The 56,935-nt window shown below is 52.6% G+C and carries 56 protein-coding genes and 1 other RNA gene (1 of these 57 cut by a window edge); 49 read left to right on the top strand and 8 right to left on the bottom strand.

Annotated features, from left to right (window positions below):
• A protein-coding gene (locus ACLUXO_RS04065) for a glycosyl hydrolase 53 family protein (RefSeq protein ID WP_412136422.1) crosses the window boundary here: on the top strand, positions 1 to 95 show its end. It extends 3,478 nt beyond the left edge of the window; 95 of the gene's 3,573 nt are visible here — the last part of the coding sequence; the start codon falls outside the window, past its left edge; its stop codon occupies positions 93 to 95.
• 137 nt (positions 96 to 232) lie between these two features.
• Complete coding sequence (locus tag ACLUXO_RS04060; protein ID WP_412136421.1) at positions 233 to 3,742, top strand: glycoside hydrolase family 53 protein; 3,510 nt, start codon at positions 233 to 235, stop codon at positions 3,740 to 3,742.
• A gap of 476 nt (positions 3,743 to 4,218) precedes the next feature.
• Here ACLUXO_RS04060 and ACLUXO_RS04055 read toward each other — a convergent pair whose 3' ends face one another.
• Positions 4,219 to 5,409, bottom strand: a complete 1,191-nt coding sequence (locus ACLUXO_RS04055; RefSeq protein WP_412136420.1) for an SLAP domain-containing protein — start codon at positions 5,407 to 5,409, stop codon at positions 4,219 to 4,221.
• 131 nt (positions 5,410 to 5,540) lie between these two features.
• Complete coding sequence (locus tag ACLUXO_RS04050) at positions 5,541 to 6,752, bottom strand: SLAP domain-containing protein (RefSeq protein WP_412136419.1); 1,212 nt, start codon at positions 6,750 to 6,752, stop codon at positions 5,541 to 5,543.
• A 220-nt stretch (positions 6,753 to 6,972) separates the two neighbouring features.
• On the opposite strand from ACLUXO_RS04050, the gene ACLUXO_RS04045 reads away from it, so the two are divergent.
• The 20 genes from ACLUXO_RS04045 to tsaD all read left to right on the top strand — a co-directional run bounded on the left by ACLUXO_RS04045 (position 6,973) and on the right by tsaD (position 21,945).
• Complete coding sequence (locus ACLUXO_RS04045; protein ID WP_412136418.1) at positions 6,973 to 7,251, top strand: hypothetical protein; 279 nt, start codon at positions 6,973 to 6,975, stop codon at positions 7,249 to 7,251.
• A gap of 56 nt (positions 7,252 to 7,307) precedes the next feature.
• Positions 7,308 to 10,175 carry a hypothetical protein gene (locus ACLUXO_RS04040; protein WP_412136417.1) on the top strand — a complete coding sequence of 956 codons (2,868 nt, stop codon included), beginning with the start codon at positions 7,308 to 7,310 and terminating at the stop codon, positions 10,173 to 10,175.
• A 78-nt stretch (positions 10,176 to 10,253) separates the two neighbouring features.
• Positions 10,254 to 10,784, top strand: a complete 531-nt coding sequence (gene pyrR, locus ACLUXO_RS04035) for a bifunctional pyr operon transcriptional regulator/uracil phosphoribosyltransferase PyrR (protein WP_412136416.1) — start codon at positions 10,254 to 10,256, stop codon at positions 10,782 to 10,784.
• Position 10,785: 1 nt separating this feature from the next.
• Positions 10,786 to 11,388, top strand: coding sequence for a class I SAM-dependent methyltransferase (locus ACLUXO_RS04030; RefSeq protein ID WP_412136415.1), 603 nt, complete (start codon positions 10,786 to 10,788; stop codon positions 11,386 to 11,388).
• The gene (gene tadA, locus ACLUXO_RS04025) at positions 11,388 to 11,897 is read left to right on the top strand and encodes a tRNA adenosine(34) deaminase TadA (RefSeq protein WP_003615755.1); all 510 of its coding nucleotides are present in this window, start codon (positions 11,388 to 11,390) and stop codon (positions 11,895 to 11,897) included. Before ACLUXO_RS04030 ends, tadA begins: the two co-directional genes overlap by 1 nt.
• A gap of 9 nt (positions 11,898 to 11,906) precedes the next feature.
• An RNA gene (gene ffs / locus ACLUXO_RS04020) (signal recognition particle sRNA small type) lies at positions 11,907 to 12,003 on the top strand.
• 53 nt (positions 12,004 to 12,056) lie between these two features.
• A complete protein-coding gene (gene dnaX, locus ACLUXO_RS04015) occupies positions 12,057 to 13,880 on the top strand; it encodes a DNA polymerase III subunit gamma/tau (RefSeq protein WP_412136414.1) in 1,824 nt (607 codons plus the stop codon).
• Positions 13,881 to 13,951: 71 nt separating this feature from the next.
• Complete coding sequence (locus ACLUXO_RS04010; protein WP_270449056.1) at positions 13,952 to 14,281, top strand: YbaB/EbfC family nucleoid-associated protein; 330 nt, start codon at positions 13,952 to 13,954, stop codon at positions 14,279 to 14,281.
• A 1-nt stretch (position 14,282) separates the two neighbouring features.
• Positions 14,283 to 14,882 (top strand): recombination mediator RecR, encoded by a 600-nt coding sequence (gene recR, locus ACLUXO_RS04005; RefSeq protein WP_412136413.1) that lies wholly within the window; start codon positions 14,283 to 14,285, stop codon positions 14,880 to 14,882.
• A gap of 1 nt (position 14,883) precedes the next feature.
• Positions 14,884 to 15,120: a YaaL family protein gene (locus tag ACLUXO_RS04000; protein WP_270449054.1), complete on the top strand. Its 237-nt coding sequence runs from the start codon at positions 14,884 to 14,886 to the stop codon at positions 15,118 to 15,120.
• Between the two features lie 129 nt (positions 15,121 to 15,249).
• Positions 15,250 to 15,888: a dTMP kinase gene (gene tmk / locus ACLUXO_RS03995; RefSeq protein WP_412136412.1), complete on the top strand. Its 639-nt coding sequence runs from the start codon at positions 15,250 to 15,252 to the stop codon at positions 15,886 to 15,888.
• Between the two features lie 11 nt (positions 15,889 to 15,899).
• On the top strand, positions 15,900 to 16,226 hold the full coding sequence (locus ACLUXO_RS03990; protein ID WP_412136411.1) for a cyclic-di-AMP receptor: 327 nt from the start codon (positions 15,900 to 15,902) through the stop codon (positions 16,224 to 16,226).
• Positions 16,226 to 17,098: a DNA polymerase III subunit delta gene (locus tag ACLUXO_RS03985; protein ID WP_412136410.1), complete on the top strand. Its 873-nt coding sequence runs from the start codon at positions 16,226 to 16,228 to the stop codon at positions 17,096 to 17,098. The genes ACLUXO_RS03990 and ACLUXO_RS03985 overlap by 1 nt, the downstream gene beginning before the upstream one ends.
• A gap of 14 nt (positions 17,099 to 17,112) precedes the next feature.
• On the top strand, positions 17,113 to 17,445 hold the full coding sequence (gene yabA, locus ACLUXO_RS03980) for a DNA replication initiation control protein YabA (protein ID WP_050890498.1): 333 nt from the start codon (positions 17,113 to 17,115) through the stop codon (positions 17,443 to 17,445).
• Positions 17,445 to 18,308, top strand: a complete 864-nt coding sequence (rsmI, locus tag ACLUXO_RS03975; protein ID WP_300615384.1) for a 16S rRNA (cytidine(1402)-2'-O)-methyltransferase — start codon at positions 17,445 to 17,447, stop codon at positions 18,306 to 18,308. The genes yabA and rsmI overlap by 1 nt, the downstream gene beginning before the upstream one ends.
• Positions 18,305 to 19,054 (top strand): acyl-[acyl-carrier-protein] thioesterase, encoded by a 750-nt coding sequence (locus tag ACLUXO_RS03970; RefSeq protein ID WP_412136409.1) that lies wholly within the window; start codon positions 18,305 to 18,307, stop codon positions 19,052 to 19,054. The genes rsmI and ACLUXO_RS03970 overlap by 4 nt, the downstream gene beginning before the upstream one ends.
• Before the next feature lie 42 nt (positions 19,055 to 19,096).
• Entirely contained in the window at positions 19,097 to 19,627 is a 531-nt protein-coding gene (locus ACLUXO_RS03965; protein WP_300615388.1) for a folate family ECF transporter S component, read from the top strand.
• A 17-nt stretch (positions 19,628 to 19,644) separates the two neighbouring features.
• Positions 19,645 to 20,367, top strand: a complete 723-nt coding sequence (tsaB, locus tag ACLUXO_RS03960) for a tRNA (adenosine(37)-N6)-threonylcarbamoyltransferase complex dimerization subunit type 1 TsaB (RefSeq protein WP_412136408.1) — start codon at positions 19,645 to 19,647, stop codon at positions 20,365 to 20,367.
• Between the two features lie 4 nt (positions 20,368 to 20,371).
• Positions 20,372 to 20,902: a ribosomal protein S18-alanine N-acetyltransferase gene (rimI, locus tag ACLUXO_RS03955; RefSeq protein WP_412136407.1), complete on the top strand. Its 531-nt coding sequence runs from the start codon at positions 20,372 to 20,374 to the stop codon at positions 20,900 to 20,902.
• Positions 20,903 to 20,904: 2 nt separating this feature from the next.
• Complete coding sequence (tsaD, locus tag ACLUXO_RS03950; RefSeq protein ID WP_412136406.1) at positions 20,905 to 21,945, top strand: tRNA (adenosine(37)-N6)-threonylcarbamoyltransferase complex transferase subunit TsaD; 1,041 nt, start codon at positions 20,905 to 20,907, stop codon at positions 21,943 to 21,945.
• A 66-nt stretch (positions 21,946 to 22,011) separates the two neighbouring features.
• Here tsaD and ACLUXO_RS03945 read toward each other — a convergent pair whose 3' ends face one another.
• Positions 22,012 to 23,928, bottom strand: coding sequence for an ABC-F family ATP-binding cassette domain-containing protein (locus tag ACLUXO_RS03945; protein WP_412136405.1), 1,917 nt, complete (start codon positions 23,926 to 23,928; stop codon positions 22,012 to 22,014).
• Positions 23,929 to 24,221: 293 nt separating this feature from the next.
• On the opposite strand from ACLUXO_RS03945, the gene ACLUXO_RS03940 reads away from it, so the two are divergent.
• From ACLUXO_RS03940 to trxA, 18 genes are all read left to right on the top strand, one after another.
• Positions 24,222 to 24,908, top strand: coding sequence for a redox-sensing transcriptional repressor Rex (locus tag ACLUXO_RS03940; RefSeq protein ID WP_002876556.1), 687 nt, complete (start codon positions 24,222 to 24,224; stop codon positions 24,906 to 24,908).
• A 155-nt stretch (positions 24,909 to 25,063) separates the two neighbouring features.
• Positions 25,064 to 25,348 (top strand): co-chaperone GroES, encoded by a 285-nt coding sequence (gene groES, locus ACLUXO_RS03935; RefSeq protein WP_270449034.1) that lies wholly within the window; start codon positions 25,064 to 25,066, stop codon positions 25,346 to 25,348.
• Between the two features lie 22 nt (positions 25,349 to 25,370).
• Positions 25,371 to 26,984, top strand: a complete 1,614-nt coding sequence (gene groL, locus ACLUXO_RS03930; protein WP_270449033.1) for a chaperonin GroEL — start codon at positions 25,371 to 25,373, stop codon at positions 26,982 to 26,984.
• A 138-nt stretch (positions 26,985 to 27,122) separates the two neighbouring features.
• Positions 27,123 to 29,693 (top strand): DNA mismatch repair protein MutS, encoded by a 2,571-nt coding sequence (gene mutS, locus ACLUXO_RS03925; RefSeq protein ID WP_412136404.1) that lies wholly within the window; start codon positions 27,123 to 27,125, stop codon positions 29,691 to 29,693.
• Positions 29,693 to 31,645 carry a DNA mismatch repair endonuclease MutL gene (gene mutL, locus ACLUXO_RS03920; RefSeq protein WP_412136403.1) on the top strand — a complete coding sequence of 651 codons (1,953 nt, stop codon included), beginning with the start codon at positions 29,693 to 29,695 and terminating at the stop codon, positions 31,643 to 31,645. Before mutS ends, mutL begins: the two co-directional genes overlap by 1 nt.
• 9 nt (positions 31,646 to 31,654) lie before the next feature.
• The gene (ruvA, locus tag ACLUXO_RS03915; protein WP_412136402.1) at positions 31,655 to 32,248 is read left to right on the top strand and encodes a Holliday junction branch migration protein RuvA; all 594 of its coding nucleotides are present in this window, start codon (positions 31,655 to 31,657) and stop codon (positions 32,246 to 32,248) included.
• A gap of 13 nt (positions 32,249 to 32,261) precedes the next feature.
• Positions 32,262 to 33,272, top strand: a complete 1,011-nt coding sequence (ruvB, locus tag ACLUXO_RS03910) for a Holliday junction branch migration DNA helicase RuvB (protein WP_003615731.1) — start codon at positions 32,262 to 32,264, stop codon at positions 33,270 to 33,272.
• Between the two features lie 88 nt (positions 33,273 to 33,360).
• The gene (yajC, locus tag ACLUXO_RS03905) at positions 33,361 to 33,747 is read left to right on the top strand and encodes a preprotein translocase subunit YajC (protein WP_412136401.1); all 387 of its coding nucleotides are present in this window, start codon (positions 33,361 to 33,363) and stop codon (positions 33,745 to 33,747) included.
• Between the two features lie 92 nt (positions 33,748 to 33,839).
• Entirely contained in the window at positions 33,840 to 35,288 is a 1,449-nt protein-coding gene (gene zwf / locus ACLUXO_RS03900; RefSeq protein WP_412136400.1) for a glucose-6-phosphate dehydrogenase, read from the top strand.
• Complete coding sequence (dinB, locus tag ACLUXO_RS03895) at positions 35,288 to 36,403, top strand: DNA polymerase IV (protein ID WP_412136399.1); 1,116 nt, start codon at positions 35,288 to 35,290, stop codon at positions 36,401 to 36,403. Before zwf ends, dinB begins: the two co-directional genes overlap by 1 nt.
• 62 nt (positions 36,404 to 36,465) lie before the next feature.
• Positions 36,466 to 37,425, top strand: a complete 960-nt coding sequence (locus tag ACLUXO_RS03890) for a DHH family phosphoesterase (protein ID WP_412136398.1) — start codon at positions 36,466 to 36,468, stop codon at positions 37,423 to 37,425.
• Positions 37,418 to 38,767 (top strand): DEAD/DEAH box helicase, encoded by a 1,350-nt coding sequence (locus tag ACLUXO_RS03885; RefSeq protein ID WP_412136397.1) that lies wholly within the window; start codon positions 37,418 to 37,420, stop codon positions 38,765 to 38,767. The genes ACLUXO_RS03890 and ACLUXO_RS03885 overlap by 8 nt, the downstream gene beginning before the upstream one ends.
• A 239-nt stretch (positions 38,768 to 39,006) precedes the next feature.
• Positions 39,007 to 41,640, top strand: coding sequence for an alanine--tRNA ligase (gene alaS / locus ACLUXO_RS03880; RefSeq protein WP_412136396.1), 2,634 nt, complete (start codon positions 39,007 to 39,009; stop codon positions 41,638 to 41,640).
• Positions 41,641 to 41,705: 65 nt separating this feature from the next.
• Positions 41,706 to 41,963: an IreB family regulatory phosphoprotein gene (locus ACLUXO_RS03875; RefSeq protein ID WP_002876574.1), complete on the top strand. Its 258-nt coding sequence runs from the start codon at positions 41,706 to 41,708 to the stop codon at positions 41,961 to 41,963.
• Positions 41,963 to 42,391, top strand: a complete 429-nt coding sequence (gene ruvX / locus ACLUXO_RS03870; protein ID WP_002876575.1) for a Holliday junction resolvase RuvX — start codon at positions 41,963 to 41,965, stop codon at positions 42,389 to 42,391. The genes ACLUXO_RS03875 and ruvX overlap by 1 nt, the downstream gene beginning before the upstream one ends.
• A 2-nt stretch (positions 42,392 to 42,393) precedes the next feature.
• Positions 42,394 to 42,717, top strand: a complete 324-nt coding sequence (locus ACLUXO_RS03865) for a DUF1292 domain-containing protein (protein WP_002876576.1) — start codon at positions 42,394 to 42,396, stop codon at positions 42,715 to 42,717.
• A gap of 66 nt (positions 42,718 to 42,783) precedes the next feature.
• Positions 42,784 to 45,144, top strand: coding sequence for an endonuclease MutS2 (locus ACLUXO_RS03860; protein ID WP_412136465.1), 2,361 nt, complete (start codon positions 42,784 to 42,786; stop codon positions 45,142 to 45,144).
• Between the two features lie 93 nt (positions 45,145 to 45,237).
• Positions 45,238 to 45,549: a thioredoxin gene (gene trxA, locus ACLUXO_RS03855; RefSeq protein ID WP_270449015.1), complete on the top strand. Its 312-nt coding sequence runs from the start codon at positions 45,238 to 45,240 to the stop codon at positions 45,547 to 45,549.
• A gap of 82 nt (positions 45,550 to 45,631) precedes the next feature.
• On the opposite strand, the gene ACLUXO_RS03850 is transcribed toward trxA, so the two are convergent.
• The gene (locus tag ACLUXO_RS03850; protein ID WP_412136395.1) at positions 45,632 to 46,027 is read right to left on the bottom strand and encodes a YslB family protein; all 396 of its coding nucleotides are present in this window, start codon (positions 46,025 to 46,027) and stop codon (positions 45,632 to 45,634) included.
• 238 nt (positions 46,028 to 46,265) lie between these two features.
• Here ACLUXO_RS03850 and ACLUXO_RS03845 point away from each other — a divergent pair, with 238 nt between their 5' ends.
• Positions 46,266 to 46,886, top strand: a complete 621-nt coding sequence (locus tag ACLUXO_RS03845) for an XTP/dITP diphosphatase (RefSeq protein ID WP_412136394.1) — start codon at positions 46,266 to 46,268, stop codon at positions 46,884 to 46,886.
• A gap of 39 nt (positions 46,887 to 46,925) precedes the next feature.
• On the opposite strand, the gene ACLUXO_RS03840 is transcribed toward ACLUXO_RS03845, so the two are convergent.
• Entirely contained in the window at positions 46,926 to 47,777 is an 852-nt protein-coding gene (locus tag ACLUXO_RS03840) for a mechanosensitive ion channel family protein (protein WP_412136393.1), read from the bottom strand.
• Positions 47,778 to 47,901: 124 nt separating this feature from the next.
• Between ACLUXO_RS03840 and ACLUXO_RS03835 the strand changes: the two genes are divergently transcribed.
• Positions 47,902 to 48,327: a DUF948 domain-containing protein gene (locus ACLUXO_RS03835; RefSeq protein WP_412136392.1), complete on the top strand. Its 426-nt coding sequence runs from the start codon at positions 47,902 to 47,904 to the stop codon at positions 48,325 to 48,327.
• A 16-nt stretch (positions 48,328 to 48,343) separates the two neighbouring features.
• Positions 48,344 to 48,721 carry a DUF1269 domain-containing family protein gene (locus ACLUXO_RS03830; protein ID WP_412136391.1) on the top strand — a complete coding sequence of 126 codons (378 nt, stop codon included), beginning with the start codon at positions 48,344 to 48,346 and terminating at the stop codon, positions 48,719 to 48,721.
• A gap of 59 nt (positions 48,722 to 48,780) precedes the next feature.
• Here the strand turns inward: ACLUXO_RS03830 and pepQ are convergent, their stop codons facing one another.
• A complete protein-coding gene (pepQ, locus tag ACLUXO_RS03825) occupies positions 48,781 to 49,887 on the bottom strand; it encodes a Xaa-Pro dipeptidase (protein WP_412136390.1) in 1,107 nt (368 codons plus the stop codon).
• Positions 49,888 to 50,038: 151 nt separating this feature from the next.
• Here pepQ and ACLUXO_RS03820 point away from each other — a divergent pair, with 151 nt between their 5' ends.
• The 6 genes from ACLUXO_RS03820 to ACLUXO_RS03795 all read left to right on the top strand — a co-directional run bounded on the left by ACLUXO_RS03820 (position 50,039) and on the right by ACLUXO_RS03795 (position 54,818).
• Entirely contained in the window at positions 50,039 to 51,040 is a 1,002-nt protein-coding gene (locus tag ACLUXO_RS03820; RefSeq protein ID WP_412136389.1) for a substrate-binding domain-containing protein, read from the top strand.
• Positions 51,041 to 51,146: 106 nt separating this feature from the next.
• Positions 51,147 to 51,479, top strand: a complete 333-nt coding sequence (locus ACLUXO_RS03815) for a hypothetical protein (RefSeq protein ID WP_412136388.1) — start codon at positions 51,147 to 51,149, stop codon at positions 51,477 to 51,479.
• Between the two features lie 10 nt (positions 51,480 to 51,489).
• Entirely contained in the window at positions 51,490 to 52,902 is a 1,413-nt protein-coding gene (locus tag ACLUXO_RS03810) for a bifunctional metallophosphatase/5'-nucleotidase (RefSeq protein WP_412136387.1), read from the top strand.
• Positions 52,868 to 53,449, top strand: a complete 582-nt coding sequence (locus ACLUXO_RS03805; RefSeq protein WP_412136386.1) for a YutD family protein — start codon at positions 52,868 to 52,870, stop codon at positions 53,447 to 53,449. The genes ACLUXO_RS03810 and ACLUXO_RS03805 overlap by 35 nt, the downstream gene beginning before the upstream one ends.
• A complete protein-coding gene (locus ACLUXO_RS03800) occupies positions 53,446 to 54,216 on the top strand; it encodes a TIGR01457 family HAD-type hydrolase (protein WP_412136385.1) in 771 nt (256 codons plus the stop codon). Before ACLUXO_RS03805 ends, ACLUXO_RS03800 begins: the two co-directional genes overlap by 4 nt.
• Positions 54,213 to 54,818, top strand: a complete 606-nt coding sequence (locus ACLUXO_RS03795) for a TIGR01906 family membrane protein (protein WP_412136384.1) — start codon at positions 54,213 to 54,215, stop codon at positions 54,816 to 54,818. The genes ACLUXO_RS03800 and ACLUXO_RS03795 overlap by 4 nt, the downstream gene beginning before the upstream one ends.
• Positions 54,819 to 54,889: 71 nt before the next feature.
• Here the strand turns inward: ACLUXO_RS03795 and ACLUXO_RS03790 are convergent, their stop codons facing one another.
• Both ACLUXO_RS03790 and ACLUXO_RS03785 read right to left on the bottom strand, forming a co-directional pair.
• Positions 54,890 to 55,549 carry a VTT domain-containing protein gene (locus ACLUXO_RS03790; protein ID WP_412136383.1) on the bottom strand — a complete coding sequence of 220 codons (660 nt, stop codon included), beginning with the start codon at positions 55,547 to 55,549 and terminating at the stop codon, positions 54,890 to 54,892.
• 34 nt (positions 55,550 to 55,583) lie between these two features.
• Positions 55,584 to 56,510 carry an NAD(P)/FAD-dependent oxidoreductase gene (locus tag ACLUXO_RS03785; protein WP_412136382.1) on the bottom strand — a complete coding sequence of 309 codons (927 nt, stop codon included), beginning with the start codon at positions 56,508 to 56,510 and terminating at the stop codon, positions 55,584 to 55,586.
• Positions 56,511 to 56,935 lie beyond the last annotated feature (425 nt).

Genomic DNA, 56,935 nt, shown 5'->3' with positions numbered 1-56,935 from the left:
GGACCGACTTAGCCGCTTTGAACAAGGGGGCCAAGTACGGCGATCCAATTAAGATCAACGTTTCTGCTTCTTTGAAGTGGGTCAAGAACCTGTAAAGCAGGCAATCAATTTAACCAAGAATGCTCAACTTTGCTGTTGAGCATTTTTTGGGAAAAGAAGAAAAAACAAGAAAAACAAGAAAAAGAAAATACAATCCAATTGCATTCAGAGGAATTAAAAGAGGAACTAGCTTATGAAGAAGAGACGGATTAAGCACTTCAAGTCTAATAAGAGTTTGACGGCTGCCGGCGTAGCTCTGCTGGCGACCGGCCTGGCTGTCGGCAATGTCAATAGCGTAAAGGCAGACACGACCGATGATAGCAGCAAGCAGGCTGTTGCTCAGACGACTACTGCTGAAAACCTTGCTGTAGCTAAGTCCACGGTTGAAAACACTACTGGGGAAGCAGAAAAGAAGTCTGCTGATACTGCTGTAAGTGAAAACAAGACTAACACTACTGCCGCTACTGCAACCACAACTACAACTGCTGCAAATGAAGATAAGACTGCCACTGCAACTAATACCACTACAGCTGCTGCTCCAGCAACTAAGACAGCTAGCAAGGCAGTCCAGGCAACGGCCCAAAAGGCCGTTACGGCTACCGCTCAGCCAACCAAGAATGACTTTAAGACCACTTCTGGCGTTACCAACTACTACGACGCAAATGGCCAGGTAGTAAAGCACCAGTTCATCAAGGCCAATGGCAAGCAGTATTACGCTGACGCAACTGGTAAGATTGCCAAAAGCACCAGCAAGACCTTGAACGGGATCAAGGTTTCCTTTGACAAGGATGGCGCGGTGGAAAACGGCATGGACCACGCCCAGCTTTTGCGGGACCAAACTGAATTCCTGACTGCAGTTAAGCTGAAAAACGGGGTCAAGTACGACTGGACGGAATCCAAGAACGGCTACCAGGAATCAGCAATCCACGAAATGGCTCAGCTCCTGGCCCAGGGGGATGTCAAAGAAGACAAGCAGGTGATTGCTTCTTTGATGGAAAAGAACAGCTCCATGCAGGGCAAGGTTCTGGCCACTTTAAAGACTGACGTCTCCGCGAACAACGAAACTGCTGCCCAATTTGTCAGCGACTTGATCAGACAGCTGGGGACGACCAGCGCTGCTGGCAGCGTAGTTGGGGCCGGCTACTACAACGGTACTTTGGCCGGCTTGATCTACAAGGTGGAAGCTGTAACCCAGCCAGCGCAAGCATCTTCTACCCTTACTCCATCCGTGACCAAGGTCTACGGCCAAGACAAGGTCAGCGTCAAGAACGGCTTGAAGGATGGCCAGGCCTTTACGGCTGATGAAAGCAAAAAGCTGCTTTCCACCATCTCTTCTTCACTTCTGTCTGGCCCGGCTGGAACTGAAATCAGCCAGGATGTCTTGACGGCCATCGAAGCCGGCATTGGCGGCGACGACACGGCTTATGTTGGCACGACCGACTACACTGATGAAGCAGGCAAGACCTACCACTACGCCTACTGGCTGGAAGGGGCAGACAGCGCCGCTAAGTTAGCCAACTTCCTGGCCCTGAACAAGGGAGTTAAGTACGGGGAGGCCATCAAGGCCAACTTTACCGCGACCTTGACTGAAGGGGCCGGCAATAACAATGAAGCAGTTGACGAAACCCCAACCAGCAAGAAGACGGCTGACGAAATCACGGCTGCCTACCAAAACGGGATTGAAACTGGCCTTAAGTACGAAAGCGTCAAGGTGGAAAAGATCCCTGGCATGACTGATGACATGGCCCGCGGGGTCGACGTGTCAACCTACCAGGCCATGCTTAAAGCCGGCGTGAAGTACTATGACTTTAATGGCAAGGAAGCTGACCTGTTTGATGTCTTAAAGGAAGCCGGGGTCAACTGGGTCCGCCTGCGTTTATGGAACAACCCTTACAACGCTGACGGCCAGGGCTACGGCGGCGGTAATACCGACGAAGAAAGCCTGATCAAGACTGCCCTGCAGGCCAAGAAGTACGGGATGAAGGTCCTTCTGGACTTCCACTACTCCGATTTCTGGGCTGACCCGGCCAAGCAGATCCTGCCTAAGTCCTGGAAGAACCTGTCCAGCGCTGAATTAAACGAAGCGATTTCCCTTTATACCAAGAAGGTCTTGACCGATATGGAAAAGGCCGGGGTGGCTCCAGCCATGGTCCAGATCGGTAATGAAATCACCAAGGGGACCTTTGGCTATGACGCCGACCAATTGACCGGTGGGGACTGGAACAAGCTCTGGCAGAGCGACTACGGCACGACCGTTGCCCGCTACCTGGCCACCGCGGCTAAGGCAGTCAGAACGGCCAACAAGGACGCCAAGATTGCCGTGCAGTTTGAATCACCAGATGTCAACCGCTACCGGATGATCATGACTGTCTTGAAGAACAACGGGGTTGACTATGACTACCTGGGGACTTCCTACTATCCATTCTGGGGCAGCTCCAACAACAACCCGGACAACCTGCTGAAGGTGCAGGAAATGGCCCAAAAGGAATTCGGCAAGCGGGTGGTCGTCATGGAAACCAGCTGGCTGAACAATGTCAATGACTCAGACGGTACTGGCAACAACATCGGCTACGCTCCAAGTGACTACGTGGTTGGCCCGCAAGGACAGGTCGATGAAGTAACTGCCCTCTACAAGTCCTTAGTTGCTGGCGGCGGTGTCGGTGCCTTCTACTGGGAACCAGCCCAAATCGCGGTCAGAGCCGGCTGGAACAGCTGGAACTACAACAAGCAGCTGGCCAACGTCTACGGGACTGGCTGGGCTTCTAAGTATGTGATCGGCTATGCTCCAGACAATGAAATGCACTACAATGGCAAGGAAACCTGGGGCGGGTCCACTTGGGACAACATGGGCCTCTTTGATGACCACGGCTATCCTCTGCAATCTCTGCTGGTTTACAAGGGGATGCTGGAAGGCTACCAGTCAGCTGAAAACACTGCTTCAACTGTTACGCCAAAATTGTCCGCTCTTTACGGGGCAGATCAAGCAAGCCTTAAGGCTGAAAACCAGTTGAAGGTTGGCCAGGACCTGGCTTTGACCAACTACCTGGACGGGGCTGTTGCCAAGTACTTGAACGGGGTCAAGGGAACCAAGATCAGTGAAGCTTCTCTGAAGGCCCTCTACGCTGGCTTAACTGACAGCTTGAAGAGCGACCAATTTAAGGACGAAGCCGGAAACAACTACCACTACGAATACTGGCTGGAAGGTAATACTTCTGATGAAAAGCTGACCAACTTCCTTAAGGCCAATGTTGGCGCTACTTACGGCAGCCCGCTCACGGTCAACTACACGGCTACCTTGGTCAAGGACGAAAAGGTGATCGAAAAAGCAAGTTCAACTGTTGAAGCAACTGCTACGACTGTTTGGGGCCTGGACAATGTCACTATCGACAGCCCAATGACGGTTGGGCAAAAGCTGTCAGCTGAAGACACGGACTTGATCGAAAAAGCCGCTAGTCAATACTTGACTGGTGAAAAGGGGACGGAAATCTCTGCTGACAACTTTGCTAAGATCGCTGAAGCAATTAATGCTGGCATTGCTTCAAGCAAGGAATACCAAGTCAAGTTTACTGACGCAACCAGTGTCTACCACTATGTCTACTACCTGGACGGGACCGACTTAGCCACTTTGAACAAGGGGGCCAAGTACGGCGATCCAATCAAGATCAATGTTTCTGCTTCTTTGAAGTGGGTCAAGAACCTGTAAGAGCTGGTAAAAAAGTAAAGATAAGCGCAAGAAAGCCCTGGCGAATGCCAGGGCTTTTTGCCATCGAGATGGAGGTTTGTGTGTTGGTATGTATAAGAAATTTAATGTAATGCTGGCTAAAGCGGTAGACCAGCAATTAGATAGAATTCAAATTCAAGGGGAAAAGGGAAGTCACGAATCTTAATTGTGCCGCTGGTGGGCAGGAATTACTGCCAGTTGGCGGCGGGACCGTCTGTAGTGGTTAAAGGCAAACAGGGCCAATGAAATCGTGAGTAATTGAGTGAACAGTTTCAGCATAGTTTTTGCCTCCTTTGCTTAGTCGCAAGTTCTTCTGAACTTGTACTGTAAGGATAACCGGCAAGCGTGGCTATTTGATGAACTGCTTGCTAAAAAAGACTGTGGAAAAGCTAAAGAAAAACTAAAATGCAGGTCCGCAAAGGACCTGCATTTCTTACTGCGAGCAACTTGTTTGCCTTTTACTTGAAGTCAGACTTGGCCACGTACTTACCAACACCGATGATGTAGTACTTCTTGCCCTTGATCGATACGGCGCTGCCGTAAGTCTGCTGCTGGCTGTTTTGCTTCAAGACGGAATTCGTGTAGCGGACCGCCTTGCCCTTGGACTTCTTGTAAACATAGGCATTCTTCTTCAAGGTCCGGGTCGTCCCGTCAACGTTGGAAGCGGAGATGAAGGAGTTGTAGCCAGTTTGGTAGTACTTCTTATTCTTTATCGTTGTCCGGCCATAAGTCAGGATCTTCTTGCCTGCAGCCACAGAAGAAGTGGTCTTCTGCAAGTTCTTGCTGTAAACGGCTGAACTGTGCATGACCGTGATGTAGCGGCCGTCGGCGCTCAAAGCGCTGATGTACTGGTCAGTGCCCAGCTTGTAGTACTTTTCCCCGTTCAAAATGGCATAAGCAATGGCGTAGACCTTCTTGCCCTTCTTATAGCTGGTTCCAGTCTTTTCCAGGCTCTGGGTGTAGACGGCAGCGGCATTTTTCAAAGTGATGTAGCGGCCGTCGACGTCGGCAGACTGAACATACTTGTTAGCAGTCTTGGAGATCTTGTAGTACTTGACGCTGCCCCGGGTTAAGCTGCCGTATGTGCTAATGGTCTTGCCCGCCTTGAGGGCCGTGTCCTTGGTCTTCTTGCCGTTTCTGTCGTAAACAGCCGCCTTCCGCTTGACGACTTTCTTTGCCGTTTCGGAAGTTTCAGTAACCGTCTCATAGGCTGAACCAGGCAGGTCGCCGAAAGTGATATTGCAGTATGACGGATCACCGTTGATATTAATGCTTGCGTTTTGCAGGCCGTTCTTGTAGTCAGAGCCGTCAAAGGTTAAGGTCTTCGTCTCACCAATCGCTACTTCATCATTGACCTGTACGTAGTATTCGCCTTCGTCGTCAATGTCATCTACATCAATCGAGACGGACGAAATTTTATGATTCTTGATCGTTACCGTGGCTGCTGGGAAAAAATTATCAGGAATATCAATATTGTTGCCCAGATTCTTTACAGTGACCATGACCGTGTAGCTGCCGTCCTTGTATTCCGTGCTGGTTTTGCTTTTGGCCTTACTTGCAGCCTGGATTGGGGCTGCCTGCGGAATTACGGATAATGTGGCTGTTGCCAGTGACAGGGCAGTCACGAGGGATTTGGTTAACTTGTTCATTCTGGATTCTTGCCTCCCGGGATTAGTCAAATTTGCTGATTAAGATATTAATTTATTATCGCCCTTCTCGAATTAAAAAACAATCAAAAAAGATTCTGCAAAAGCAGAACCTTTCCTAGCTGTATTCAATTTTAGCGGAAGTTGGACTTAACCACGTATTGGCCAACTGAGATGATGTAGTACTTCTTGCCCTTGATCGTTACGGCGCTGCCGTAAGTCTTGCGGTGACTGTTCTTCTTCAAGACGTACTTCTTGTAGCGGACAGCCTTGCCCTTGGACTTCTTGTAGATGTAGGCATTCTTCTTCAAAGTCCGGGTCTTGCCGTCAACGTTAGAAGCAACGATGAACTTGTTTTGGCCAACTTGGTAGTACTTCTTCTTGTTGCTCAAAGTGGTCCGGCCGAAGGTCAAGACCTTCTTGCCTTCACTGTAAGATGAGCCGGTCTTCTTCAAGTCCTTGCTGTAAACAGCCGCGCCGTGCTTGACAGTGATGTAGCGGCCGTCAGCGTTCAAGGCCTTGATGTACTTGTTAGTACCCAGCTTGTAGTACTTTTCTCCGCCCAAGATAGCGTAGGCGTAAGCGTAAACCTTCTTGCCCTTCTTGTAGCTGGTCTTGGTCTTCTTCAGGTCCTGGGTGTAAACGGCAGCCGCGTTCTTCAAGCTGATGTAGCGGCCATCGACGTTAGAAGCCTTGATGTACTTGCTTGCGGTCTTGGAAATCTTGTAGTACTTAGTAGTCCCCCGGGTTAAAGTCCCGTAAGTAGTAACGGTCTTGCCGGCTTTGATAGTCTTGTACTTGGTCTTGGCCCCGTCACGGTTGTAAACGGCTGAGTTCTTTTGCACCTTCTTCTTAACAACTGCTGAAGTTTCAGTGACAGTTGCAAAGGCTGAGCTTGGCAAAGCACCGAAGACAACATCAGCGCTGAACTTGGAGCCGTTGACCGTGAAGCTAGCAGCCTTTGAGCTGGTTTGGTAGGCACCAGCAGCAAAGGTGTAGATTACGCTGCCGTCCTTGCCAGTGCTGGTCTTTGCCTTGGAGCCGTTGATGGTCAAGTCGCTGTAGACCGGGCTGTCCTTGGCCAGGGTGAAGGACACTGAAGAGATCTTCTTGCTCTTGATCGTGACCTTGGCTGCGGCTGCCGTCAAAAAGCTGGCTTCAGTTGAATAAACCTTGCTGCCGCTGTCATAGAAGCTGGCAGCTACAGTATAGCTGCCATCCTTATATTCTTTGCTGGTCTTGGTCTGAGTAGCTGCCTCTGCCGGAGCGGCTGCTTGCGGAATTACTGACAGTGTTGCGGTTGCCAGTGACAAAGCAGTCACGACAGACTTAGTTAATTTTCTCATTTTGCCTCCTAAGAATTCATGAAATATTCTTTGCACACTAGTTCATTATCGCCCTTATTTAATTAAAAAACAATAGAGCGCTTACTAAAATCTTGGTGAAAAGCGGCTATTAATTGAGCAGGCAGGCGAATGGTGATAAAATCAAGCTAGAAAGTGAATATTGACATAAGGATTCAGTGATCTGCTGTTTTACTTCTGAAGAAAGTAAGGGGGCATGGCAATGACGAAGAGTAAAGCCAGTAAGGCTTACCGGCGCGCCCGCCGCAGCCGTCTGCTGGCTTGTCCCAGCGGCAAGCGGGCCTTTAAGACGAAGTTTGATGCCGACTTGTTTCTTTACCAGGAAGAGGTGACCGTTCACCTGCGTGAAATCAACCATGAGCACTGGCGGCCGATGCCGATTCGGGCTTACCGGTGTCCTTATTGCAAGAATTATCATGTAACCTCAATGCCGCTGGAGCGCTATGAGCAGCTGCACGGCAGGACAAGGGAGCGGACCTGATGGCCCGCTTTTTTCTTGCTTTTTGCTAAAATGTAAGTAAACGACTGGAGGAAAAAATGAGCCGACTCAATTCTTATTTCTACGATATCGAATCTTTGACCAACGCTTTTACCTTGTCCTGCTACCGGCCAGACGACCAGCGGGTTGACATCTATTACCTAGTTGATGATCCGGCCTTAAATGACAAAGACAGCCTGGACTTTAAGAAGGCTGCTGCCCGGCGGATCCGGGAGAAGAACCAGAACTTTAAAGGAAAGATCTACTACTACAATCTCCGTTCAAGCGCAGCTTCCGCCCGCCTGGCCCAGACCTTTGGGGTTTCAGATGCCCAATACGTCAATGATCCTCAAGCCCCGTCCTCTTTCCCGGGCCAGTTCCGTCCGGTCTGCGATACTGACGCCGGCTACCAGGAAGAAGAAGCGCCCTACCTGATGGGCTACAATTCCAGCAACTACGACTTGACCATGCTGGCCTACTACTTCACTAGAGCCTGGCAGCCTGGCGAAAGTGGCAAGCGGGACCGCTTTTCAGCCGTGACGGCCAGGGAGATGCGGGACTTTAACGATGAGCTCTTCAGCCGCTATATCGGCAACATGCGCCTGCGCCTTTGGCAGGACAAGACCATGGGCTTAGTTGCCAAAAACTTCCAGATGTCCGGCCGCCATATCGACGTGGCCCAGCTCAATGAGCGGCAAAGACGGGTTGGCCTCAAGCGCCTTTTGGGGATGCTGGGCTGGCAGATTCTGGAAAGTGACAAGTTAAAGCCCGGCCAGGACTATTTGACCAGTCCCGAAGAACTGGCAGATCTCATTGCCTACAATGTCTCTGACGTGGTCAATTTAAAGGAGCTTTTCTGCCATCCTTACTACCAGGGGCAGTTCATTTTGAAAAAGGGCCTCTTGGGTCAGTACCCGGACTTGATCTACCAAGAAGACGGGGACAGCTACCAGGAGAAAATCGGCCCGGCCTTTGTCAGAAAAGACCGCTTGACCATCGATTCTTCTTCTGCTAATTTCGCCCGCCGGACCATCTGCCCATACGGCCGCTTAAAAGACGACCGGGCTGTTTCTTTCTTGTACCCGGCGGCCAGCGTGGCGGAAAAAACGGGCGAAAAGCAGAGAGACATCCTGGAAGAAAGCCGGGACTTTTTCTACAAGCTCTTTGAGGACGAAAACTTACGCAAGAAGTTCGACCGGGTTTATGACTACTACAAGCAGTTTGCCGGCAAGAACTTCAATCCTTCAAAAGAATACCGGGAAGATTACGGCGACCAGGCCCTGCCGGTCAGCGACTTAAGTGATGTCGAAAACGAAGATACCAACCTTTTCTACTACCAAAAGGACGGCCAGCCATCGACTTGCTACATTACTTTCTCCGTCGGCGGCCTGCATGGGTCAGAATATAACCGTGACCTTTATTTAAAAGACCATGCCCTTTGGGAGAAAAAGCAGGCTGACCTGGCTTATGTGCAAAAGCTTTATCCAGATCCTTTGGACTTGCGTAAGGCCAGGGAAGTTACCCTGCCAGACGGCCGGGTGGAAAAGTACCAGACTTTCCTGACCGCTAAAGCAACGATCAAGCTGATGGAGCAGACGGATCCGGCTGACCGGGGGCAGTTTTGGCGGAACTTCAGTCAAGATGAACCAACCGTTTTCAAAAAGCAGGGAAGCCGGGTCCGGTTGGATGACCGCTATGCCTTTACTTCCAGCGACCTGACCAACCACGAGGACTTTACTTCCTACTATCCAAACATGCTCCGGCGCTTGAATGCTTTTTACAATGACCGCTTAGGCGAAGACCGGTATACGGCGATCTTTGAAAGAAAGCAGGAATTGGACAAAAAGCGGACCGATCCCCAATACAGCGCCGAAGAGCGGCGGATGTTCAATATCGAAAGAGAAGGGACCAAGCTGATCTTAAACTCAGCTACCGGGGCCGCTGACCCAAGAGAGGGGCAAGTGCCGTCCTCTATTAGAATGAACAACCGGATCCGGTCCATGCGGATCATCGGCCAGCTCTTCACTTATATGATCGGCCAGGCCCAGACCTATGCCGGCGCCCGGATCGTGTCAACCAACACTGATGGCCTTTACTCAGTATTAGACGCGGACTTAAACCGAAAGATCCTGGCTAAAGAAGCCGCTGAAATCGGGGTGGAGATCGTGCCAGAAGAACTCTACCTGGTTTCTAAAGACTCCAACAACCGCCTGGAAGCCAGCCCGGACTTGACCAAGGTCCTGTCTGCCTCAGGCAGCCTGGCTTGCCGGAAGGACACCAGCCCGACCAAGTCCCTGGCCCACCCGGCCATCATCGACTGGGCCCTCAGCCGCTACCTGCTGGAAAAAAGAACAGACCTGGCAGCGCCTTTTGACCGGAACCTGGGCCGGCAGATTCTGGCGGAAGCTGAGCAAGCCTTCCCAGACCCGGCCCACCGGCTCAGAATGTTCCAAAATGTCCTCTCAGCCAACCACAGCAAGGAGCGGGCTAACTGTATTTTCGGCCGGGGGGATGCCGGCCAGCTCTTAATCTTGCAGCGCTACAACCGGGTCTTTATCTATCAAGACGGCCTGCCGAAGACGGTTCACCTTTATTCTGCCGCGGCTAAAAAGCTGACCCCGGCCATGCTGAACAAGCGCAAGAGAAGCGGGGAAGCCGTGATCCAGCATGACCAAGAAGCCCTGTCCGTCCTTAAGGCTAACGGCCTGGGCAACTTGGCAAAAGGTCGGGAGGCCACGGTTCAGAAAATTCCTAATCTGTCACCTGACTGGTCCATGCACGTGGAAAACCGGGCTGTCAACTTACTTGCCGCTGAAGAGCAGGAAGCAATTTTGCATTCGCTTGACTATGACAAGTACCTGGACCTGGTGGCCAGCGCTTATGAAAAGAACTGGCGGAATTTGACTACATCCGGGCCAGTTTTATAAAATGGTTAGCGATGCTTTTTTACCAGAATAAAAAATAGCAACAGAATAGAAAAAAACTACCATACGGAGAGAAGAAAAATGAGCAAACAAATCATGGATGAAGCGGGGATCCGCCGGGCTCTGACCAGAATGAGCTACGAAATCGTGGAAAGAAACCAGGGGACCGAAAACCTGGTCTTAATCGGGATCAAGACCCGGGGCTGGTACCTGGCCCAGAGAATCGGCGACCGCCTGGCCAAGATTGAAGACAGCCAGCTGCCGGTCTTGTCCTTGGACATCTCCGCCTACCGGGACGACCTCAGCCAGGAGGAAAAGGCCAAGGCCATTGCCAGCTTTGACACTTCCTTTGACTTGACTGGCAAGACGGTCATCCTGGTTGACGACGTCCTTTACACTGGCCGGACCATCCGGGCAGCGCTGGATGCCATCATGGACCAGGGCCGGCCAGCCAAGATCGCTCTGGCGGTCTTGATCGACCGGGGCCACCGGGAACTGCCGATCCGGCCGGACTTTATCGGTAAGAATATCCCAACCGCGGCCAGCGAGGACGTCCAGGTCCAGGTCAGCGAAATCGACGGCAGTGACGCCGTAAAGATCAGCGAGGCATAAGATGGCTGAACAATACTTTACTGAAAATCCCACGGTTGACCATGATGAGCACCATGTTAACTACCACCTTAAGGGCATTAACTTAAACCTGACCACGGACGCCGGCGTTTTTTCCAAAAACCGGGTCGACTACGGCAGCGGGGTCTTGATTGAGCAGATGCTGGACCAGGATTTGCCAGGCGGCAATATTCTGGATGTCGGCTGCGGCTATGGCCCGATCGGTCTTTTCGCCGCTAAAAAGTGGCCAGACCGGCAGGTCGACATGGTTGACGTTAATGAACGGGCCATGGACCTGGCCAGAAGAAACGCGGCGGCCAACGGAGCAGGCAACGTCGATATTTTTGCCTCAGACCGCTATCAAGAAGTTTCCGGCCAATATGCCATGATCGTGACCAACCCGCCGATCCGGGCCGGCAAAGCCATCTGGTCCAGCATTTTGTCAGAAGCCAAGGACCACTTAACTGATGGCGGGATTCTGCTGGTCGTCATCCAGAAAAAGCAGGGGGCACCGAGCGCGAAGAAGCTGATGGCCGCCAGCCTGGGTAACTGCGAAATCCTGACCCGGGACAAGGGCTACTACATTTTAAAGAGCGTGAAGAAATAATGTATTCAAGCGAAGAAAAAAAGACCTACATGGAGGCCGCCTTTGCGGAAGCGGAAAAGGCCCGCCGGCAAGACGAGGTTCCCATCGGGGCCGTTGTCGTGGGGCCAGACGGGCAGATCATCGGCCGGGGCTACAACCGGCGGGAGCTGGATGAAGACGGGACAGCCCATGCCGAAATCCTGGCCATTAAGGAGGCCTGCCAAAAGCTAGACTCCTGGCGCTTAATCGATTGCAGCCTGTTTGTCACCCTGGAGCCTTGCGCCATGTGTGCCGGAGCCATTATCAACTCCCGGATCAAGGAAGTCTACTTCGCGGCCATGGACCCCAAAGCCGGCGCCGCCGGCAGCGTGGTCGACCTCTTCAGCGTGGAAAAATTCAACCACCATCCCAAGGTCATCCGGGGTCTTTACAAGGAGCAAGGGGCCCAGCTTTTGAAAGATTTCTTCCGGGAAATCCGCCGCAAGCAAAAATTAGCAAAAAAAGCCCAGGAAAATTGCCAAAAGGATTAGTTTAGGTTACAATATTTGTTGGGCAATGTTCGACCTCCGAAGCGTGTCAGGACCGGAAGGTAGCAGCACTAAGGTCGCTTGGGCATGTGCCCTTTATTTAGCAATTAACAGGCTCTTAGCTCTTCGGGGCTAGGAGCTTTTTCATTACGGGGAGAATGTATGGCTTATCAAGCTTTGTATCGCAAATGGCGCCCGCGCACCTTTGATGATGTGGTCGGGCAGGAAGCCATTACCGATACCCTCAAGAATTCACTTATCCGGGGCAAGGTCTCGCATGCCTTCCTTTTTGCCGGCCCGCGGGGGACGGGGAAGACCTCCTGCGCCAAGATTTTTGCCAAGGCCTTGAACTGTTTAAACCTGCAAGCGGGCGAACCTTGCAACGAGTGCAGCAACTGCCTGGCCGCCGACCAGGGGGCAATGCCGGACATCATTGAAATGGACGCGGCCTCAAACAACAGCGTTGACGAAATCCGCGACCTTTTAGACAAGGTTCACTACGCCCCAACTGAAGGCAAGTACAAGGTTTACATCATCGACGAAGTCCACATGCTGTCGATTTCAGCCTTCAATGCCCTTTTGAAGACTTTGGAAGAACCGCCGGCCAGCGTCGTCTTTATTTTGGCGACGACTGAACTGCAGAAGGTGCCGGCCACTATCATTTCCAGAACCCAGCGCTACAACTTCAAGCGCTTCTCAAATGAGGCTATGGTCCAGCGGATGGAATACATCCTGGGCCAGGAAGGGGTCGAATATGAGGACAAGGCCTTAAAGGTCATCGCCCAAGTCGCTGACGGGGGGATGCGGGATGCCTTGAGCATTTTGGACCAGCTCCTTTCTTTTGAAAAAAGCAGTGTCCGCTACGAGGACGCCCTGGAAGTCACCGGTTTCGCCGCCCAGGAGCAAGTCGAAAAGCTCCTTTTGGCCCTCTTAAATGGGGACAGCCAGACGGCCCTGGATCTGGCTAAGTCTGCCATCCAGGACGGGGCCAGCGCCCAAAACATCTTAAATGAAGTTATCAGCTTGACCGTCCAGGCCATGCTTTTTACCAAAACCGGGCAGGGGGAATTCCTGACGGATGACTTTGCCCAGGAAATTGCCCAGCAAAGCCCGGACCGTTTCAGCCAGATCATTGACCAGGCTAATGACGCCTTGGGCAGCCTCCGCTTTACCAACCAGCAGCAGATTCCCTTGGAAGTCTTTTTAGTCCAGGCCAGCCAGAAGCGGCAAAACAGCCAGGCAGGCCCGCAAGTTGCTTCCGCGGCCAGCAACCCGGCCATAGAGCGGCAGATCAAGGTCTTGAAAGAACAAGTCCACCAGCTGACCCAGCAGGTTCAGCAGCTGAGTCAGCGGCCAAGCCAGGCCTTCAGCCCCCGCCATGTCTTCCAGCTCAACCAGCAGCTCTACACGCAAAAGGGCGGGGCAACCGAAGTGGCCCAGCAGGCAGCGGAAAAGCAGCAGCAAGCCGAAAGCCTGCAGGCTGAAATCACCAGCAGCCAGGAAGAAATCTACGCGGTCTTAAGCCAGGCCACCAAGCCCGGTTTAGCTGAGGCCCGCAACCTTTGGGACCGGGACTTGCCAAGCATGCTGGAAGAGCCGGCCAAGACGGTCTTGGGCTTCTTGCAGCCGATCGCGGCCAGCGACCGGGCAGTCCTTTTGTCCAGCCAGTCCCGGGCCTGGCAGCTGGCTACAAATCCGCAGGAATTTTTAGCAACTCTCAAAGCTGACCTGGAGCAATTGACCAAGGAGAGCTGGACCATCGCCATCGTTGACGAAAAAGCCTGGCCAAAGATCCGCCAGGACTTCATCAAGGAACACGCCAGTCAGCTCCGGGCCAAGGCCCAGCCAGCCCAAGCCCAGCCGGCAGAAGAAGCAGCTCCTGAGCCGCCTTTGCCGGACCAGGCGCCGCCAGAGGAAGCGGCAGCCGACGCGGTCGTGACTAAGGCGGAAGAACTTTTCGGCCCTTTGGCCCAGGTCAAGGACTAATATTCGCCAAAAAGCTTTTTTCGCGTTAAAATTAAGCAGATAAAAACGAAACAGTAAAAGGAGATTTTTTCATGAGCAAGAGACCAGCTTTCCCAGGAATGGGCGGCATGAACATGCAGCAGATGATGAAGCAAGCCAAGAAGCTGCAGGAACAAATGGCCCAGGAACAGGAAAACATCACGACCCAGGAATTCACCGGCAAGGCAGCTGACGACATGGTAGTGGCTACTTTCACCGGCGACAGGACTTTAAAGAGCTTGTCCATCAAGCCGGAAGCCATTGACCCGGATGACCCGGACATGCTGGAAGACCTGGTTATCGACGCTGTTAACAAGGGCTTGAAGCAGATCGACCAGGCAACCCAGCAGAGCCTGGGCAAGTACACGAAAGGCCTGATGTAATTTGCAATACCCATTGCCAATCGCCCGCTTGATCGATTCCTTCATGAAACTGCCGGGCATCGGTGAAAAGACGGCGACCCGCCTGGCCTTTTACGCCATGGACATGCCCAAAGAAGACGTGGACGAATTTGCCCAGGCTCTGGTCGACGTTAAGGAAAAGCTGCGCCAGTGCTCGGTCTGCGGCAACATTACCGAACAAGACCCTTGCGCCATCTGCAGCAATCCTGCCCGGGACCGGTCAACCATCATGGTGGTTGAGGAAGCCAAGGACGTGATGGCCTTTGAAAATATGGGCGAATATGACGGCCTCTACCATGTCCTGCACGGGGTCTTGTCCCCGATGGACGGGATCGGGCCGGAGCAGATCAACATCAAGTCCTTGATCGTCCGCCTGCAGAAAAACGACGACGCCAAAGAAGTCATCTTGGCCCTTAATTCTACCCCGGAAGGGGAGTCAACGGCCATGTACATTTCCCGCTTGATCAAGCCGGCCGGCCTCAAGGTTACCCGGCTGGCTGCGGGTCTGGCGGTCGGCTCAGACATTGAGTATGCCAACTTGATCACTTTGAAGCGGGCAGTGCAAGGTAGAACGGAGCTATAGCATGAGTAAGCACAGCGACAAAATCAAGCAAGCAGAAGATGAGAAGCTGATGGCTTTGGTAGAAAAGCTGCAGCAGGAAATCAGTCTTAGCAAGGGTTTAGACAACACGACCCTAGACATGTCCGATGACAATATCGTGGCGGACAAGATTTTAAGAGCTGAGTATGCCTTTTTGTACGATGAGGCCCGCTACCGCCATGCTTCTTACACCGGCGTGACCAACGCCATTTCCCAATAAAAAGCTGATAATCTCCCGATTTTGGGGGATTATTTTTTTGCGATTTTTACCTACTAGATTTAGTGGGAAGATAAGTCTGTAAATACTAGCCTTAGTTCTGTAAAATAGATAGATAGGAGGCAAGTTCAAATGCAAGGTTACTTTATCACTTTTGAAGGTCCCGACGGCGCCGGCAAAACGACAGTGATCAATGAAGTCGTCAAGGCCATCCAGGGCCAGTGTAAGCGGGAAATTTTAGTAACGCGGGAGCCAGGTGGGTCAAAAATCGCGGAAAAAATCCGCGACATCATCCTGGACCCGGCCAATACGGAAATGAATGCCAAGACCGAGGCCCTGCTCTACGCGGCCAGCCGGTCCCAGCATGTCAGCGAGATCATCAATCCGGCTTTAAAGCGGGGGGACCTGGTCATCTCCGACCGCTTTGTCGACTCTTCTTTGGCCTACCAGGGCCAGGGGCGGGGACTGGGAATTGATGAAGTAGCCCAGATCAACGCTTTCGCTACCGGCCACTTGGAGCCGGACTTGACCATCTTTTTGGATTTAGACCCGGCCCAGGGCCTGGCCAGAATCGCCAAGGCCCGGTCAGGCAGCGAAGACCGGCTGGAACAAGAGAAGCTGGCCTTCCATGAAGAGGTCTACCGGGGCTACCAAAAGGTTAACCAGGCTCACCCGTACCGGGTAAAAGTGGTCGACGCGAGTCAAGATTTGCCGCAAGTTGTGGCCGCAAGTGTTAAACTGGTGAAAAGCACATTTCCAGAATTGTTTTAGGGGGGATCAAGATGAAACTGATCATTGCCATTGTCCAGTCTGAAGACGCCAAGCGCCTGCAGGCAGCTTTTGTCGACAACAATGTCGGCGCTACTAAACTGGCGTCAACGGGCGGCTTTTTGCGCGAAGGCAACACCACCTTCTTGCTTGGGGTGGAAGATGAAGACGTTGACGGCGTTTTGCAGCTGATCGAAGAACATTCCCAAACCAGAGAAGAAACAATCAACCCGGGCATTCACCCTGGCATTTCCTTCGAGCAGCCGATTGAACCGGTCAACATCACGGTCGGCGGCGCGACGGTCTTTGTCTTGCCGGTTGACCAGTTCCTGCACTTTTAATGCTGGATTTAAAGCAAATTGGTGCTTCTGAATCCCGGCAGCTCAAGCAAGCCCAGGACCGGGGGCAGCTGTCGCATGCCTACTTGCTCTTGTCAAGTGATGAGGCGGAAGCCCTAAACACGGCCTACTGGCTGATCTGCTACGTGAACTGCACGGGCGAAGAGAAGCCGGACGGGACCTGCCCGGCCTGCCGGCGGATTCTGGCCGGCAACCACCCGGACGTCTTTTTGATCGATACGGAAGAAAACAAGCAGTCGATCGCGATTGACCAGATCCGGCCGCTTAAGCAGGAATTAGCCAAGAGCCCTCTGGAAGGCGACCGGCGCTACTTCGTGATCAACCATGCCCAGAAATTGACCCTGCCGGCGGCAAACGCCCTGCTCAACCTGCTGGAAGAGCCAGCGGCACCGGTAGTCACCTTCTTGATTGCCAATAACGGCGGGCAGATTCTGCCGACGATCAAGTCCAGAACCCAGATCATCAATTTCAGCCAGCAAGCTGCTTCCAGCAAGGACAGGCTCCTTTTGGCCAACGGGATGAGCCAGGAAGAAGTTGACCAGGTGAAAAGCAGCCAGGAAGTCGACCAGGCGGTAAAATATTTTTACCAGGAGCTCCGCGAGCATGACTCTTTGGCCATCGTGTCCGCCCACCAGCTGGCGGGCCTGGTTAAAAAGCAAAAGCAGGGGACCAAGGCCTGGGAGAAGTATGTCTGGATTTTGCTCAAGAAGTGGGGCGAAAAGGACCTGGAGAAGGGTGACTACCAGGAAGCGGCCGACTTTTTGGCGGACCTCATGCGGGTTGACCAGATGCGGCAGAGTAATGTCGGCTTTTTGAACAATTTGGACTATTTGGCCTTAAAGTGGCAGCAGTAAAGGCGGTAAGGAAAGTGGACCCATATACTAAATTGCAGCAGCTGCAGCAGCAGATGGAGCGCATGCTCAAGAGCATGGACTCCCTGCAGCAGGAGGTGCTGGAGAGCTTGAAGGAAAATACCGAGCTCAAGGTTGAAAACCAGCTTTTGCGCGAGAAGCTGGACAAATTGACGGTTAAAGAACACGAAGGCAAGAGCCAGAGCGGGATGGCCATGCTCAAGCAGATCTACCAGTCTGGCTACCATATTTGCAACATGTACTACGGAACCCACCGGGATCCTAGCGCGGACTGCATGTTTTGCCTGGATATTTTGGATAATTTTGGAAAGAAGTCGGTGCACAAATAATGCAAACGCAACACAGCTACGCGGATGACCAGCAGGGCAAGCTCTACTTGGTGCCTACCCCCATCGGCAACCTGGAAGACATTACGATCCGGGCCAAGCGGATTTTGGAAGAGGCTGACTACATTGCTGCTGAAGACACCAGAACCAGCGGGATCATGCTGGACCGGCTGGGCATTCACAACAAGATGGTGGCCTTTCACAAGTTCAACTCGAAAGAAAAGGCGCCGGAACTGGTCAAGCTGATGCAGGAGGGGGCGACAATCGCCGAGATCAGCGATGCCGGCATGCCGGTGATTTCCGATCCCGGCTATATTTTGGTCCAGGAATGCATCAAGAATAATGTCCCAGTTGTTCCCCTGCCGGGCCCGTCAGCTTTTGCCACGGCCTTGATTGCTTCCGGCTTTGACGGGCAGCCCTTTACCTACTACGGCTTTTTGCCCCGCAAGGCCAGCCAGCAGCGGCCTTTTTTAGAAGAAATCAACGCATCAAGAGCGACCTCGATCTTTTATGAAGCACCCCACCGCCTCTTGAAGACCTTAGAACAGATGGCGGAAGTTTTGCCAGGTGGCCGGCAGATCGTCTGTGCCAGAGAACTGACCAAGATTCATGAAGAATTTGTCCGCGGCAGCCTAGAAGAAGTCATCCAGCACTTTAAAGAAGTCGACCCCCGGGGCGAGTTCGTCGTTTTGGTGTCGCCAAACACGGAAGAAAAGACCTTGGACTGGGCTGACCTGGTCAAGCTGGTCAAAGAGCAAGTAGCCCAAGGCGTGTCTAAAAAGGATGCCATCAAGCAGGTGGCCAAGAGCCAGGGGGTTTCCAAAAACGAGCTCTATGACCGCTACCACCAGGAGGGGGCAAAATGAGATACTACAAGGATTACCAGCTGGAATATGCTGACTGCGGGGAAAGCGGCCAGCTGAAATTGCCCAGAATGATCGACCTGATGATGGAAAGCTCTGAAGGGCAGCTGGCGCCAACTTTAGGCGGGGCTAGCGCCATGAAAGAGCGGGGCAGGGGCTGGGTAGTCACTCAGTACGAGTTTGAATTTACCAGCCTTCCCCGGGCCGGGCAAAAGGTCAGGGTCTGGACTGACGCGGTTGGCTACAACCGCTTTTTGTCCTACCGGGACTTCGGCATTGCGGACGAAGCCGGCAAAGACCTGGTAATTGCCCACAGCCAGTGGATTTTGTTTGATTTGAAGAGCCGGAAGCTTTTGCCCAGCGATGACAAAATCGCCGAGGAATTGGGAGCACCCCTTTTAGCTAAGATGCCCCGCTTTAAGAAATTGCGGCCAAAAGACGATTACAAAGACGAGAAGGTCTACCGGGCCTACTACTATGACCTGGACTCCAACCACCACGTCAACAACGCCCACTATTTGGACTGGATCGTCGACAGCCTTCCCCGGGACTTCGTCAACAGCCATGAGCCGAAAGACCTGGCTATCAAGTTTGAGAAGGAAATTAAATACGGCGATGAAGTTGCCTGCCAGGTTATGCAGGAAAAAGAAGACGGCGCTGTCAAGACTTGCCACGCCATTACCCGGCAAGGTGAACTTATGGCACTTTGTGAGGTAAACTGGCAAAAAATGTGCTTTAATAGAGACTGATTCAGTTGTTTTTGTTAAGCCATTTTTTAGGAGGACAGTCTTGTGAAAAGTGAATCAAAAGTCAGCAGCAAGCTGGAGTTGCGGGAGCTGGTCTTACTGGCTATGGTTATCGCCATCAAGGTGGTTTTGGGACAGTTTAAGGTCGGGGATGCCACCCTGCAGGTGGGCCTGGGCTTTATCGGCAGCGTCATGCTGGGCTACTTGTTCGGGCCTTGGTGGGGCTTTGCCGGCGGTGCCTTGAGCGACCTGGTTTCATCTGCAATTTTTGGCAACCTGGGCGGCTTCTTTATCGGTTACACCTTGACCGCGGCCTTGGGGCCAATGATCTACGGCTTCTTCTTGTACAAGAAGCCCATCCAGATTTGGCGGGTCATCGCGTCCGTAATCTGCGTCACGGTAATCTGCAATATCGGCTTGAACACCCTTTGGGTCAGCATGATGTACGGGGCCAACTTTATGGTCGCCTTGTCCAGCCGGATCCTCAAGGAAATGATCACTCCATGGATTCAGATGGTCGTGGTTTGGTTTGTCTTGGAAGGCCTGTCCCGGGTCAAGCTGAGTAGAAAATTTTAGGAAATAAAAGTTAGAGTATGAAGATTTTAAGCATTTCGACGGCAACGAGCGACTTGAGCGTTGCCTTGAATGAAGCTGACCACTTGGTCAGCGAAAAGATCGAGGAGAACCAGCGCAACCACAGCGTTGACCTTGATCCAGATATTGCCAGTCTGCTGGCAGAAAACGGCCTGGCGCTGAAAGACATCGACCGTTTCGCGGTGGCGATCGGTCCTGGTTCATATACCGGCCTCAGAGTTGGCTTGACTACGGCTAAGATGTTTGCCAGCATTTTGCATAAAGAGCTGGTTGGGGTCTCAACTTTACAGGCCCTGGCCCAGAACTTTGCCGGTGAAGATGCCTTGATCGTAGCCGCATTAGACGCCAGAAACAAGAACTTCTTTGCCGGTGCCTACCGGGGCAAGGAAGCCGTGATTGCAGACGGTCACTACCACTTAAGCGAGCTCTTAGAGCAAGTAGCGGCCCTGCCTGATCAGAAGGTGATTTTTGTCGGCAGCGACTTCAGCAAGTACCAGGAAGAAATCACGGCCGGGCTGGCTGACAAGGACCTGCGCCTGGCTGAAGGGGAAGAGAACCTTCTGCACGCCGGTGCCATTGGCCGCTTGGCGGTAAATGCTCCTGTCCTTGATCCGGACCAGGCCGTGCCGAACTACCTGCGCCGGACGCAGGCTGAGTATGACTGGGCAAAGAAGACTGGCCAGGAATTTGCAGCAGACAGTGCATATGTAGAAGAAGTTTAGACTTATGGGACTATTCTTTAAAGCTGACCTGGTGCAGTTTGCCCCCCGGGCAATCAGCATCAGCGGCCATGAATACTGCTTAAAGAAGGCGGAGGCAGGCGAGCTTGCCCGCCTCCTTTTGCTGGAAAAGGAAGTTTATGCCGGCCGCCTGCCCTGGGACGAGGAAGTCTTTGCCGAAGAATTGCGCCGCCGGGATTCCTTATACTTGCTCTTGCTTGAGGGAGACTTTTTGGTCGGAGCTATCGGCTGCCGCTTCAGTCTCTCTAAAGCCCACATCACCTTTTTAGCGGTGGTGCCGAAAGAGCAGGGGCAGGGGATCGGGAGCTACCTGGTTCAGACGGTTTTAGACCTGGCCAAGTCGGCTGACCTTAAAGCGGTCACCTTGGAAGTGCGGGTCGAAAACAAGAAGGCCCAAGAGCTCTACCGGCAGCTTGGCTTTGAAGACAATTTTGTCCGCAAGAACTACTACGATAATGATGACCGTCCGGACAGCGACGGTTTGAACATGATCTGCCATCTAAGAAAGAAGAACTGACTGTGAAGGAAAAGAAAGACATTCGCATTTTAGCTTTTGAAAGCTCCTGTGACGAGACTTCGACTGCCGTGGTCAAGAACGGGTCAGAGATTGAAAGCCTGGTCGTGGCTACCCAAATCAAGAGCCATGCCCGCTTTGGCGGGGTTGTGCCGGAAGTGGCCAGCCGCCACCATATCGAAGTGATTACCCAGATTACCCGGGAAGCCCTGGAAGAAGCCAAGGTCAGCTGGGAAGATCTGGACGCCATCGCCGTGACCCACGGGCCAGGCCTGGTCGGAGCCCTTTTGATCGGGATCAACGCGGCCAAGGCGGCCTCCATGGTGACCGGCCTGCCTTTGATTGGGGTGGACCACATCATGGGCCACATTTCAGCTGCCCAGCTGGTTGAACCGGTTGAGTACCCGGCTTTGGCCCTGCAGGTTTCCGGCGGCCACACCGAAATTGTCTTGCTGAAAGACCCGACCCACTTTGAAATCGTGGGCGACACCCGCGATGACGCGGCCGGAGAAGCTTACGACAAGATCGGCCGGGTCCTGGGGGTCAACTACCCGGCCGGCAAGACGATCGACCAGTGGGCCCACCAGGGTAAGGATACTTTCGGCTTCCCGAGAGCCATGATCGATGAAGACAACTACGACTTCTCCTTCTCAGGCCTCAAGAGTGCCTTTATCAACACCTGCCACCATGCTGACCAATTGGGGCAGGAATTAGACAAGTATGACCTGGCGGCCAGCTTCCAGGCGGCCGTGGTGGACGTTTTGGCTGAAAAGACCATGCGGGCCATCCGGCAGTACCAGCCCAAGACCTTCATCATGGGGGGCGGGGTTGCCGCCAACCTGGGCTTAAGAGAGCGGATGAACAAGGAGATCGCTGCTTTGGAAAAGGCACCGAAGGTTGTCCTGCCGCCGCTTAAGCTCTGCGGGGACAACGCGGCCATGATCGGGGCTGCCGCTTACAACCAGTACCTGGCCGGTAATTTTGCCGACTTGACCTTGGACGCGGACCCGTCAATGGAACTGCCTTACGCTGAGGATTACAAGTAAAAAGCAAGACGAAAATGCAACAAAAAAGCAAGTCCAGTAACGGACTTGCTTTTCCTTTGCCTAAAATTAAAATTCTTCCAGGGCCAGGGAGGCATCTTCCCAAGCCTGGCTAACTTGGCTGATCTTTTCCTGGACAGCGGTCAAGTCTTCCTGGAGAGGCCCCAGCTTGCTGAAGTCGGCGGCGATTGCCGGGTCAGCCATGGCTTCCTGGATCTCTTGCTCTTTTGCTTCCAGCTCTTCCAGGTCCTTTTCTGCCTGGGCGACCTGCCGCTCCAGTTTCCGCTTTTCCGAGTCCCGCTTTTTCTGCTCCTGGTAGGAGAGCTTGTTTTCGCTGACTGCCTTGACGACTGGCGCTTCCTGCGCGGCTGCTTCTTCCTGCGCGGCTTCTTCCTTGGCCTTTTCGCTTAAGTAGTAAGTGTAGTTGCCCTCATAGATCTTGGCCTGGCCGTCTTTAGCGACGACGATCTTGTTGGCCAGTTCGTTGATGAAGTAGCGGTCGTGGGAAACGAAGAGGAGGGTGCCGTCGTAATCGGCCAAAGCTTTTTCCAAAACTTCCTTGGCGTCCAGGTCCAAGTGGTTGGTCGGTTCGTCCATCAAAAGGAAGTTGTTGTGTTCCATGGACAAGACGGTCAAGGTCAAGCGGGCTCTTTGCCCCCCGGACAGCTGGCTGACCTGCTTGTCGATGTCCTTGGCCGTGAACAAAAAGCTGGCCAGGATGGACCGGATGTCCTTTTCGTTCATGTCCTTGTGCCGGTCCCAGATGGTATCGATCACGGTCTTAGAATAGTCTAACCCTTGCAGTTCCTGGTCATAGTAGCCGATGTCCAGGCTGGCCCCGTATTTAATGGTCCCGCTCTTAACCGGCAGCTGCTTCATGACGGTCTTTAAAAGGGTGGACTTGCCGATCCCGTTTTGGCCAATGATGGCCACCCGGTCGCCCTTGTTGATCTGGAAGGAGATGTCCTTAAGCATGGTCTTGTCTGGATAGCCAACGGCCAGGTCCTTCAAGATCAAGACTTCCTTGCCTGACGGCCGGGCGCTGTCAAACTTGATCCGGACTTTTGACTTGTGCTTTGGCGGGTCGACCAGTTCCATCTTCTCCAGGGCCTTGCGCCGGCTTTGGGCCTGCTTGGTGGTAGAGGCGCGGACGATGTTCTTTTGGATGAACTCTTCTTCGCGCTTGATCTCTTCCTGCTGCTTTTCATAAGCGGCTTCCTGCTGCTGGTCGCGGAGTTCTCTTTGCGCCAGGTACTGGCTGTAGTTGCCCTTAAAGACCGTCAGTTCCCCATGCTGGAGTTCAAAAATCTGCGTGGCCAGGTGGTCCAAGAAGTACTGGTCGTGGGAAACCGTCAGGATGGCGCCTGGGTAGTTCTTAAGGAAGGCTTCCAGCCAGTCCAAAGTATCCAGGTCCAGGTAGTTGGTCGGTTCGTCCAAAAGCAAGAGCGGGGGCTTCTTTAAAAGGAGCTTGACGAAGCTGAGCCGGGTCTTTTCCCCGCCGGACAGGCTGGCAATCTGCTTGTTCCAGGTCGCTTCCGGGAAGTTGAAGCCGTTGAGCATGCTCTTGATTTCGGCTTGGTAGGTATAGCCGCCGGCTTGTTCAAAATTATACTGGGCCTGGTCCAGGCGGCGGAGAAGCTCTTCGTCTTCCGGATGGTCGGCGATGGCGTACTGCAGCTTCTCCAGTTGCTGGCCCTGGTCGATCAAGGGCTGGAAGACCGTCAGCATCTCTTCCCAGATCGACTTCTCTTCGTCAAAGTCGTGCTCCTGGGCGATGTAGCCAAGCTCGATCCCCTTGTTGACGGTAAATTCCCCCTGGCTGGCCTCCTGGCGGCCGGTCATGATCTTTAAAAGGGTTGTTTTCCCGGCCCCGTTTGGCCCGACCAGGCCGATCCGGGCATTGTTCTCAATTGAAAAGTTTACCTTGCTGAATATAGGAGCAGCTCCGAAGCGTTGCTCCAAATTGTGTCCTTGTGCTATTATCATATTTTTTCACCTTGAAACATTGTACCATGCAAAAGACTTGCCTGCCGCTAGCCGGGCTGATTTTCCCTTTCTTTTCCGCTTCTTTTTTCCCTCCTTTTGTTTTTCCATTTTCTTTAAAGAAAATGCCGGAAGCAGCTGAGCTCTTAATCAATTTGTGAAAAAGTTCGATGAAAAGGATTTTATGGCAAATATTGTGAAAATACGACTTGCCAAAGACTGGTAAAGATGGGTATCATAGTAGATGATTGATTAGAGATTCACATTCACAAAATAAAAACTGGAGGCATCTTTTTATGAACAACAAATTTAGAATTCCCAAGGCTACTGCCAAAAGATTGCCGCTATATTACCGCTACTTGCTCCTTTTGAATGATGAAGGCAAAGACAAGGTTTCTTCAACTGAACTGGCGGAAGCCGTCCAAGTCGACAGTGCCTCAATCCGCCGGGACTTTTCCTACTTCGGTGCCCTGGGCAAGCGGGGCTACGGCTACGATGTCAAGAACCTGCTCAGCTTCTTTAAGAAGATCCTCAACCAGGACACTTTGACCAACGTCGCCCTGGTTGGGGTCGGCAACCTGGGCCACGCTCTTTTGAACTACAACTTCAAGCGCAGCAACAATATCAGAATTTCCTGCGCTTTTGACATCAACCCGGAAATCACCGGCAAGATCACCCAGGGGGTTCCGGTTTACTCAATGGATGAAATGAAGCAGCAGATCGCTGACCAGCAGATCCGGATCGCTATCTTGACCGTTCCCCAGGCGACGGCCCAGAAGACGGCTGATGAAATGATTGAAGCCGGGATCAAGGGGATCATGAACTTTACCCCGATCCGCCTGTCCGCCCCAAACGGGGTCCGGATCCAAAACGTCGACCTGGCTACCGAATTGCAGACCTTGATCTACTTCCTTGACTCTGACGAAATGATCAAGAAGCAGTTGGAAGAGCGGAAAAAGGCCATGAACAACACGAATAAATAAGGAAAACAGCACTTTTTAGCACTCGCAACTAAAAAGTGCTATTTTTCTCTTGCCTTTTTGGAAAAAAGGGATTATTATCATAGTTGTAAGTTAGCACTTGATCAAGATGAGTGCTAAAGAATTTCTAAAGACAATTAATTTCAGGAGGGAATAACGTGTTACAACCAATTGGAGATCGCGTGATCGTTGAAGTTAAAGAAGCTGAAGAACAAACCGTTGGTGGCATCGTACTTGCTTCCAACGCTAAGGAAAAGCCAACGCAAGGCAAGGTTGTTGCCGTAGGCGGCGGCCTTTACGCTGAAGATGGCAGCAAGCTTCCTATGACCGTCCAAGAGGGCGATGAAGTTTTATACGATAAGTATTCTGGCACCAAGGTCAAGTACGAAGGCAAGGAATACTTAGTCCTTCATGAAAAAGACATTTTGGCAATCGTTAAGTAATTTAAGGAGTGCAAATTAAAAAATGGCAAAAGACATCAAGTTTTCAGAAGACGCAAGACGTTCACTTTTAAACGGGGTTGACAAGCTGGCCAACACGGTCAAGACTACTTTGGGGCCTAAGGGCAGAAATGTCGTTTTGGAACAAAGCTACGGCAACCCAACGATTACCAACGACGGCGTGACGATCGCTAAGGCAATTGAACTGGAAGACCACTACGAAAACATGGGGGCCAAGCTGGTTGCTGAAGCTGCTTCAAAGACCAACGACATCGCCGGTGACGGTACGACTACTGCCACTGTTTTGACCCAAGCCATCGTGCAAGAAGGCATGAAGAACGTGGTTGCTGGTGCCAACCCAGTTGGCATCCGCCGCGGGATCGAAAAGGCTACCCAAGCAGCCGTTGACCAATTGCACAAGAACAGCCACGAAGTTTCCAGCCGGGACCAAATCGCCCAAGTTGCTTCAATTTCCAGTGCTTCAAAGGAAATCGGCGACTTGATCGCTGAAGCCATGGAAAAGGTCGGAAACGACGGCGTCATCACCATTGAAGACTCCCGCGGGATTGAAACTGAACTGAGCGTGGTTGAAGGGATGCAATTCGACCGCGGCTACCTGTCCCAATACATGGTAACTGACAATGACAAGATGGAAGCTGACTTGGAAAACCCATACATCTTGATCACTGACAAGAAGATTTCCAACATCCAAGACATCTTGCCAATGCTGCAGGAAATCGTGCAACAAGGCCGTGCTCTCTTGATCATCGCTGATGACGTGACTGGCGAAGCTTTGCCAACTCTTGTTTTGAACAAGATCCGCGGTACCTTCAACGTTGTTGCTGTTAAGGCTCCTGGCTTTGGTGACCGCCGCAAGGAACAACTGGCTGACATCGCTGCTTTGACTGGCGGTACGGTAATTTCTGAAGACCTGGGCCTGGAACTCAAGGACACCCAGCTCAGCCAATTGGGTCAAGCCCGCCGGGTAACTATCACCAAGGACTCAACGACTATCGTTGACGGCTCTGGCGCTAAGGAAGCCATCCAAGAACGGGTTGACACCATCAGAAAGCAAATCGAAGACACTACTTCCGACTTCGACAAGAAGAAGCTGCAAGAACGTCTGGCCAAGCTGACTGGCGGCGTAGCCGTAATCCACGTCGGCGCTGCTACTGAAACTGAACTCAAGGAACGCCGCTACCGGGTAGAAGACGCCTTGAACGCTACCCGCGCCGCTGTTGACGAAGGCTACGTAGCTGGTGGTGGTACTGCCTTGGTTAACGTTGAAGAAGCTGTTAAGGCAACCAAGGGTGACACTGCTGACGAACAAACCGGGATCAACATCGTGGCCCGCGCCTTGACTGCCCCAGTTCGCCAAATCGCTGAAAACGCCGGCCAAGAAGGCTCAGTCGTTGTTGACCACCTGCGCAAGGTTGACCCGGAAGTCGGCTACAACGCTGCTGAAGACAAGTATGTCAACATGATTGACGAAGGGATCATCGACCCAACCAAGGTGACCCGGTCAGCCCTGCAAAATGCCGCTTCAATCGCCGGCCTCTTGCTGACCACTGAAGCTGTTGTGGCAGAAATTCCGGAAGACAAGCCGGAAGCTGCTCCAGCTCAACCAGGCATGATGTAAAATACTGAAATTTAACATACACAAGAATTACTGTAAGAAGGGTCCAGCTTTGGCTGGGCTCTTTTTGCGTGCAGACAAGGCAAGCAGGCCGGCGAAATGCTGTATAATTGAAAGCATACGATAAGCGAGGGAGTTTTTATGCCAAGAAAAGCCACGACTCCAATGATGGAGCAATATTACCAGATTAAAGACCAGTACCCGGATGCCTTTCTCTTCTACCGGGTGGGAGATTTTTACGAACTCTATGAAGACGATGCCGTCAAGGGATCACAGATTTTAGAGTTGACCCTGACCCACCGGTCAAATAAGTCGGAAAACCCGATTCCCATGGCCGGGGTGCCCCACATGGCGGTTGATTCTTATGTCAACACCTTAGTGGAAAAAGGCTACAAGGTGGCCATCTGCGAGCAATTGGAAGACCCGAAGAAGGCCAAGGGAATGGTCAAGCGGGGGATCATCCAGCTGGTTACTCCCGGCACCAAAATGGCCCAGGGGCCAGACGACAGCCAGGAAAGCAACTACCTGACCAGCGTGGTTGAAAAGGCCGGCGGCTATGGTCTGGCTTACAGCGACTTGTCGACCGGGGAGATTTTTGCCACCCACGTCAAGCATTACGCCGAGGTGGTCAACGAGCTCCTGTCTTTGAGAACCCGGGAAGTCGTTTTTGCCGGCAAGCTTAATGCCAGCGACCGGGACAGCCTGCAAAAGGCCAACATCACCGTGTCTGAACCGGCAGAACTGGAAGGCGAGCACGCGGAAATTTCCTATGTTCAGCAGAAACTGACTGACTCTATGGAAAAAGCCGCCGTCCGCCAGCTGGTCGTTTACCTTTTGGCCACGCAGAAGCGGAGCCTGGCCCACCTGCAAGTGGCGGAAAGCTTTGAAATCGGCCAGTATTTACAGATGGCCAACACTGTCCAGCGGAATCTGGAACTGACCCAGTCAGCCACGACTGGCAAGAAACAGGGCTCTTTATTCTGGGTTTTGGACAAGACCACCACGGCTATGGGGGGCCGGCTTTTAAAGCAGTGGCTGAGCCGGCCGCTTCTGTCTTTAGACCGGATCAACCAGCGCCAGCAGATGGTGCAAGCCCTTTTGGACGACTACTTTACCAGGGAAAATATCGTTGACTCCTTGAAGGGAGTCTATGACCTGGAACGGTTGAGCGGCCGGGTGGCTTTTGGCAATGTCAACCCCCGTGAGCTCTTGCAGCTGGCAAAAAGCCTGGAGGCGACCAAGCCGATCATCCAGGCCCTGGCCGAATCGGGCAATCCAGACCTGGAAAAATACGGGCAGGGGATCGACCCGCAAAGTGAACTTGCTGAGAGCATCACTAACTGCTTAGTTGACCAGCCGCCGATTTCGGCTAAAGACGGCGGCATTATCCGGGCCGGGGTCAGCGAGGACCTGGACAAGTACAGAGAAGCCATGAATGGCGGGAAAAAGTGGCTGGCCCAGATGGAAATGGAAGAGCGGCAGAGAACCGGGATCGACAATCTGAAGATTGGTTACAACCGGGTCTTTGGCTACTTCATCCAAGTCAGCAAGGGGAATGTCGCTAAAGTGCCCCAGGACCGCTACACCAGAAAGCAGACCCTGACCAATGCTGAGCGCTACATTACCCCGGAATTAAAGGAACACGAAAACTTGATCCTGGAAGCTGAGAGCCGGTCAACTGACCTGGAATACGAGCTCTTCAGCCAGCTAAGAGAGGCCGTCAAGGCCCATATCCCGGCCTTGCAGGAACTGGGCCGGCAATTGGCGGCCCTGGACGTCTTCGTGGCCTTTGCCCAGGATGCTGAAGAGAAAAATTACTGCCGGCCAAGTTTTTCCAGCAAAAACGAAATCGCCGTTAAAAACGGCCGCCACCCGGTTGTTGAGGCAGTTTTACCAGCTGGCTCCTATATCCCTAACGACTTAGTCATGGATGAAGACACCAGCATCTACCTCATCACGGGGCCAAACATGTCTGGTAAGAGCACCTACATGCGGCAGCTGGCCTTAATCGCCATCATGGCCCAGATCGGCTCCTTCGTGCCGGCAGACAGCGCCAAGCTGCCAGTTTTTGATCAGGTCTTCACCCGGATCGGGGCCGCTGACGACCTTTATTCCGGCAAGTCCACCTTCATGGTGGAAATGAGCGAGGCCAATGAGGCCCTCCAGCACGCTTCCAGCCGGTCTTTAGTCTTGTTTGACGAAATCGGCCGGGGGACGGCTACTTACGACGGGATGGCCCTGGCCGGGGCGATTATCAAGTACCTGCATGACAAGGTCGGCGCCAAGACCCTTTTTGCCACCCACTACCATGAACTGACTGAACTGGACGAAACTTTGCCGCACTTAAAGAACATCCACGTCGGAGCAACGGAAGAAAACGGCAAGCTGATCTTCCTGCACAAGATTTTGCCAGGACCAGCCGACCAGTCTTATGGGATCCACGTGGCCAAATTGGCTGGCCTGCCGCGAGCCGTTTTAAGAGAAGCCTCCAGCATGCTCAAGCGCCTGGAAGCAGAAGGGGCCCGGGAGATCAACCCAAGCAGCCAGCAGCTGGACCTCTTCAGTCCGGTGGAAGTAGTGGAAGAGAACCCGCTCAAGGCAGAGCAGGAGGAACTGTTAGACGAGATCAGCCAGGTCAACTTGAATGAAAAGACGCCGCTGGAAGTCATGCAGCTGGTAGCTGACTGGCAGCAGGCCTTGAAGGAAGAATAATGGCGAAAATTCATGAACTTTCAGAAAATCTGACCAACCAGATCGCGGCCGGGGAAGTTATCGAGCGGCCGGCCAGCGTGGTCAAGGAACTGGTTGAAAACGCGATCGATGCCCAGGCCAGCCGGATCAGGGTTGAAGTCCTGCATTCGGGCTTAAAGCAGATTTCTGTCCAAGACAACGGCAGCGGGATTGCCCCGGACCAGGTTGACCTGGCCTTCATGCGGCACGCGACCAGCAAGATTCAAAATGAGCATGACTTGTTCAATATCGCGACCTTGGGCTTTAGAGGGGAAGCTTTGGCTTCCATCGCCGCCGTAGCCCATGTGGAAATTTTGACTTCAACTGACGGGCAGACGGCCACCCGGGCAGCTTTTGCCGGCGGGGTGAAAAAGTTCCAGGAAGATGCCGGCAGCGCCAAGGGAACCAAGATCACGGTCGGGGACATTTTTTACAATACTCCGGCCCGGCTGAAGTATCTGAAGAGCCCGAAGACTGAACTCTTGAAGATTGTGGATATTGTCAACCGGATTGCCCTGGGCCACCCGGAAATCAGCCTGACTTTGGCCAGCGACGGGAAAGTTTTGCTTAGAACGCCCGGTAATGGCAACTTAAAGCAGGACGTGGCCAATATTTACGGCCGCAAAGTCGCCGAAAAAATGCTGACAGTGGAAAACGAGGATCCGGACTTTACCCTCTATGGCCTGGTATCAGAAGCAAACTTGACCCGGTCCTCCCGCAACTTTATCTCAATTTTGCTTAACGGCCGCTACATCAAGAACTACCAGCTCTCCAGTGCTCTTTTGGATGGCTATGGCAATAAATTAGGGGGCAAGTACCCGATCGCGGTCTTGGCGATTGAGGCTGATCCCCTCTTAGTCGACGTTAACGTCCACCCGACTAAGGAAGAAGTCCGCCTGTCCAAGGAAAAAGAGCTCAGCCGCTTGATCACCAGTGCTGTGACTGAGGCTTTAATGGATGAGGACGAGGCCAGCCCACTTTTTCAGCTGACTCCTTTTAAAGACAAGACCCAGCTGGACCAATTGGAATTCAACTTAAAACCAAACGTGGTCGACACCCGCCGGCCAGATGACTTCCAGCTGGAAGTCTCCCAGGTGGCTGAGCCGGAAGGCAAAACAGATATAACTAATAAAAAAGAAACAGAAGAAAAAGCAGAGGAAGAAAATAAACAAGAAGAGAAAGAAGAAAAAACTTCTGCTCCGGTATATGTGGACTTAAACCAGGTCAGAGAAGATGACCAATATGTCTTAACCAAAACCTGGGACCAGCATGTCCAAGAACAGACGGCCCTGCCGCCTTTTGCGGGCGGAGAAGAAGCCGCCAGCCCGGTCACGTCAAAGGCTGACCAGCTGCTAAACCACCACCTGCCGGCTCTCCGCCTTTTGGGCCAGATGGGGGGATATCTTCTAGCTGAACATGACAATGACCTTTACTTGGTTGACCAGGTGGCGGCCAGAAGACGGCTGGAGTACGACCAGATTTTAGCCAGCCTGGAAAAAGACGAGAACTACCAGCAAGGCTTGCTTGAGCCTTTGATCTTTGACTTCAGCGTCTATGACTACCAGAAATTAAAAGACCAGCTGCCCCTTTTGCGCCAGCTGGGCCTGGAGATGGAAGACTTTGGCCAGAACACCCTCTTGATGCACTCTTACCCAACCTGGCTGAAAGGGGAAGTCACTGTGCAGGTCAGGGAGCTCTTGGACCAGCTCTTGTCCAGCCGGGAAAACGATGGAAAAAGTCTCTTGAAGCTGGTGGCGGCTAAGGCGGCGGAAAGCAATGTTTCCCGCCGGGTCAATTTAACCGGCGCTGAAGCCGCCGACCTGCTGCTCCGTTTACAGACGGCCAGCGACCCTTACCGGGATGCCAGTGGCCAGGTCGCAGTCGTCCGCTTGAGCCAGAATGATTTAAGCAAGCTTTTTAAGAAAGGGAAGTGACAAAACTAGATGTACGAGTATTTTGAGGGCACCATTACCGTGGTTAATCCGGCCTATGTCGTCATTGAAGTGGCCGGGATCGGCTACCGGATCCTGACCCCGACCCCTTATGCCTATAAAGAGGGGGACAAGGCCCGGATCTACGTTGAACAGGTTGTCCGGGAAAACGGGATGACCCTCTACGGCTTCAAGAGCCAGCAGGACAAGGGCCTCTTCAACAAGCTTAATGAAGTCTCCGGGATCGGTCCCAAGTCAGCCCTGGCTATCATGGCCGCCGAAGACAACGGTGCGCTGGCTTCCGCCATTGAAAGCGGGGAAGTTTCTTACCTGACCCGTTTTCCGGGGATCGGCAAGAAGACGGCATCCCAGATCGTCTTAGACTTGCGGGGGAAGATGGGCAACTATGTGGCTGAAAACCTCTTTACCGAGGACGAACCTGTCAAAAATACGTCCCCGGCTCTGGAAGACGCCCTCCTAGCCCTTGGGGCTTTGGGCTACAGCCAAAAGGAAGTTGACCGGATCAAGCCAAAACTGGAGAAACTCCCGGAAATGTCCGCTGACGAATACATCAAGCAAGGGCTTGGCTTTTTGCTGAAGAAATAGGGGGTAAAGGAAAATGACGGAAGAACATTTGACCAGCCAGGAAGCCGCCGAAGGCGAGGAAGCGGTAGAACTGTCCTTACGGCCCCAGCTGCTCAGCCAGTATATCGGGCAAGGGCATGTTAAAAAGGACATGGAAGTCTACATCCAGGCCGCCCGCCAGCGTGACGAGGCCCTGGACCATGTCCTCCTTTATGGCCCGCCAGGTTTAGGTAAAACCACCCTGGCCTTTGTCATTGCCAATGAATTGGGGGTCAATTTAAAAAGCACCAGCGGTCCGGCCATCGAGCGGGCCGGGGACCTGGTGGCTCTTTTAACCGATCTTGAGCCCGGGGATGTCTTGTTTATCGACGAAATCCACCGCCTGGCCAAGCCGGTTGAAGAAGTCCTCTACTCAGCCATGGAAGACTTTTACATCGATATCGTGGTTGGGGAAGGGCAGACGACTCATGCCATCCACTTGCCCCTGCCGCCTTTTACCTTGATCGGGGCAACCACCCTGGCCGGGCAGTTGTCGGCGCCTCTGCGCGACCGCTTCGGGATCGTTGAGCACATGCAGTACTACCAGGTCGAAGATTTGGAAAAAATCATCCTCCGCTCAAGCGAGGTTTTCCACACCAAGATTTCCCCGCAAGCCGCCCACGAACTGGCCCGCCGGTCCCGGGGAACACCCCGGGTGGCTAACCGCCTTTTAAAGCGGGTGCGGGACTTTGCGGAAGTTAAGGGAGAAAAAGAAATCTCCCTGGAAACCACGGCCATGGCCTTAAAGCAGCTGCAAGTTGACAGTGCTGGTTTGGACCAAACAGACCGCAAGCTGCTGAGAACCATGATCTTAAGCTATGGGGGCGGCCCAGTCGGGATCCGGACCCTGGCTTCCAATATCGGGGAAGACCGGGAGACGATCGAGTCCCTGTATGAGCCATATCTTTTGCAAAACGGCTTTATCGTCATGACTCCAAGGGGGCGGGTGGTAACCCAGAAGGCCTATCAGCAGCTGAATTTGCCCCTGCCGGGTGAGGAAGAATAGCAAAAAGATCTGGTTTACAGTATAATGTTCGTTAAAGCCTTTTGGCATCTGCCAAAAAGCGGCAAATAAATTTTATGAGGTGGATAATTTGAATACTTTTGCATTAGCCGCAGCCAACAATGGTGCTGGCAGCAGCATTTTCATGCTGGTTATGCTGGCCGTTTTGTTTGGTTTTACTTACTTTACCATGATCAAGCCGCAAAAGAAGCAGCAACAGCAGCGCCAGGAAATGATGAACCAGCTCAAGAAGGGCGACAGCGTGGAAATGGTCGACGGCCTGCGCGGCAAGATCGACTCAATCAACGACGCCGACAAGACTATCGTCTTGGATGCTGACGGCATTTACCTGACCTTCTCCAGACTGGCGGTCAGAACTGTTTTGAAGCAAGCTGACGCAAGTGAAGCTGAAGCAGCCAAGCCAGCAGAAGAAAAGGCTGAAGCAGCAGAAGACAAGACTGAAGACAGCCAAGAATAAACGAACAAAACGTTCCTTCGGGGACGTTTTTGTTTTGCCTGCGCCGATAAATTGCTAAAATAGTTAGTAGTTGATTTTTTTGAGGTACTATAATGAACAATATTCCAACAGTAATGATCCTTTTCGGCGGCAGCGGCGACCTGGCCCACCGCAAGATCTATCCGGCCCTCTTCAATCTCTACCGCCGGAATGTCATTCACGACAATTTTGCCGTTATCGGCACTGCCCGGCGGCCCTGGTCACATGAATACCTGCGCGAGCAGGTGGCCCAAGCTGTTCATGAAAGCTGGGAAGAGGTCGACGAAGCGCAGCTGACGGAATTTGCCAGCCATTTTTACTACCAGTCCCACGACGTAACCAATGTTGAACACTATGTGACTTTGAAGCAATTGGCCCAGGAACTGGACGAGCGCTATGAATGCGGCGGCAACCGCATCTTCTATATGGCCATGGCTCCAAGCTTCTTTGGGACGATTGCCGAACACATTGCTGACCAGCATTTGACCGGGACCGGCTTCAACCGCCTGGTGGTTGAGAAGCCATTCGGGACTGACCTGGCCAGCGCGGAAGTCTTGAACCAGCAGATCCGCGGATCCTTTAACGAAGACCAGGTCTTCCGGATCGACCACTACCTGGGCAAGGAAATGGTGCAGAACATCCTGCCCCTGCGCTTTGGCAACTCCTTGCTCAAGCGGATCTGGAACGTCGACGCGGTTAAGAATGTCCAGGTTACCCTGGCTGAACGGCTGGGCGTTGAAGCCCGGGGCGGCTACTATGACAACTCCGGTGCCCTGCGGGACATGGTCCAGAACCACATCATGCAGATCATCACCCTTTTGGCCATGCCGGAGCCAAAAGACTTGTCTGACAAAGCCATCCACGCGGCTAAAGAAGAACTTTTGGCATCTTTAGTTATCCCAGATGAAAAAGCCGTCAGCGAAAATATCATCCGCGGTCAGTATCTGGGGACGGAAACCACTTTTGAATACGTCAAGGAGCCGAACGTGGCGGAAGATTCCAAGACGGAAACCTACGTGGCTGGCCGCCTGGAATTTAGCAAGGGGCCTTTGGCCAGCGTGCCGGTTTACTTCAGAACGGGCAAGGAAATGCGGGAAAAGAAGACCCGGGTGGACGTAGTCTTTAAGGATGAAGCTGGCCTGTATGGCGATAAGGCTAAGACCAACGTACTGACTATTGAGATTGACCCGGTCAACCAGGTCTACTTCCGCTTAAACGGCAAGACTGTCGCCGGCGGTGACCTCCGTCTTGAAAGATTCCGCTACCGCTACAGCGAAGATGAACAAGCTGAAGTGCCAGATGGCTATGAACGTTTGATCCACGACGTCTTTGTCAACGACTCCACCAACTTTACCAAGTGGGAAGAACTGAAGCAGTATTGGCGATTCGTGGACGCGGTTGAAGCTGCCTGGCAAAAGCAAAACGCCGCCGGCGAAAAGCCGGTCAAGTACCGTCCTTACTGCATGGGGCCGGATACTAGCAAGATTTTCGCGGATCCTGAGGATGGCTGGATTTACAAGTAATGGCCGATATTGACCTTTTGCCCAGGAACGATTTTTCTCGCCGGATCATCCACCTGGACATGGACGCTTTCTATGCTTCAGTTGAAATGCGGGACCGGCCGGAATTGGCGCATAAGGCAGTCGTGATTGCCCGGGATCCCCGGAAAACTGGCGGCCACGGCGTGATCGCCACCGCCAACTACCGGGCCAGAAAGTACGGGGTCGGGTCAGCCATGGCAGCCGCCCAAGCCGTCAAACTGATTCCAGCTGAAGAACTGGTTTTCGTTGAACCCGATTTCGCGAAATACCACCGGGTTTCCGGGCAAGTGCACGAATTAATGCACGAACTGACCGACCAGATCGAAAGCGTGGCGCTGGACGAAGCATATATGGACGTGACCCGGAGCAAGATCCCCGGCAAAAGCGCCCTGGAGCTGGCCAGCTATTTGCAAGAGCAGATCTTCCGCCAGCTGCACTTGACCTCATCTTTTGGGGTCAGCTACAACAAGTTTTTGGCCAAGATGGGGTCAGAATACGCCAAGCCTTTTGGCCGCACTTATCTCGCCCCGGACCGGGCCCAGGACTTTTTAGACAGGCAGGAGATCAAGAGATTCCCCGGCATCGGCAAGAAGACCCAGGAGCGGCTAAAGGAAGCTGGAGTTTTGACCGGCCGCGACATCAGAAATTACGGGCTCAGCCGCCTTTTAAAAGACTATAAGAAGTCCGGCTATTACATGGCCCTGCATGCTTATGGCATTGACTTAAGCCCCGTCCAAGCCTCCAGGCAGCGCAAGTCCCTAGGCAAGGAGCGGACTTTTGAACCGGTAATCTATGACCAGGGCCGGGCTGAGGCCTACTTAAAGGACTTCAGCCAGACGGTGGCGGCTGAACTAAAGGAAAGAAATCTTTTAGCCCGGGTGGTCGTTTTAAAGGTCCGCGACCGCAATTTTAAAACTATCACCCGCCGGCAGCAGGTCCAGCCGACCAGTGACCCGGAAGTCTTTTATCAGCTGGCCAAGGAGCTCCTGGCCCGGGAACCGGAATTCCTGGCTGAAGGCATCCGCCTCTTGGGCCTGTCAGCCGGCGAACTTGAAGAAAAACATTATCAGGAAATCAGTCTTTTTGCAGATGAATAGCTAAAAGGCTGATTTTTTGCTAAAATAAAATTTTGAACTCATAAGGCAGAAAGGACCCCGCGATGAATACTTTTGACGAAATTTTCAGTAAGATTAAGCAATATCCAACCATCATCCTCCACCGGCACACCAATCCCGACCCGGACGCGATCGGCTCCCAGGCCGCTTTAGCTAAGAGCCTGCGCCTGCAGTTCCCGGACAAGAAGATTCTCTGCACCGGGGAAAATGATGTCGGTGACCTGGACTGGATCAACACCATGGACGAAGTCAAGGATGAAGACTACCAAGGCGCTTTGGTGATCACGACTGACACGGCCAACACGCCGCGGATCTCTGACCAGCGCTACCGGCTGGGGGACTACCTAATCAAGATTGACCACCACCCGGACGTTGACCCATACGCTGACATGTCTTACGTTGACTCAAAAGCTGCTGCTGCCTGTGAAATCATCGCTGACTTTATCGAAGCAGAAGGCCTGCCCCTTAACCAGGAAATCGCCCTGGCCCTCTACGCCGGTATTATCGGTGACACTGGCCGCTTCATGTACGACGCGACCAGCGCCCACACCTTCGAAGTAGTATCCCGCTTGATGGAGACGGGGATCGACATCTCCCAAATCGCCAGAAACGAAAGTGAAGTTACCTTCCAGCAGGCCAAGCTGCAGAGCCTGGCCCTGGAGAAAATGCAGCTGGACGAAAGCGGCCTGGTCGCTATCGCCGTAATTAGCCAGGCTGACTTAAAGGCCCTGGGCGTTACCCAGCCGCAAGCTTCAGTCACTGTTTCAACCCCGGGCCGGATCAAGGGGATTCTGACCTGGTTGGTCATCGTGGAAAAAGAAGACGGTACTTACCGGGTCCACTACCGGTCAAAGGGTCCGCACATCCACAAGCTGGCTGAAGCCCACGACGGGGGCGGCCATGAATTAGCCTCTGGAGCAACGGCCCATGACCAGGCAGAAATTGACCAGATTTTCCAGGAATTAGTTGAAGTAACCAAGAAATACAAGGAAGACCATGAATAACATTTTTACTGATACCCGCTTAAGAAGCGAAATTCGCCAGGGCCTGGCCAAGATCGGCTTTACTAAACCGACTCCGGTGCAGGAAAAAGTCATCCCGGCCATGCTGAAAGGCGAAAGCGTGATCGTCCAGGCGGCTACGGGGAGCGGGAAGACCCACGCCTACCTGATCCCGATTTTAAATGCCATTGATGAAGACGCCCGCTATGTCCAGGCCATCGTCACGGCTCCCAGCCGGGAACTGGCTGACCAGCTCTACCGGGTGGCCCGCCAGCTGCGGGATAATTCCGGTTTAAACATCACCATTGCCCACCTGGCCGGGGGCAGCGACCGGGACCGGCAGATCGCCAGATTTGAACAGAACAAGCCCCAGCTGGTTATCGCTACGCCGGGCCGGCTTTTGGACTTTGCTGACAAGAAGATCCTGCTTTTGGACCAGGTCAAGAACTTTGTCATCGACGAAGCTGACATGACCCTGGACTTGGGCTTCCTGGCCGATGTGGACAAGATTGCCGCCCGCCTGCCAAAGGACGTGGTCATGTCCGCCTTTTCAGCCACGATTCCGGTCAAGCTGACCAACTTTTTACGCAAGTACATGGCCAAGCCGGAAGAAATCGTGATCGACAATCCGGCAGTTATTGCCCCAACCATTAAAAACGACCTCTTGGACATCGGCAGCAAGGACAGAAAGAAGATCGTCTACAAGCTTTTGACCATGGGCCAGCCTTACCTGGCTCTGGTTTTCGCCAATACCAAGCAGATGGTCGACGAACTGGCCGACTACCTAACTAAGCAAGGGCTCAAGGTAGCCAAGATCCATGGCGGCATTACCGAACGGGAAAGAAAGCGGACCCTGCGGGAAGTCCGGGCCGGCCAGTACCAGTACGTTGTCGCCAGCGACCTGGCTGCCCGGGGGATCGACTTGCCTGGCGTCAGCCTGGTGATCAACTATGAGATTCCCAAGGACCTGGAATTCATTATCCACCGGATCGGCCGGACTGGCCGCAACGGCCTGCCGGGCCACGCCGTGACTTTGGTCAGGGAAGAAGAGATGAACCGGGTGGGAGCCTTGGAGCACATGGGCGTTCACTTTGACTTCGTTGAAATCAAGGACGGGGCACTCGCTCCGCGGACTCACTACCGCCGCCGGGACAACCGGACGGCCTCAAACCGCCAGCTTGACCCCCACATGAAGGGCGTGGTCAAGAAGGTCAAGTCCAAGCGCAAGCCTGGCTACAAGAAGAAGATCAAGCAGGCGATTCAAGAAGACAACCGCAAGAAGCGGAAGATTGAAGCCCGCCACCAAAAGCGCCTCCGTAAGCGCAAGCGCGAACAAAACCGTTGACATTTTTTCTCTAAGTAGTAAAATTAGTGACGTTTAAGATATGTTTTCTGTCCAGGCGATTCAAAGAGAGAACCGGCAGCTGGGAAGGGTTTATCACCAGGCAGGAAATGCTCCTTAAAGTGATCAATTTAAGATAAACAAGAGGTAACAAGCATTGTTGCAATCAAGGTGGTACCGCGCCTAGAGCGTCCTTGAAGAAGGCAAAGATGCTTGTTTTTTTGTATTTTTAGGAGATTTTGATGAAAAAGTTAAACAGTTCAGAATTTCGGCAAATGTTCCTCGACTTTTTTGCTGAACACGGCCACATGGTCATGCAGTCAGCCAGCCTGATTCCAAAGGATGACCCGACTTTGCTCTGGATCAACTCCGGGGTGGCAACCATGAAGAAGTACTTCGACGGCTCAGTCGTGCCAAAGAACCGCCGGATTACCAGCTCACAAAAGTCAATCAGAACCAACGACATTGAAAACGTCGGTAAGACTGCTCGCCACCAAACCTTGTTTGAAATGCTGGGCAACTTCTCAGTTGGTGACTACTTCAAGGAAGAAGCGATTCCTTGGGCCTGGGAATTTTTGACCAGTCCTGACTGGCTGGACCTGGACAAGGACAAGCTTTACGTAACTGTTTACCCTAAGGATACTGAAGCTCACCGGATCTGGCATGAAGTCGTCGGCCTGCCGGAAAGCCACATCGTGCAATTGGAAGACAACTTCTGGGACATCGGTGAAGGCCCATGTGGTCCTGACTCAGAAATCTTCTACGACCGTGGCCAGGAAAACAATGACGTGCCAGAAGACGACCCGGAAAACTACCCAGGCGGGGAAAACGCCCGTTACCTGGAAATCTGGAACATCGTCTTCTCAGAATTCAACCACCTGCCAGACGGCAGCTACGTTGAACAGCCGCACAAGAACATCGATACCGGGATGGGTCTGGAACGTGTCCTGTCTATCCTGCAAGATGCCCCGACCAACTTTGAAACCGACCTCTTCCTGCCAATCATCCACGCTACTGAAGAAATGAGCGCGGACAAGAAGTACAGCGCAAACAAGGCTGACGATACTTCCTTCAAGATTATCGCTGACCACATCCGGGCTATCTCCTTTGCCATCGGTGACGGGGCCCTGCCAGGCAACACTGGTCGCGGCTACGTTTTGCGCCGACTTTTGCGGCGGGCAGCCTTGAACGGCCGCAAGCTGGGCATCGACGGAGCTTTCCTGTACAAGCTGGTGCCAGTAGTCGGCGACATCATGAAGAGCCACTACCCAGAAGTCAGCGACCAGGCTGAATTCATCAGCAAGGTCATCAAGAACGAAGAGGACCGCTTTGGTGCAACTCTGGAAGCCGGCTTGACTTTGCTGGACGCCTTGATCGACAAGGCTGAAAACAGCGAAGACAAGACCATCTCCGGCAAGGACGCCTTCAAGATGTTCGACACTTACGGCTTCCCATACGAATTGACGGTTGAAGCTGCTGAAGACAAGGGCTTGAAGGTTGACAAGGATGGCTTTGACGCCGAAATGGAAGCGCAGAAGGAACGTGCCCGCAAGGCCCGGGGTAACCTGCAATCCATGGGCTCACAAGACGAAACCTTGATGGAAATCAAGGACAAGAGCGTCTTTGAATACGGGGTCTACGAAGAAGAAAGCCAGCTGGTTGACATCATCGTTGACGACAAGCTGGTGGACAAGGCTGACGGTGAAAAGGCAACCTTGATCTTCGACAAGACGCCATTTTACGCTGAACGGGGCGGCCAGGTGGCTGACCACGGTGACATCTACGACCAGGAAGGCAACTTAGTTGCCCGGGTAGTTGACGTTCAGCACGCGCCTAACGACCAGAACCTGCACTTTGTCGACGTAATCCTGCCACTTGTCAAGGGGCAGACCTACAAGCTGAAGATTGACCGGGCGCGCCGGGAAGGCCTGCGCCACTCCCACTCGGCTACCCACCTCTTGCACGCTGCCTTGCGGCAAGTATTGGGTGAACACACCCACCAGGCCGGGTCAGTTGTTGAACCAGACTACTTGAGATTCGACTTCACTTCCCTTGACCCAACCACGCCAAGAGAATTGAAGAACGTTGAAAAGATCGTCAACGAAAAGATCTGGGAAGCAATCCAAGTCAAGACCACGGAAACTGATCCGGAAACCGGTAAGAAGATGGGCGCCTTGGCTCTGTTTGACGGCAAGTACACTGACAAGGTCAGAGTCGTGCAAATGGATGACTTCTCCATCGAATTCTGTGGGGGTACTCACTGCGACAATACCTCCCAAATCGGCGTCTTCAAGATTATTTCTGAACAAGCTATTGGTGCCGGGGTCAGAAGAATTGAAGCCGTAACTTCCAAGCTGGCTTACGAATACTTAGCTGGCCGCTCAGACATCCTGGACCAGATCCAGGCTGAAGTTAAGGCGACTAAGGCTGACGGCATCCAAAGCAAGATTGCCAGCCTGCAAGAAGAACTCAGAAGTGCCGAAAAGCAAAACGCCGCTTACGAAGCCCAAATCAACGCTTCCAAGGCCGGCAAGATCTTTGACCAGGTCAAGACGGTTGGCGACTTGACGGTTATCGCCACGATCGCTGACGTCAAGGGGATGAACGACTTGCGGGAAATCGCTGACCAATGGAAGAGCGAAGGCAAGTCTGACGTCTTGATCCTGGGCGCTAAGTCTGAAGACAAGGCCAACATGCTGATCAGCCTGGGTCAAAAGGCCCTGGACAAGGGCCTGAAGGCCGGTGACTTGATCAAGAGCGTGGCTGCTATCTTTGGCGGTGGCGGCGGTGGCCGGCCAAACATGGCCCAAGCCGGCGGCAAGAAGCCAGAAGGCCTGCAGGATGCCATCGACGCTGCAGTCAGCCAGCTGGACTAATTAGGCTAAAATAATTGAGTTAAGGAAAATTTTTAAGTAGAATAGACAAAAGAGGGGGAATAACAATGAGTTCGCTTGATAAGACGATGCACTTTGATTTTAACCAGAATAAGGGAAAGAACATCCGCGACACTCTGGAAGATGTATACAAGGCCCTGGAAGAAAAGGGCTACAGCCCGATCAACCAAATCGTGGGTTACCTGCTTTCAGGCGACCCAGCGTACATCCCACGCCACAACGACGCCCGGAACCTGATCTTGAAGCACGAACGCGATGAAATCATCGAGGAACTGGTCAAGAGCTACCTGGGCAAGGACAAGTAATGCGCCTGCTGGGTTTGGACGTCGGCTCCAAGACCATCGGGGTGGCCGTCAGTGATCCCTTGGGCATCACCGCCCAGGCCGTGATGACGATCCCGATTGATGAAGACCGGCACAATTTCGGTATGCGGTCTTTAAAGAAGCTGGTCCGCGAATATGAAGCGGACGGCTTTGTCCTGGGCCTGCCCAAGAACATGGATGGAACGGCCGGCCGGTCGGTCAGCCGGAGCAAGGCCATGGGCGAGCGCCTGGAGCAGAAGTTCGGCTTGCCAGTCTACTATGACGATGAACGCTTGACGACCGTGGCCTCAGAGAGGATTTTGGTTGAAGAGGCGGGAATGCATGATCGCCGGCAGCGCAAGGAGGTCGTTGACCAAATGGCAGCTGTGTTGATTTTGCAGAACTATTTGGATTTACAGCGAAAGGAATAACTATGGCTTTTGAAGTTAGCGCCGAAGATCAAGACAGACAATTGACCTTGATCGATGAAGACGGCAACGAAGAATTATTTGAAGTATTGTTTACTTTCCATTCTGACGACAATGACAAGTCCTACATCCTGCTTTACCCGGCAGCTGTAGAAGATGACGATGAAATTGAAGTCCAGGCTTTCAGCTACGACGCCGATGAAGATGGCGACGTAACCAGCAGCGACCTGCACGAAATCACTTCTGACGCTGAATGGGACATGGTTCAAGGGGTGCTCAACACCTTCCTTGAAGATGACCGTTTGAGCGGTGACGATTCTGCAGAATAAGAAAGAAGCGGGTGCTATGCCCGCTTTTTTTGTTAGGAAAATTTTTTAGACAAAATTACTGAGATGATGAATCATAAAATTTTAGACATTCTGGAATACCAGGAAATTAGCAGCCGCCTGGCTGAACAAGCGGTAACGGCTCCGGCCAAGAGCAAGGCCTTGAACCTCCAGCCCGCCAGCGACCGGGAGACGGTCAGCCGGGCCTTAAGCGAAACCAAGGCCCTGGTTGACTTGGACCGGATCAAGGGCCAGCTGCCACTGACTGACTTTCAAGATGTTGCGCCCAGCCTCAAGCGCTTGAAGGTCAAGGCTGACTTGAACGCCCTGGAATTAGGCAATATCCTGCTGGTTTTCACCCTGGCCCAGGAAAGCAGCCGCTTTGTAGAAGACGCGGAAGAAAATGAGAGCTTGGACCTGGCGGCGATTGAAACTTTGCTGGAGGACCTGGTCCTGCCGGATGACCTTTACCGGCGCCTGCGGACTTCTTTGACTTATGACGGGGAAGTCCTGGATACCGCTTCAGCTGACCTGGCCCGCCTGCGCCACGGCCGCCTGGCCACGGAAGCGGAAATCAAGGAAAAGATGACCGCCTACACCAAGGGCAAGAACGGCCAGTATCTGTCTGAGCAGATCGTGACCATCCGGGACGACCGCTACGTTATCCCGGTCAAGCAGGAATACCGCTACAAGTTCGGCGGGGTGGTCCACGACCAAAGTGCCTCTGGCCAGACCTTGTTTGTTGAACCGGCCGCCATCCTGCCTTTAAACAACCGCCTGCAAAACTTGCTGGCTGAAGAGCGGCAGGAAATCCACCGGGTTCTGCATGAACTGTCTCTGGACGCCAGAGAAGAAATGGAAGCTATCAAGCGGGTGGCCGCGGCTTTAAGCGAATTGGACTTCCTTCAGGCCAAGGCCAAGCTGGCCAAGCAGATGCGGGCTAGCCAGCCGGTTTTAGCCGCTGACCAGTCCTTTAAGCTTCTGGGGGCCCGTCACCCCTTGATTGATCCAGACAAGGTCGTGGCCAATGACATTGTTTTAGGCCAGGACTTTGACACGATTTTGATCACCGGGCCCAACACGGGTGGTAAAACGATCACTTTGAAGACGGCAGGCTTGCTCCAGCTGATGGCCCAGTCCGGTCTCTTTATTCCGGCCAATGAGGGCTCCAGCGTGGCGGTTTTTGACCAGATTTTTGCTGATATTGGGGACGAACAGTCAATCGAGCAGTCGCTGAGTACTTTTTCATCCCATATCAACGATATCGTGGCGATCATGAAGCGGGTCAGCGACCAAAGCCTGGTCTTGATCGACGAAATCGGGGCCGGGACCGACCCGGAAGAAGGGGCCAGCCTGGCCATCTCAATTTTGGACTTCTTCAGAAAGAAGGGGGCCAAGATCATCGTCACGACCCACTACCCGGAACTCAAGCTCTATGGCTATAACAGAGAGCGGACCACCAACGCCTCCATGGAATTTGACATCAAGACCCTGTCGCCGACCTACCGCCTGCAGATGGGGATCCCGGGCCACAGTAACGCCTTCGCTATTGCCCGCCGGCTGGGCATGCGGGAAGACGTGGTAGTCGGGGCTGAGAAGCTGATGAGCAGCGATGATTCTGACATCAATCATATGATCGACGAATTAAACAAGCAGACCAAACTGGCCACGGAAAACAAGCAGAAGCTGCAGACCAGCCTGGATCGGGCCAAGCAGCTGGAAAAGAAGCTGCAGGATGCCCTGGATATCTACAACCAGCGGGTCCAAAAGCAGCTGGACTTTGCCTTGGACCGGGCCAATGAAATCGTGGCCAAGAAGCGCAAGAAGGCCGACAAGATCATCGCCGAGCTGGAAGAAGCCCGCAAGGAAGGGATGCAGGTCAAGACCAACCAGCTGATGGACGCCAAGGGCGAATTCAACCAGCTGGCCAAGCAGGAGGCCAACCTGGCCAAAAACAAGGTCCTGCAAAAGGAAAAGAAACGCCACCACGTCCAGGTGGGCGACAAGGTCAAGGTCCTGTCTTACGGGCAGACCGGGACGGTGACCAAGAAGCTGGGTGAGCATGACTATGAGGTTTCCTTGGGCCGGATCAAGCTCAAGGTGACCGACAGGGACATCGACAAGCTGGCCGCCGGGCAGAAGCAGCAGGCCCAAAGACGGGCCACTTCTGCCTCCCGGTCCAGCCGGGCTCGCAGTTCCCTGGACCTTAGAGGGCAGCGCTATGAAGAAGCCATGGTCAATTTGGACCGGTACTTTGACACCATCCTTTTGTCCGGCCTTAGCACGGTCACCATCATCCACGGGATCGGGACCGGGGCCATCCGGCAGGGGGTCCAGCAGTATCTCAAGCGCAACAAGCATGTCAAGGCCTACAGCTACGCACCAGCCAATGAAGGCGGGACCGGGGCCACGATCGTGACCTTAAAGTAGGCAATCTACTTGCAAAAAGTAAGTAAGTCTAGTAAACTTAAAGCAGTAAGTAGATAATAATGTTTTTCAGATTAACGAATTTGAGGTATTTACATGGTAGATGCAATTACTGACGCAACTTTTGAAGAAGAAACCAAGGATGGCGTAGCTCTGGTTGACTTTTGGGCAACTTGGTGCGGTCCTTGCCGGATGCAGTCACCAGTCATCGAAGCTTTGGCCGAAGAAAGACAAGACGTGCACTTCACTAAGATGGACGTTGACGACAACCCGGAAACGGCCAAGAACTTTGGCATCATGGCTATCCCAACCCTCTTAATCAAGAAGGACGGGCAAGTGGTTGACCGCTTGACTGGCTACACTCCAAAGGAAAAGCTGAACGAAATTCTTGACCAGTACACTGACTAAGAAATAAGTATCTTAAAAGACCAGAGCTATTTGGCTCTGGTCTTTTTCGTTTGTATTTTCTTTATCTTGCTGAATCTGCTTGTTAGAAGAAGGCAGTGATCTGAACGGTCTCTTTCTTGTCGTCGATGGCGATTTCAGCTTCAGCTGACCGGCCCCGGTTTTCTTCAACCGCTTCGGCGATCATTCCGCTTTCCAGGGAGAATTCCCGGCTGCCGGCGGCCAGGCGGTCGCTGATTGGCTGCCCGCTCAAGGAGAAGATGACTGAGGAGCGGCGCTCCTTAACGATGGTCAAATCGCCGAATTCAGCCATCTTGAAGAATTCGCTTAAGTCTTCGAATTCGCTCAAGGCGTATTTGCGGGTGATCCGCTTGCCGGCCCAGTAGAGAATCGCCGGCGTGTCCCCGCCTAAAATGGTTGGCAACAAGAAGTCGCGGTATAGTTGATTGACAAAGTATACGTGTTCGTTGTGTTCTGACATAATCCTCATCCTTATTCGCTGTTTTAATTCTACCGTAAATATTACAGGATGGTGAAATTTTTTAACAAGTTTTAGAAAAAGGCTAGGAAATCGCCGAAAAAAAGAAAAAAGTTTTTGCCGGCTGAAAAAGCGGTGAAAATAGCAGAAATTACTCTCTTTGTAAGTTCGAAAAGGCTTGAATAAGTGGTAAAATTTCAGTAGAGAGATTTTTTATATTTTGAAATGATAGGAGTACCATATGACTCAAGTACTATTGTTTGCTACAGATAATCAAAACAAGGTTAAGGAATTGCAAGAAGCTTTCAAGCAGGCTGGTCTGGACATTGAGCTTAAGTCAAATGCAGATTTGGACAACCCGCCATACGTTAACGAAAAGGGGACGACTTTTGAAGCTAATGCTAAGCTGAAAGCGCACGCTTTGGCAGACTACAGCAAGCTGCCAACTCTGGCTGACGACTCAGGCCTGCGGGTTAAGAAACTGAACGGCGCTCCTGGCGTACACTCAGCCCGTTACGGCGGTGAAGCCCACAACGATGCTAGAAACAACGGTAAACTTTTGGCAGCCTTGGGCGGGGTTCCGCAAGACCAACGCCAAGCCAAGTTTGTCACTACCCTTGTTTTGACCATGCCAGGCCACGAAGACAAGGACTTGGTTGTAACTGGCACCTGCGAAGGTGAAGTTCTGGCAATTCCGCGCGGCAAGGACGGCTTCGGCTACGACCCGCTCTTCTACGTACCAAGCAAGGGCAAGACTTTCGCCGAAATGACCACTGAAGAAAAGAACGAAGTCTCCCACCGGGGCAAGGCAGTCAAGGCTTTGATCGAAGAACTGCCAGCTTGGCTCGCTCAATTCAACTAAGATCAAAAAAATGCTGGGCCGCGGCTCAGCATTTTTAGATCAAGCTTTTTTACTGTTGTTGATGATAACCGGTTCCTGGCCAAATTTGACCTGGTTGACCCGTAAGTATTGCAGGTAGGTCTGCCAGTAGGCCTGGCGGATTTTGCCTTCAAAGCCCGGCTTGACCTGGAAGTGGACCCGGTAGGTGATCGTCTGCCCCTGCTGGCCGACGACCCCGATCTGGGTTGGTCCGCTGACCAGTTTGTCATGCCAGGCAAGCAGATCTTCGTCAGCCTGGTCAAGCAGGCTGGTCAGCTGCTTTAAGTCGGTATCTGCATCCAGGTTTAGGTCCAAGTTAAGGCCAATCCCGCCATGGGTCAGGTTTCTGACGATGGAAATCTGCCGGTTGGGGATGAAAATCAAGGTGCCATCAGTGGTGACAATCTGGGTGGTTCTGAGGCCCAGCTGGGTCACGGTCCCGGTTTCAGTCCCGATCTCGACATTGTCGCCGACATCGTACTGGCCTTCACTGAGGATAAAGAAGCCGTTGACTAGGTCGCTCATGAAGCCCTGGGCGCCAAGGCCGATGGCCAAGGAGAAGATCCCGGCACTGGCAATTAAGGTGCCGACAGGGATGCCCAGAATGGTCAAGATGGAGTAGACGTAGAAGAAGACCATGGTGTAGCGGAAGAGGCTGTTCACCAAGGCTGAGATGGTCTGGGACCTTTTGGAGAGGACAAGCTTGTCGTTGTGCTTGTCCAGATAGCGCTTGATAATTTTCCGGCCAAAATGGCTGACCAGGTAGAAGACCAGGGTCGAAATCAGCAGCTTCCAGAGGATGGTCACGCCGCTGGTAAAAAGCTTGTCGACGTCGACGGAGATGCCGGCAATTTTAAAATCAAGATTTTTCATTGAAAAAATGCTCCTTTCAGCTATGCTTAAAGGATAACAGAAAAGCTGGTAAAAACTTCGGAAAATCTTTCGATTGTGTCTAAATCGTTTTCATGCTAGACTTTTTTTAGAAAGGAAGTAAGCTATGACAATTTCATTTGGCGCTTTAGCCGGTTTGATCGCGGCTATTGCCTTTTTGGTACTGGTCCTGTTCACGATCCCCATGTTGCTTAATGTCTCGAAGACTTTGAAAGAGGCTGAGAAGACAGTCCAATTGACCAATGAATCTATGGCCAAGCTGACTGAAGACATGGATGACTTGATGAAGCAGACCGGCGGACTCTTGGAAAAGACCGACGCGCTTTTGCAAGACGTCAATGGCAAGATGGAAACTTTGCAGCCGGTCGTGCAGGCCGCCGCTGACCTGGGCCAAAGCGTCTCAGACATCAATGAATCATCCAAGAAGATGATCAACAAGGTTTCCAATGCCCACTTTACCCGGACGGGAATGATCACTTCCGTAATTACGTCGGCTTTTGCCAGACATTTCCGGCGGAAGGGGCAGGATTAAGAAAAGGAGAACAACCATGAGCAAATTTGGTAGCTTTTTATTAGGGGCCGTCTTTGGGGCTGCTGCTGGGGTTGCAGCTGCCAGCCTGATCTCAGACGACAAGCTTGAAGAAGTCAAGGACAAGATCAAGAGCAATCCAAACGTTGAAGACTTGAAGGAAAAGTACGACAACGGGACGGAAATCTTGAAGAACCAACTGGCTTCTTTCCCAAAGAACATTGAAGATGATTCTGAATTGAAGGACTTCGACGACATCGTAATCGACGATTCAGCTAACAGCGCCGGTGAACAAGACGCCAGCGACCTGGACAACGCTGAAAAGAGCGAAGAAGGGGAAGAGAAGCCGGAAGAACCAACTGAACCAACCACGCCGGTTAGTCCAGAGCAAGAATAGTAAACGCGAATATAAAAATGACGAGCCGCAAGACTCGTCATTTTTTTGCTTTTTCAGTTTTATTCCTTAACTGGCAGAACCTTCAATTCTTTGCTGGTGTGGGTGAATGGCTTGAAGCCTTCCTTGGTGAGGACCCCGCAGTCTTCGATCCGGACGCCGGCAAAGCCTGGAATGTAGATCCCTGGTTCAATGGAGAAGCACATGCCTTCTTCCAAAACGACGTCGTTGCCGTTAGCGATGGATGGGAATTCGTGGACTTCCATCCCGATCCCGTGGCCCAGGCGGTGGATGAAGTATTCACCATAACCGGCGTCAGTGATGATCTTGCGGGCTACCCCGTCAAGTTCGCTAGCCGTCATGCCTGGTTTAGCCGCGTCGATGGCTGCTTGCTGGGCAGTCCGGTTGACTTCGTAGATTTCCCGCATCTTGTCAGTTGGTTCCCCGTAAGCGACCGTCCGGCTGGAGTCAGAAGCGTAGCCTTCGTGCATGGTCCCTAAGTCAAAAAGCACCAGTTCGTTTGGCTTAACCGTGTTCATGCTTGGGCCTTGGTGCGGGTTGGCCGCGTTCTTGCCGGCCTGGACGATGGTGTCAAAGCTGGTCTGCATCACGCCCTTTTGCAGCTTCAATTGGTATTCAATCTGGCTGACCACTGCCCGTTCGGTAACTCCGTTTCTTAGGGCTTCAAAACCGATCTGGAAGGCAAAGTCAGCTTCTTCCCCGGCCTTGCGCAGCTTGACCAGTTCGCTTTCCGTCTTGAAGAGGCGGATGTGGGCGATAAAGTCAGACAAGTCCTTGGAGAAGTCGGAGTCTGGGAATTGAGCGTGCAGAGCCTGGTAGTGGGCAACCGTCAAGCCGTTCTTTTCGACAGCCCAGTTTTGGTAGTCCTTGGTCCGCTGCTTGATTTCTTCAGCGATCTTGCTCCATGGGTCTTCGCTGTCCAGGTAGCCGACCACGTCCCCGTCCCAAGCTGATGCCTTGGCTTCTTCATAGTTCAAGGCCGGGCAGAAGAGGAAGGGTTCAGCGTCCTTGAAGGCGAAAAGCTTGAAGATTCTTTCTTCAGGATCAGTAATGAAACCCGTGAAATAGTTGATGGTAGTCGGGCTGGAAACGTAGGCTACGTCCATCCCGTTTTCCTGCAGCCAGTTTTGTAATTTGTCTAAATTCATGGCAAAATTCTCCTTACTAATGAAATTAACCTCAGTATAGCACTAAAAAAACTGAAAAAAGTTGAAAAAACAGCTGTAAGCGATTGCACCAAAAACGTTCTCATGGTATCATTAAATCAGTAATTAGTATTTAGATAGGTGGGCTGTTATTATGCATAAGCAAGATGTAACCATTTACGATGTTGCTCGGGAAGCCAAGGTTTCTATGGCCACGGTTTCCCGGGTAGTCAACGGCAACAACAATGTCCGCAAGGAAACCCGTGACCGGGTCATGGAAGTTATCAAGCGTCTGCACTACCAACCAAACGCGGTAGCGCAGGGTCTGGCCTCAAAGCGGACCACAACGGTCGGCTTGATCGTGCCGGACTTGACCAACTTGTACTTTGCCGAATTGTCAAAGGGGATCGACGACATTGCTGTTTTGTACAAGTACAATATCATCATCTCCAGCGTGGAAAACCGTTTGATGAAGGAAGACGCCGTCATTCAAGGCTTGCTCAACAAGCAGGTTGACGGGGTTATTTACATGTCCAATAAGCTGTCTGAAGAAGCAGCAGAAGCCTTCAAGCGGACCGACACGCCAGTCGTTTTGGCCGGGACTGTTTCTGACAACCTGGAATTCCCTTCAGTCAACATCGACTACAAGAAGGCCGACACGGAAGCTTTGAACCTGCTTTTGAACGACGACAAGAAGAAGCTGGCCTTGATCGTGGGCGACAAGGAAGCTCCGATCAACCGGGACCACCGGATTCCGGCCTTTGAGAAGTTCGTGGCTGACAATGAACTGGAAGGCTGCGAGATTTTTGACAACATCAAGGACTACTCCGACGGCTACAACCTTTACCCGGAACTGGCCAAGAAGGGGATCAACGGGGCCATCATCACCAAGGACGTTTCCTCAGTTGGCCTCCTCAACTCAGCTCTGGACCGCGGGGCAAAGGTACCGGAAGACTTCGAAATCGTTACGGCCAGCGCGACCCAGATCGCCTCAGTTGTCCGGCCAGCCTTGACCACGATCAAGCAGCCGCTCTACGACTTGGGTGCCGTGGCCATGAGAATGCTGACCAAGCTGATGAACGATGAAGGCCTGGAAGACAAGCACATCGTTTTGCCATATGAACTGATCAAGAAGCAAAGTACCTTGAACAAGTAAGATTTTTCGAAAGAGCCTGCCAAGCGGCGGGCTCTTTTAGTTTCGCCCGGGCAAAGGCGGCTGAACTTTGTGTTACAATCTTTTTATAAGATAATGGGGGGCACAAATGGATCACTTATACGAGCAATTCGACTTGATCGAAGAGATCACCAGAAACGACGGCAGCCAGTACTATGAAATTTCCAACATTGACCAAAACGGTTTCGCGGAACTGGCGGTCAACAACGGCTTAATCAAGAGCGTGCGGATTCTGGTCATCAACATCCCGCGCACCAAGGCGCTGGAAACCTACGAGCAATACATTAACAAGGCCTACCAGCTGCATACTTTGATGAACGAAGAAGACTGGGAGAACCCGCAATGGGTGGAATGGGACAAGCCTAAAGGCCCGGTCAAGGACGCTTACGAAATGGTTTTGAAAGCCAACAAGATCGGCTAGGAGGAAGAAAATGGAAACTTTGCGGATTCTGCATACCAACGACTTGCACTCGCACTTTGAACATTTTCCAAAAATCAGGCGCTACTTGCAGCAGGTGCAAGAAACGGCAGCGGCCGACCAGGTTTTGACTTTTGACGCCGGCGACTTCATGGATCGGTCCCATCCCTTGTCTGATGCTACAGAGGGCCAGGCCAACATCCGCTTGATGAACGACTTTCACTATGACGCTATCACGATCGGCAACAATGAGGGGATTTCCAACCCGCATGCCGTTTTGGAGCGGCTTTTTGACCACGCCAACTTCCCGGTCCTCTTGTCAAATCTCAGAGAAGAAGACGAAAGCTGGCCGGCCTGGGCTAATGACTACAAGATCATCAAGACCAAAAAGGGCACCCGCCTGGCCTTGCTGGGTCTGACGGCCGCTTATCCAATGACATACGGGCCTAACCACTGGCAGATCAAGATGCTGGGCGAGACCATGGACCGGGTCCTGCCGGAAATTGCCGGCCAGTATGACTGCTTGATTTTGCTGACGCACGTGGGCCTTAGAATGGACCAGTGGCTGGCCAAGCACTACCCGGAAATCGACCTGATCGTGGGCGGACACAGCCACACCCTTTTGGAAAAAGGGGTCAAGGAAGGCCGCACCTGGATCACTCAGACGGGCAAGTGGGGTAATTATGTCGGCGACATCAGCCTGGAAATCGGCGATGACCACAAGATCATTTCGATTAAACCAACTACTGTGCCGGTAGCTGATTTGCCAAGTCAGGCGGGCGATGAAGCAGAAATTGCCGCCTTATATGAAGAGGGGCAGAAGATGCTGCAAAGCCGCCAGGTGGCGGACTTGCCAGAGAAGTTCAAGGATGACAAGCTGGCCGCGATCGACGTCTCCCTGGAGGCAATCGCTGACTTTGCCGGCACCGACCTGGCCATGCTGAGCACCGGCCTCTTTTTGACGCCATTTAAGAGCGGCCTCATCAACCAGTTTGACCTCCAGCATGCCCTGCCGCACCCGATGCATGTCGTCCGGACTACTCTTTTAGGCCGGGACTTGTGGCGGCTGGTCATGGAAGTGGAAAAGAATCGGCACTTTTTGGAACATTATCCTCTGGTGGGGATGAGCTTCAGAGGGAAGATTTTTGGCCAGGTCTACTACAGGGGGATCAAGTATGACCCAATGACCAGGAACGTTTTCGTCAACGGGCAATTGCTGGACCCGGCGGAAGAATACCGGATCGCCGTTTTGGACCACTATGTCCTGATCCCGTTTTTCCCGACTTTGGCCATTGTCGGTGAAAATGAATTCCTCTTCCCGCAGTTTTTAAGGGAAGTCGTGGGCGACTACTTAGGCCGTAAGTATCCTGTGAAAAAAGAAGGTGACTTTATTGAGGAAAGAGCAGAAAGAGCCGAAAAAAGATAAAGAGAAAAAGATAAAAGAAGCTAGAGGGCAAAAAGAGCCAAAAGTAGAGACAGCTGAAACCAAGCCCCTCCACCCCCTGGCCGAGGTGGTAGTTGCTGGTGAAAAGGTTGTGATCAACCAGCGGGAATACCGCCTTTTGGTCAACCAGCGGGATGCTTTAGACCGGGAAGTTTTGAAGCAAAAGTACGATCCATACCTGGACCAGTATGATTACCTGGTCGGGGATGTATCCAGCGACCACCTTCGCCTCAGGGGCTTTTACAATGACTATGTCAAGACCTCCATTGACCGGAAAAAGTCGACCATTGTTGACTACTTGACTGAATACTGCAACCCCGGCGCGCCTTACTTTATCCTGGAATCCCTCCAGCCCAGCCGTAAGCCCCGGCCGACCCAGCGCCGGCGGCCAGCCAGAAAGCGGCCGAAGAACAAGGCAGCTTTTAGCGAAAGAAAGGTCAAGGACGGCCGGCCCAAGAAGGGCAGCTATGCTGAAAGCCGCAAGAAGAACCGCCACCAGGCCTTTGTGATTAGAAAGAAGAAGCCGTGAAAGATTACCGCTTATTTTTGATTGATTTGGACGGGACCATTTACCGGGGCAAGGAGACCATTGAATCCGGCGTCCGCTTTGTCAAGCGCCTGGATGAAGCAGGTCTTGATTACTTATTTTTGACCAACAACACAACTCGGACGCCCCAGATGGTAGCTGACAAACTGACCGGACACGGGGTCAAGACCGATGTTTCCAAGATCTACACGCCCAGCATGGCCACGGCTAGCTACATTTTGGAAAAAGAGGCGAAAAGGCCAATCGGTGTCTACATCATTGGCCAAATTGGCCTTTGGCAGGAGATCCTGGACCGGCCGGAATTCTACTATGACGAGGAAAATCCCGACTACGTAATCGTGGGGATGGACACGGATTTGACCTACCACAAGCTCATGGTGGCCACCCGCTGCATTCACCGGGGAGCGGTCTTTATCGGTACCAATTCTGACCAGAACCTGCCGGTGGGCAAGGAGCTGCGGCCAGGCAACGGTTCAATTTGCGCGGCCCTGGAAGTCGCGTCCGGGCAAAAGCCCCTTTTTATCGGCAAGCCGGAAGCCATTATTGTCAACCGGGCCCTGGACTTGGCCGGGATCAAGGCGGAAGAGGCCTTGATCGTCGGGGACAACTACCCAACCGATATCATGGCTGGAATCAACAGCGGAGTGGACACCCTCTTGACCTTGACCGGGGTGACGCAAAAGGCAGACCTGCCCGGTCTCACTCCGCCGACTTATTTAGTGAATAATTTGGATGAATTTAGCCTATGAAAAAATTCCTAAGCAAGCTGGGCCAGCCCCTTTTCCATTTCTTTTTCGCGGTTTCCAGCGCTGTCGTTGGCGCGATTGTAGTCAGCTGGCCCCTGCTTTTGCTTTTTACCTTGCTGGAGAAGACTTACCAAACGGTTAACTTGACCGTGGGCCAGGTCATGAGCAACTATAACCAGCTTCTGCTTTACCTAGTTTGGCCTGGTCAGACCAAGCTGCAGATGAGCGACCTGCCGACTTCGGCTTCAGCGGCTGCTCACTTTGCCGATGTCAAAAACCTTTTTATTCTGGCCGAGCTGGTTTTCCTGCTCTGCCTGGCTCTCAGCAGCTATTTCCGCAATTACAAGAAGCCGCTTAAATTGACCCAGACCCAGGCTTTGCTCTTGATGATGCTGCCAATTGTGGTCATGCCTTTTGCCTTGACCGACTTTGACAGTTTCTTCCGGGTCTTTCATACTTTCTTTTTCCGCAATGACAACTGGCTCTTTGATCCGGCGACTGACCCGGTCATCAACGTGCTGACGGAAGGCTTCTTTGCCTCCTGCTTTGCGGTTGGCGGAGCGATTTACGAGCTCTACCTGGCCCGCTTTTTGCTGAAAAAGTAGCTGGGAAAGATTTAAACAGAATTTAGACCAAAAAAAATAAGGACCGGCCGGTCCTTATTTTTTGCTTTGTTTTATTCGCCAAATTGCTGCTCGCGCCGTATGGTGAGCTTTTTCTTCAAGGCCACGACCAGGATTGGCACGACTGAAACCAGGATGATGCCGATCACGATCAAGGAGAAGTGATCCTTGACGACCGGGAAGTTGCCGAAGAAGTAGCCAATGCCGGTGAAGAGGGCAGTCCAGAGCAGGCCACCCAGGATGTTGTAGATGACGAAAGTCCGGTAGTGCATCTTGCTGCCCCCGGAGATGAAGGGCACGAAGGTCCGGATGAAGGGGATGAAACGGCCGATCACGATGGTGATGGAGCCATGTCTTTCAAAGAACTTCTCCGCTGCCAGCCGGTTGTTTTCATTGATCAGCTTGTTGAACCAGCTGTGCTTGGCTCCGGAAGTGACTGACCACTTGCCGATTTCGTAGTTGATGCTGTCACCGATAATGGCGGCAGCGGCGGCAATAAGATAGAGCAGCCAGACATTTAAACCGTATTTCGGGTTGGCGGCCATGGCGGCAGCCGCGAAGATCAAGGAGTCACCTGGCAGGAAGGGGAAGATGACCAAGCCGGTTTCGATAAAGATGATGGCAAAAATGATCCAATAGGTTCCTGCCCCAAAGTTGTTGACGATGGTCACCAAGTGGTCATCGATGTGCAGGATAAAGTCAATCAGTGGCATGTGTTAACCTCATTTCTTATTTTTCTTTTTTCCGCTAGATGCTGGTTGAGTGGATGGTCAGGCTCTTTTCCGGGAAGAGGTCCTGCATAATCGCGTTGACCGCGATCTGGGCTTCCCCAAAACCGATCCCGATAACTGGCACCCGGCCCGGGTAGCCGCAGGAGTCGCCAATGGCATAGATGCCAGGCACGCTGGTCTGCATGGACCGGTCAACGGCGATCAAGCCCTGGTCCAGGTCAACCCCCCACTTGCTGACGAAGCGGTTGTCGGCCCGGAAGCCGTAGGCGACCAGGATCTGGTCAAAAGTTTCTTGAGTGACTTCATCTCCGCCAACCTTTTTCAAGGAAATTTCCAGCTGGCCCTTTTCGACTTGCATGCTCTTTGGCAGGTAGGGGGTCTTCAAGGTCACCTTTTGGTCAGCCTTCAAGTTTTCCACGCTGCTTTCCATGCCCCGGAACTGGTCGCGCCGGTGAACGAGGGTGACGTCAGCGATTTGGGAAAGTTCCTGGGCCCAGTCTAAGGCCGTGTCTCCGCCGCCGAAGATGCCGATCTTCTGGCCAGCAAAGAGGTCAGGATTTTTGAAAAAGTAGTGGATGTGGTCTTCAGCTTCCGGGGTCGCCTTGAGGGGGAACTTTTTGGCCTTAAAGGCCCCGTTGCCAGTTGCAACGATAATGCTGCGGACCTGGTATTCGCCATCGATCACAAATTCGTCAGTTTTCTCCAGCTGGCTGACCTTGTGACCAGTGACCAGGTCCTGGTCGGTTAAGTTGGCTAAGAGGCGCTTGGTTAAGTCAGCCGCGGTGATTTCATTGAAGACAGGGATGTCCAGGATCTTCTTGAAGGGGTAGAGCATTTCCGGCTGTCCGCCAGGTTCGTTCAAGGATTCAAGGATAACCGTCTTTAAGCCATGCAGGCGGGCGAAGTAGGCCGCGAAGAGGCCGACTGGTCCAGCGCCAATCACGGCAAGATCATATTGTTTGATAAGCGAGATCTCCTTTCGAAAATATACTAAAACCACTTTACCATAGAACGCCGGCAAAATTAATTAAGAAGCGAAACGAAAAAAAGTAAAAAACTTGTTACAGAATTTTAAAGCCGAAAAAGGCAAAAATCGAACTATCTTTTCCGGGAAAAGATTATTTTTTCGTGAAAAGCAGAAAAGTGGAAGATAAGCAGAAAACTATCAATCACAACTCTGCCGGGTGGGCCAATCATAAAACGAATGAAAAAGCAAATTTGACGAATCAGAAAAAGCTAGTATACTAATATTTGTTGCCGCGTGAGACAAGCAAGTCTCCGGAGGCACGAAAAAGAAAATATCAAAAACTTGTTGACAAGAATCAAACAAGCGAGTAAGATATAAAACGTTGCGTCACTAAGACGCAG

The sequence above is a fragment of the Lactobacillus delbrueckii subsp. bulgaricus genome, from assembly GCF_046938665.1.
Classification (GTDB): Bacteria; Bacillota; Bacilli; order Lactobacillales; family Lactobacillaceae; genus Lactobacillus; species Lactobacillus delbrueckii_C.
The sequence above is the reverse complement of the archived record's forward strand: the minus strand, read 5'-3'. Positions and strand labels throughout refer to the sequence as shown.

Coding starts and splice junctions, on each gene's coding strand:
- ACLUXO_RS03940 (WP_002876556.1), top strand. CDS start 24,222: ATGAACAACAAATTTAGAATTCCCAAGGCTACTGCCAAAAGATTGCCG.
- ACLUXO_RS03810 (WP_412136387.1), top strand. CDS start 51,490: ATGGAAACTTTGCGGATTCTGCATACCAACGACTTGCACTCGCACTTT.
- ACLUXO_RS03885 (WP_412136397.1), top strand. CDS start 37,418: ATGAATAACATTTTTACTGATACCCGCTTAAGAAGCGAAATTCGCCAG.
- mutL (WP_412136403.1), top strand. CDS start 29,693: ATGGCGAAAATTCATGAACTTTCAGAAAATCTGACCAACCAGATCGCG.
- tmk (WP_412136412.1), top strand. CDS start 15,250: ATGCAAGGTTACTTTATCACTTTTGAAGGTCCCGACGGCGCCGGCAAA.
- ACLUXO_RS04000 (WP_270449054.1), top strand. CDS start 14,884: ATGAGTAAGCACAGCGACAAAATCAAGCAAGCAGAAGATGAGAAGCTG.
- ACLUXO_RS03795 (WP_412136384.1), top strand. CDS start 54,213: ATGAAAAAATTCCTAAGCAAGCTGGGCCAGCCCCTTTTCCATTTCTTT.
- ACLUXO_RS04060 (WP_412136421.1), top strand. CDS start 233: ATGAAGAAGAGACGGATTAAGCACTTCAAGTCTAATAAGAGTTTGACG.
- ACLUXO_RS04055 (WP_412136420.1), bottom strand. CDS start 5,409: ATGAACAAGTTAACCAAATCCCTCGTGACTGCCCTGTCACTGGCAACA.
- ACLUXO_RS03875 (WP_002876574.1), top strand. CDS start 41,706: ATGAGTTCGCTTGATAAGACGATGCACTTTGATTTTAACCAGAATAAG.
- groL (WP_270449033.1), top strand. CDS start 25,371: ATGGCAAAAGACATCAAGTTTTCAGAAGACGCAAGACGTTCACTTTTA.
- ACLUXO_RS03850 (WP_412136395.1), bottom strand. CDS start 46,027: ATGTCAGAACACAACGAACACGTATACTTTGTCAATCAACTATACCGC.
- ACLUXO_RS03890 (WP_412136398.1), top strand. CDS start 36,466: ATGAATACTTTTGACGAAATTTTCAGTAAGATTAAGCAATATCCAACC.
- ACLUXO_RS03835 (WP_412136392.1), top strand. CDS start 47,902: ATGACAATTTCATTTGGCGCTTTAGCCGGTTTGATCGCGGCTATTGCC.
- ACLUXO_RS03970 (WP_412136409.1), top strand. CDS start 18,305: ATGAGATACTACAAGGATTACCAGCTGGAATATGCTGACTGCGGGGAA.
- tsaB (WP_412136408.1), top strand. CDS start 19,645: ATGAAGATTTTAAGCATTTCGACGGCAACGAGCGACTTGAGCGTTGCC.
- ACLUXO_RS04030 (WP_412136415.1), top strand. CDS start 10,786: ATGGCTGAACAATACTTTACTGAAAATCCCACGGTTGACCATGATGAG.
- ACLUXO_RS03840 (WP_412136393.1), bottom strand. CDS start 47,777: ATGAAAAATCTTGATTTTAAAATTGCCGGCATCTCCGTCGACGTCGAC.
- rimI (WP_412136407.1), top strand. CDS start 20,372: ATGGGACTATTCTTTAAAGCTGACCTGGTGCAGTTTGCCCCCCGGGCA.
- ACLUXO_RS03830 (WP_412136391.1), top strand. CDS start 48,344: ATGAGCAAATTTGGTAGCTTTTTATTAGGGGCCGTCTTTGGGGCTGCT.
- ACLUXO_RS03845 (WP_412136394.1), top strand. CDS start 46,266: ATGACTCAAGTACTATTGTTTGCTACAGATAATCAAAACAAGGTTAAG.
- rsmI (WP_300615384.1), top strand. CDS start 17,445: ATGCAAACGCAACACAGCTACGCGGATGACCAGCAGGGCAAGCTCTAC.
- ACLUXO_RS03865 (WP_002876576.1), top strand. CDS start 42,394: ATGGCTTTTGAAGTTAGCGCCGAAGATCAAGACAGACAATTGACCTTG.
- zwf (WP_412136400.1), top strand. CDS start 33,840: ATGAACAATATTCCAACAGTAATGATCCTTTTCGGCGGCAGCGGCGAC.
- ACLUXO_RS04010 (WP_270449056.1), top strand. CDS start 13,952: ATGAGCAAGAGACCAGCTTTCCCAGGAATGGGCGGCATGAACATGCAG.
- tadA (WP_003615755.1), top strand. CDS start 11,388: ATGTATTCAAGCGAAGAAAAAAAGACCTACATGGAGGCCGCCTTTGCG.
- ACLUXO_RS03815 (WP_412136388.1), top strand. CDS start 51,147: ATGGATCACTTATACGAGCAATTCGACTTGATCGAAGAGATCACCAGA.
- ACLUXO_RS03990 (WP_412136411.1), top strand. CDS start 15,900: ATGAAACTGATCATTGCCATTGTCCAGTCTGAAGACGCCAAGCGCCTG.
- ruvB (WP_003615731.1), top strand. CDS start 32,262: ATGACGGAAGAACATTTGACCAGCCAGGAAGCCGCCGAAGGCGAGGAA.
- ACLUXO_RS03945 (WP_412136405.1), bottom strand. CDS start 23,928: ATGATAATAGCACAAGGACACAATTTGGAGCAACGCTTCGGAGCTGCT.
- pyrR (WP_412136416.1), top strand. CDS start 10,254: ATGAGCAAACAAATCATGGATGAAGCGGGGATCCGCCGGGCTCTGACC.
- ACLUXO_RS04045 (WP_412136418.1), top strand. CDS start 6,973: ATGACGAAGAGTAAAGCCAGTAAGGCTTACCGGCGCGCCCGCCGCAGC.
- dinB (WP_412136399.1), top strand. CDS start 35,288: ATGGCCGATATTGACCTTTTGCCCAGGAACGATTTTTCTCGCCGGATC.
- ACLUXO_RS04050 (WP_412136419.1), bottom strand. CDS start 6,752: ATGAGAAAATTAACTAAGTCTGTCGTGACTGCTTTGTCACTGGCAACC.
- pepQ (WP_412136390.1), bottom strand. CDS start 49,887: ATGAATTTAGACAAATTACAAAACTGGCTGCAGGAAAACGGGATGGAC.
- ACLUXO_RS04040 (WP_412136417.1), top strand. CDS start 7,308: ATGAGCCGACTCAATTCTTATTTCTACGATATCGAATCTTTGACCAAC.
- ACLUXO_RS03860 (WP_412136465.1), top strand. CDS start 42,784: ATGAATCATAAAATTTTAGACATTCTGGAATACCAGGAAATTAGCAGC.
- ruvA (WP_412136402.1), top strand. CDS start 31,655: ATGTACGAGTATTTTGAGGGCACCATTACCGTGGTTAATCCGGCCTAT.
- ACLUXO_RS03820 (WP_412136389.1), top strand. CDS start 50,039: ATGCATAAGCAAGATGTAACCATTTACGATGTTGCTCGGGAAGCCAAG.
- dnaX (WP_412136414.1), top strand. CDS start 12,057: ATGGCTTATCAAGCTTTGTATCGCAAATGGCGCCCGCGCACCTTTGAT.
- alaS (WP_412136396.1), top strand. CDS start 39,007: ATGAAAAAGTTAAACAGTTCAGAATTTCGGCAAATGTTCCTCGACTTT.
- mutS (WP_412136404.1), top strand. CDS start 27,123: ATGCCAAGAAAAGCCACGACTCCAATGATGGAGCAATATTACCAGATT.
- ruvX (WP_002876575.1), top strand. CDS start 41,963: ATGCGCCTGCTGGGTTTGGACGTCGGCTCCAAGACCATCGGGGTGGCC.
- ACLUXO_RS03985 (WP_412136410.1), top strand. CDS start 16,226: ATGCTGGATTTAAAGCAAATTGGTGCTTCTGAATCCCGGCAGCTCAAG.
- trxA (WP_270449015.1), top strand. CDS start 45,238: ATGGTAGATGCAATTACTGACGCAACTTTTGAAGAAGAAACCAAGGAT.
- ACLUXO_RS03790 (WP_412136383.1), bottom strand. CDS start 55,549: ATGCCACTGATTGACTTTATCCTGCACATCGATGACCACTTGGTGACC.